Here is a 57,671-nt window from a genome sequence, read left to right as displayed (position 1 = left end):
AAGATGAAGGAAAATACAACATCAAAGCAGTTTCAAAAATGATAGGCGTTCAACCTGGCACGCTAAGGGCTTGGGAGCGACGTTATAATATGATAGCACCTGTAAGGAATGATTCAGGTCATCGTTTATATACTGAGAAACATGTTCATATATTGAAATGGCTTGCTAATAAAGTGAATCAAGGTTTCACAATAAGTCAGGCAGTAGCTTTGCTTGAAAAGAGTGACTTTGAAAATGATATAGTAGATAAAAGTAAAGAAGTTGACCAAACGGATACTCTATCAGAAGAATTAATGCAAGCACTACTTCAATTTAATGAAGTAAAAGCACATGAATTAATTAATCATGCATTTGCCATTTACACGATAGACAAAGTGGTTATTGATGTATTAGGTTCCATTTTAGTTAGAATTGGTGACCTATGGGAGAGTGGACAAATTACGACCGCACATGAGCATTTTGCTACTTCCATACTTCGTTCCAGAATCGGAATCATTATGCACTCTTTTCCCCATAACGGTATTTTACCTAAGGTAGTGGCTGTATGTGGGCCAGGTGAGTGGCATGAATTAGGATTGTTAATATTTACCTTGTTTGTTAGACGAAAAGGGTTTGAGGTTATTTATTTAGGATCCAGTATTAAAGAAGAAGATATTGATGTTGTGCTGGATACTGTAAAACCAAAGTTCTTGTTTATGTCTTGCACAATGAGAGAGAATTTACCAAACTTGTTTGAGTTGGTTGATCGTTTGAAGAGTGAACGAGAAGAATTAGAGGTTGGTTTAGGTGGTTTTGCGATTGATACGATGCCTGCTAAGAATAGAGAAAAATACGATGATATGATTATTGGTGCAAATAAGAACCATTGGGAAGAGTGGCTCCTGGCGAAATCTTCATGAATCTTTAGTGACTGCAATGGGATTTCCGCTCCAGGGGGGACGCGTTCCGCGGGGCGGTGCCGAGCATCCTCGTCGCTGTAGTACGCGCTCCTGTGGGGTCTCGACTTACCGCTTCAATCCCGCCGGAGTCGCCCCCTTCCGCTTCAATCCCTCAGTACGTATTAATGTAAAGTAAAATTTCTGCAATGATATAATTTAAAAAAGAAACTATGAGAAACGACTGAAGATGCATGCAACTCTGTGCATCTTTTTTGTTTTTACTTTCTTGATCTCCAAACTTTTCTGCAGCGGCTGATCGCGCGCCTGGAGCTTTTGTTACGTGACCGGTAACAACTCGGTGTTGACCACGTGATGTGGTCCGTATTTAACCGAGTATCCTTTTCTGCAGTGTCTAGCTCCAGGTGCGCAACCGCTCTGAAAAGTCTGAAAGCCCTCCGTTGGCTGAAGAGCTGCCTCCTCGGTCTTCCAAACTTTTCTGCAGCGGCTGATCGCGCGCCTTTCGCTTTTCTTGGTGTCTAGCTCCAGGTGCGCAACCGCTCGGAAAAGTCCGAAAGCCCTCCGTTGGCTGAAGAGCTGCCTACTCGGTCTTCCGAACTTTTCTGCAGCGGCTGATCGCGCGCCTTACGCTTTTCTTGGTGTCTAGCTCCAGGTGCGCAACCGCTCGGAAAAGTCCGAAAGCCCTCCGTTGGCTGAAGAGCTGCCTACTCGGTCTTCCAAACTTTTCTGCCGCGGCTGATCGCGCGCCTTTCGCTTTTCTTGGTGTCTAGCTCCAGGTGCGCAACCGCTCGGAAAAGTCCGAAAGCCCTCCGGTGGCTGAAGAGCTGCCTCCTCGGTCTTCCAAACTTTTCTGCCGCGGCTGATCGCGCGCCTGGAGCTTTTCTTGTCACCCACAGCCCACTTTCACATAATATGGGTTAGGAGTGGAGGGCGAGATTTATGAGAGTCGAGCGCGTTGACGATTATCGAGTTAAATTTTCAATTTCTTTTGACGAGTTGCAGGAAAGAGGATTTGGAGAAGATGAGATTTGGAAGAATAGTCATATTTGGTACGATTTGTTTGACGAGATGTTAGATGAAGCGGAAGATTCTTTTGGAATAGTTGCTTCCCAAACCATTTCTATTGAGGTATATTCCTTAACTATACAAGCAATCGAGTTAATTTTAACTCTAGAGATGGAAGAAGATAAGCATTTCATTGATGAACCACCACTAATAAACACACAAAGCCATCAAGACTTACTCCTGATATTCAATGATTTTGAAGATTTAGTTTCTTTGTGCAAAAGATTAGTTAATCATAATTTAGACATTGATAGTGAATGGTATATATATGGTGGCGAGCATTATCTATTGATGAATGGAGATCATGATCATTTAGGTACTCTATCCATTGTATTGGAATATGGAAGGGAATCTCTCTTTACAACGCATCTCATTAGAGAGTATGGAAAACAGATTATTTCAGAGTCAGCAACACTTCAAATTTCAAAGTATTTTCAGTAGATGATTACACGAAAGAAAAAAATATTAAAAACATATACACCCTGCGTAAATTAAGTTATTTTTGCGGGGTGTATATGCAAAATGAACGCAACATACATACCGTGATTCGTGTAAGTTTTATCCATATTAGAAGATAAATAAAGTAGTTTTAAAATATAGTTATGTCAACAATGGTTACGCTTACAAAAATGACTATTTCTTTTTGATTTTACTTTGCACAAGCCTTGGAAAGGTGTATACTATGTTCTGAAAGAAGCTTAGCTACTTAGCAATTTTAGGGGGTTTACGTAATGGTAGCCGATAATGGTGCAGATAAGACAGGTAAAGAGGAGAAACATAATGTATTAACGTCCACACAGACAGTAATACATAACGCCCTGGAGAAACTAGGTTATCCGGAAGAAGTCTATGAATTGTTAAAAGAACCGATGCGCATGATGACTGTGAAGATTCCTGTTCGTATGGATGATGGAACAGTAAAGGTATTTACAGGTTATCGAGCTCAACATAATGATGCAGTAGGACCAACAAAAGGTGGAATTCGTTTTCATCCAAATGTGACGGAAACCGAAGTGAAAGCACTTTCGATTTGGATGAGTTTAAAGTGTGGAATAGTAGACCTTCCATATGGTGGAGGTAAGGGTGGAATCATATGTGATCCTCGGGATATGTCTTTCCGTGAACTTGAACGTTTAAGTCGAGGTTATGTTCGTGCGATTAGCCAAATAGTTGGACCAACAAAAGATATTCCAGCGCCAGATGTGTTTACAAACTCTCAGATTATGGCATGGATGATGGATGAATATAGTCGTATAGATGAATTTAATTCTCCAGGCTTTATTACAGGTAAACCGATTGTATTAGGCGGTTCTCATGGTCGTGAATCTGCAACCGCTAAAGGAGTAACTATTTGTATTCGTGAAGCTGCTATGAGACGTGGAATTGAGCTGAAGGGTGCAAGAGTAGTTGTACAAGGTTTTGGTAATGCAGGTAGCTTCCTAGCTAAATTTATGCATGATGCAGGAGCAAAAGTTATTGGTATTTCAGACGCATATGGTGGACTACATGACCCTGATGGATTAGATATAGATTATTTATTAGACCGTCGTGATAGTTTTGGTACAGTGACGAAATTATTTAACGATACTATCTCAAATAAAGAACTTCTGGAGCTAGATTGTGATATCTTAGTACCAGCTGCAATTGAAAACCAAATTACAGAAGAAAATGCACACAATATCCGTGCCTCCATTATTGTAGAGGCTGCAAACGGTCCAACAACGTTAGAAGCAACGAAGATACTAACAGACCGTGGGATTTTACTTGTACCTGACGTACTAGCTTCTGCAGGAGGAGTAACAGTTTCGTACTTTGAATGGGTACAAAATAATCAGGGCTACTACTGGACAGAAGAAGAAGTAGAAGAGCGCCTAGAGAAAGTAATTGTAAAAGCATTTGAAAACGTATATGATACAGCTCAAAATCGTCGAGTTGACATGAGGTTATCCGCATATATGGTGGGTGTTCGCAAAATGGCGGAAGCATCTAGGTATCGTGGTTGGATCTAAAAGATTCCCTTTCATTTGTCAATTTAAAAGAAATCCTCTATCCTTAAGGGTAGAGGATTTTCTATTGCTCTCTGTGAAGGTGAGTAGAGGAGGTAACAAAGTTGAGAAGTGAAGAAGTAATTATTGTTGGAGGAGGTCCCTGTGGACTTGCAGCAGCTATTGCATTTCAAGAGAAGGGTATTACTCCACTTGTAATAGAAAAAGGAAATATTGTGAATGCCATTTATCAGTATCCTACACACCAAACATTCTTTAGTTCAAGTGAAAAGTTGGAGATTGGAAATGTTCCATTCTTAACAGAAGAATTTAAACCAAAACGTAATCAAGCCTTAGTTTATTATAGAGATGTAGTTAAACGAAAAGGGATTTCTATTCATTCATTTGAAAAAGTTGAAAGTGTAAAAAAGCAAGAGGATGATTCTTTTGTAGTCACCACTACGAAAGAAGTTTATAAAACTAAAACGGTTATTATTGCAACTGGGTATTACGATCACCCAAATATGTTACAGGTACCAGGGGAAGATCTTTCTCATGTGTATCACTATTTCAAAGAAGCACATCCATTCTTTGATCAAGACATAGTTGTCATAGGTGGGAAGAACTCTGCAGTTGACGCAGCGTTAGAGTTACACAAAGCTAGAGCGAGAGTTACGGTAATCTATAGAGGGTCTGAGTACTCTAACAGTATTAAACCTTGGATTCTCCCAAACTTTGATGCTCTAGTAAGAAACAATGAAATTAATATGATGTTTAATACCAATATAGAAGCCATAGATAAGGAATATGTGTATGTTTCTACTGGTCAAGAGAACAAGAAAATAAAAGCACAACATGTGTTTGCCATGACAGGGTACCATCCAGACCACCAGTTCTTACGTAAAATGGGAGTTAGGATGGATGATGAAACGGGAAGACCAACGTTTAATCCTCAAACTATGGAAACGAATGTAAACGGTATTTATATTGCTGGAGTTATTGCTGCAGGTAATAACGCCAATGAAATCTTTATCGAAAATGGGAGATTTCATGGAGAGTTAATAGCAAAAGATGCTATAGGAAAATATGTGCAAAGCGTAAACTAGAGTAACTAATTATAAGAAACAGGTGTATCCAAACCAGATACACCTGTTTCTATTTGTTATTCGTAATGAAATTAATGATCGCTATCCTTCTCAAACCAATTACGTAACACATGTAGGTCCGTAGTCGATTCTAAGGCAGCTAATAATTTTATTCGTGCTTTCTGCCCATTTAGACCGGTAGCGAAAATTGCTCCTTCATCTTTTAACTGCTTTCCACCACCTGCATATCCATAAATGTCTTCCGCACTTCCGTTAAAGCATCTACTAACTACTACAACTGGAAAGTTTGCTCGTAGTAATAATTTAACTCCTTCAAAAGCGTCTAAAGGCATATTTCCTTGTCCTAATGCTTCAATTACTACTCCATCAAATCCAACAGTAGGGAGAATTTCCAACATGTTACTCTCCATACCAGCATACGATTTTAACAATGCGACCTTCTTTGTTATGGAACTCACTGGGAAATATTCTCTTTCTAGTGGACTGTGGTGGAAAATACTCCCTTTTTTTGCTACAATACCAATTGGACCGTATTGTGGAGACTGAAAAGTGGAAACGTTTGATGTATGCGTTTTGGTTACATTTTTTGCTGTATGAATCTCATCATTCATGACAACCAAGACGCCTTTCCCTCTGGCTCCATTACTTGAAGCAACCTTTATACTAGAACGAAGATTATACAAACCATCTGAACCTATTTCATTACTAGATCTCATGGCCCCTGTCAACACGATTGGTATATCTAAGGATAGGCTTAAATCTAAGAAGTACGCTGTTTCTTCTAATGTATCAGTGCCGTGTGTAATGACAATTCCATCAATTCTTGTTTTTTCCACTTGTTCTAAGATTACTTGTTTTAATAGCAACATATCTTTCGGTGTAATGTGGGGAGACGGTAAATGAAATGGCTCTTCTATTGTATAAGCTGCAAGATCTTGTATTGCAGCATTTTCGCTATGTAAGGGATTCGTTGATTGAGGTACAACGCTACCTTCTTCATTTTGTTGCATGGAAATTGTTCCACCAGTATGAATCAGTAAAATTTGTTTTTTCATAATTTATATCTCCCTTCTTGTCATTTCCATGATACGATGATAGAAACTAATTGAAAAGAGGACAATCGATGTTTGTCATTTTGTCAGCGGGTATTGCTCCTGGTTTAGCATTACTTAGTTACTTCTATTTAAGAGACGAATTTGAGTCAGAACCTTTAATTCAAGTAGCAAAAACGTTCATCTTTGGAGCAATTATTACCTTTCCTGTAATGTTTATACAGTTTGTGTTAACAGAAGAGAATATATTTACTACTTCTTTTCTTCAGGCATTTCTGTCTATTGGATTTATTGAAGAATTTGTAAAATGGTTTATATTGTACTTTGCAATGGTAAAACATGCAGAGTTTGATGAACCGTATGATGGTATTGTTTACGGTGCTGCAGTATCTCTTGGCTTTGCAACAACTGAAAACATCCTTTACTTAGTAGCCCATGGTGTAGAAATCGCTTTTGTTAGAGCAATTTTACCAGTTTCAAGTCATGCTCTTTTTGGGGTAGTAATGGGGTATTATCTTGGTAAAGCAAAATTCTCCCCTTTTTCTAGAAAAATGTATTGGTTACTACTTTCTTTCACTGCACCTTTACTGCTTCACGGGTTGTATGATTTCCTATTACTTCAAAAAGGTATGATTGCATACTATGTTATCCCGTTTATGTTTTTCTTATGGTGGTTTGGATTAAGGAAAGTAAAATTAGCACATCAATTAACTATACAACATTATAAAAACCAACATCCCATTAGTAAATCTAATACTCATTTAGATCTATAATGTTCGTCTATTGCGTAAATTAGAATGGGAGATTAAAGGGAAAGCACCTCTTTTGTAGAGGTGTTTTCTTTTTTTATTCCGAGACATGAATGTTCTATAGAATAAATTTCATTTTCTGTAGAAAACTACAGTCAATGCCATATCATCATGAGGAGGTTAACAGAGGAATGAAGCACTATAAAAAACTTTTATTTTCCTTAGGAAGTTTACTATTAGTAATCACATTGATTACATCATCTAATGGAAAGGTTTCAGCCTTTTCGGATCAAATTATACAACACGGTGCTACTGGAGATGACGTAATTGAACTTCAATCTAGACTGCAATACATCGGTTATTACAATGGGAAAATTGATGGTGTCTTTGGTTGGGGAACATATTGGGCTGTAAGGAATTTTCAGTATGAATTTGGACTACCTATTGACGGATTAGTTGGCCACACAACAAAAGATAAATTAGTAAAAGCTTCAAATTACAATGAAAAGTTCGTAAAAGGAAATATTGAAAAAGGCAAAAAATTTACGCACTACGGTGGAACAGATTTGAATAAACAAAAGCAACCAGCTAAAGGATCAAAAACCCCTTCTACTAATCAAGGAGGTAAGGCAAACAATGCTGGGACTGGACAAACCGCTGAAAACACAGGTCAACAAGGTGGATCAAATCAACAAGCTCAAGAAACACCAGAACAACCAACAGCGGTAAATACTCCCGGTGGTTATTCTCAAAATGACATTCAGTTAATGGCGAATGCCGTTTACGGTGAAGCTCGTGGTGAGCCTTATGAGGGTCAAGTAGCTGTCGCAGCAGTAATATTAAATCGAGTAAATTCACCTACATTTCCAAACACCGTTTCAGGAGTTATCTTTGAACCGCTAGCTTTCACAGCTGTTGCGGACGGCCAAATTTGGTTAACCCCAAATGAAAGAGCAAAAGAAGCAGTTATTGATGCAATTAATGGGTGGGACCCAACTGGGAATGCTCAATATTATTTCAATCCTGATACAGCGACAAGTAGTTGGATATGGTCTAGACCACAAATTAAACGAATCGGTAAACACATTTTCTGTAAGTAGAGGGGTGAAAGTATGATTAGAACAATTTTAATAGTCGTCTTAGCATTAGGAGCAGCAGGAACTGGTTTATGGGGGTACCAAGAACACCGAGAAAAGAATGCTGTTTTATTGAACGCGGAGAACAATTACCAACGAGCATTTCATGAGTTAACGTATCAGGTTGATATGATACATGACAAAATTGGTGGTACTCTAGCAATGAATTCTAACAAATCTTTATCACCTGCGCTTGCGGATGTATGGAGATTGACTTCTGAAGCACAAAGTGATGTAGGACAACTTCCAATCACATTGTTACCATTTAATAAAACAGAAGAATTCTTAAATGGAATTGGAGATTTTACCTATAAAGTTGCAGTTAGAGATCTTTCCGATGAGCCGTTAAATAACGAAGAATACGCTCAATTAGAAAACTTATATAAACAAAGTGCCGAAATTCAAAATGAACTACGTAAAGTGCAACATTTAGTATTAGAAAATAACCTTAGGTGGATGGATGTAGAAATGGCACTTGCGGCGAACGATGAGACCGCAGATAATACCATTATTGATGGATTTAAAACGGTAGAAAAAACAGCTGAAGGGTATGATGAGGCAGCAAAAGGTGATCCGTCTGCAATAGCACTCTCAAATGACCAAAATAATGGCTATCAAAATTTAAGTGGTGAAGCAATCACGAAAGAAGAAGCTGTGAAGATTGCTAAGTCTTATATAAGTAAGGACAAAGTAAAGGAAGTCAAAGTTACTCAAAATGGGGAAGGTTCAGAAGTCGGTTTTTACAGTGTATCCATTGTTCATGGAAGAAACGCAGAAGCGAATATGGATATTACGAAAAAAGGTGGGTACCCGATTTATTTACTTGATACAAGAGAAATAAGCGATACGAAGTTAAGTTTAAATCAAGCTTCTGAAAAAGCGAAAGAATTTATGAAGGAACACGGTTTTAAAGAGCTTGAGATGTTTGAAAGTACCCAATATGATAACATGGCTCTATTCAATTACGTTTCTGTAAGAGATGGAGTAAGAGTGTACCCTGACATGGTGAAAGTAAAAGTAGCCTTAGATAATGGAGATATTGTAGGTTTTACAGCCGACGAATACTTACAAAACCATAAAGAAAGAGAGATTCCAGAGCCAGCTTTAACGTTAGAAGAAGCTAGAAGCTATATTCATTCTAACGTAAAGATTATGGATGAGAGATTAGCGATCATTCAAAATGAACTGGGAGAAGATGTCCTATGTTATGAATTTATGGGGCAAATGAATGATGATACGTATCGAATTTACATCAATGCAGAAACTGGCCAGGAAGAAAGTGTAGAAAAACTGCAAAATGCAGAACCTATTTATGATGATTTGGTATAAACATAAACCACGTGTCATTTTTGATACGTGGTTTTTGCTTTTGAAAGGTTACAACATAAAAATAAGGAACTGATGATAAACACATTTAGATAAAGCTTCTGAATTGTTCAATGAACTTTCTAAGTACATAGGAAAAAAGTATGTAAAATAGCATTTTTTCACAAATTACACCTAGAATTGCAACTATTTCCATGCAATAATATAGATAATAAATGTCTAGGAAGGTATTACTATGTTAAAAATAGGGACTATTTTGACGCTAGAAGCGGATTTGGGTGAAAAGAAAGAAAAGTATAGGTGCCGTGTTGTAGAATTAGAGGAAGATCGTTTTTTTATTGATTATCCAGTATCTCTTTCTACACAAAGAACAGTGTTTTTAGTTGATGGTACTGAACTACAAGTTAGTTTTGTAGAAGATGAAGATCAAGCTGTTTTTTCGTTTCCAACAGAAGTGCTTGGTAGAAAGATGAACAAAATTCCAATGATTATGTTGGTTTTACCTAACTTGGATGAAATTGTGAGAATACAAAGAAGGCAGTTTGTTCGAGTGGATAGTTCTTTAGATGCATCTTTAACAATACCAGCTATCAATAAAACGTTACATGTACTAACGGAAGACCTTAGTGCTGGTGGTTGTGCTGTAATATTGCCACCTGATGAAATACTTCCCTCTCAAGAAAAAGGGTATATTATTGTGGTTTTACCCATGAGTGGGGGCAAGACATACTATGTCAAAACGAATGTAACTATTATAAGGCAATGGGAAAAAGATAAGCGAACCATCTGTTCCATTCAATTTGACAAACTTTCCGAGCAAGATCAACAAAACATCATTCGTTTTTGTTTTGAACGACAAGTAGCTATGAAGAAAAAAGGTTTACCAGGAGCATAGTGACAGTCTAGACCGGGCATAATGACTACTAAAAAATCGGTTGGTGACGATGAAAAAAGTAGAACGAATACTTATTAAACTAGCTGTCATTCATTTAATCTTCCTTGTAATTATTCAAGGCATACTTTTACCAAACTTTTCTTCGACTTCTGTTCAAAAACTTACCATTTATGAAGGCGTCGTAAAGCAAGGTTATGACCATTGGATAGAAGTATGGAAATCCAAAAGTCAAAATGGCTTTTGAAAATATGTGGGCTGCCGGCTGAAGTTCTATCATAGAACGGCTGGGCAGCCTTTATTATTTGAAGGCAAAACAATTTGAGGTCATAAACACATCAAGAATGCTCCATACTAATATAGATTTCTATTAACTCTTCCATGGATAATTTACTTAGGGAAAAGTTAATATTGCGTTTTTCATCATATAAAGTCCTATGGTACAATAGGACAGATATTTTACGTAGAGAATGAGGTACTAAAAATGACAAAACAATTAAGAATAGCAATTGATGGTCCAGCTGCAGCTGGAAAAAGTACTGTGGCAAAGATTGTCGCAGCCAAATTAGGATACGTTTATATTGACACGGGTGCCATGTACCGTGCTATTACTTTATCTGCACTAAGACAAGATATTAATTTAAATGATGAAAAAGAATTAATAAAACTATTAAAAAATACCTCCATTGATTTAAAAACATCTGATCAAGGACAGCGTGTATTTGTTAATAATCACGATGTAACAGATGCAGTTAGGGAAAATGAAGTAACTAACTCTGTTAGTTATGTTGCTAAACATAAATTAATTAGAGAAGAAATGGTTGAAAGACAACAACAGTTAGCAAGTATGGGCGGAGTTGTTATGGATGGTAGAGATATTGGTACTCATGTCATTCCAGATGCAGAAGTAAAAGTGTTTTTACTTGCCAGTGTAGAAGAAAGAGCTGTTAGAAGACTTGAAGATAATAAAGCTAGAGGAATTTCTTCTACTCTTGAAGAATTAAAAAGAGAGATAGCTGCGCGCGATAAAATTGACTCAGAGAGAGAAGTTGCACCGCTAAAGAAAGCGGACGACGCTATTGAATTAGATACTACGTCACTTTCAATTAATGAAGTAGTGGATAGAATTATGGCTATGATAGGGGATATTTAATCATGACAGCTTTTTATTCATTAGCTAGAAATGTAGTGCGAGGTGTTTTATCACCTCTTTACCGATTTGAAGTAATCGGTAAAGAAAATGTTCCTTCAGAAGGTGGTATTCTCCTTTGCTCTAACCATATTGATAACTTAGATCCACCAGTAGTCGGAATCACATGTCCAAGAAAAGTTTCTTTTATGGCAAAAGAAGAGCTGTTTAAAGTTCCTGTACTAGGTGGGATAATTAGACAATTACAAGCATTCCCAGTTAAAAGAGGTTTAAGTGACCGAGAAGCTCTTAGAAAAGGTTTAAAGTTGCTAAAAGAAGGTGGAGTTCTAGGACTTTTTCCTGAAGGAACAAGAAGTAAAAACGGTCAATTAGGAAAAGGTTTAGCTGGAGCTGGCTTTTTTGCATTAAGAACAAACGCATATGTCGTACCATGTGCAATTATTGGACCATACAAGAAATTCGCTACTGTAAAAGTAGTTTATGGTAAGCCAATAGACTTAGCTGAGTATAGGGAAAATCGAGCAGGAGCTGAAGAAGTTACTGCTGTAATTATGGGAGAAATTCAGAAGTTAATAGATCAGCATAAGTGATGTTTTTTGCGAGTGTCTTTGCTTGACAAATAGTGCTATTTATAAGAAGTTAGAGATAGGATATTGAACTTCTGGTCACTTTTCAGAAGATTCTCGAGCCGCTTTAGACGAAGGAGGAGTACATATGGTAGAAGATATGAATCAAGTGGAAGTAAATACTTTCGCTGTCGGTGACAAAGTGAAAGGAACTGTTACAAAAGTAGAAGAAAAACAGGTATTAGTGGACCTTGCAAATAGCAAAGTTGACGGTATTGTTCCTATTAGCGAATTATCTAGCTTACATGTAGAAAAAGCTTCCGATGTCGTTTCAGTTGGAGACGAGTTAGAGTTAATCGTGACAAAAGTAGAAGAAGAACAACTTATCGTGTCTAAGAGAAAAGTAGATGCAGAACTAGCTTGGGAAGAAATGGTTTCCCGCTTTGAAAATGGTACAGTTTTTGAAGCTGAAGTAAAAGATGTCGTTAAAGGTGGACTAGTAGTTGATTTAGGTGTACGTGGATTTGTACCAGCATCTCTAGTGGAAGATCACTTTGTGGAAGACTTTACAGACTATAAAGGTCGTACATTAACATTTAAAATTGTGGAGCTAGATCGTGAAAAGAATCGTTTAATTCTTTCTCATCGTGCAGTTGTAGAAGCACAAAAAGTGGAAAAGAAACAACAAGCCTTACATGGTATTGAAGTAGGACAAGAAGTAGAAGGAACTGTACAACGTTTAACAGACTTCGGTGCATTTGTTGATATTGGAGGAGTAGATGGACTAGTTCATATCTCTCAACTATCACATCAACACGTAGAGAAGCCTTCTGATGTTGTGACGGAAGGTCAGTCTGTTCGTGTGAAAGTTCTTGGAATTGATCGTGATAATGAGCGTATATCTCTTTCCATAAAAGATACTCAACCAGGTCCTTGGGAAGAGGCAGCAGATAAGATCCAAAAGGGCTCTGTATTAACAGGCGAAGTAAAACGCTTAGTTACGTTTGGTGCATTTGTTGAAGTATTACCTGGGGTAGAAGGACTTGTACATGTATCCCAAATTTCACATAAACATGTAGCAACACCGCATGAAGCGTTAAAAGAAGGCCAAGAAGTACAAGTGAAGGTCTTAGATTTAAATGTTTCTGAACAACGTTTATCTTTATCTATTAAAGAGTTGTTAGAAAAAGAACATGCAGAAGAGATAACAGATTATGAACTACCTGAAGAGTCTCGTGGATTCCAATTAGGGGATATGATAGGAGACAAACTGAAAGGGTTGAAATAATAGGAGGAACAAACGTGTCCAGACAACAACGTAAACTAGATCATATCACCAATGCTTTGCAAACAGGTCAAAGTAGATCTACATTGTTAGACGAAGTGAATTTCGTTCATCAAAGTTTACCAAATTCTAGCGTCGAACACGTTTCTCTTCATAGTAAAATGGGCGAACTTTCGTTAAGTTCGCCCATTTTTATCAACGCCATGACCGGTGGTGGAGGAAAAGAAACGCTAGAATGGAACCAAAAGTTATCTGTCATTGCTCGAGAATGCGGTCTTGCGCTGGCCGTAGGCTCTCAAATGGCTGCTTTACGTTCTCGTGAAGAAAGAGAGTCCTATGCCATTGTTAGGAAAGAAAATCCAACTGGATTTATCATGGGAAATCTAGGGAGTGAAGCGACGGTAGATCAAGCGAAAGAAGCAGTGGAAATGCTAGAAGCGAATGCACTTCAGATTCACTTAAATGTCATTCAAGAATTAGCAATGCCTGAAGGAGACCGTGATTTTAAAGGGGCTCTTGAGAGAATTCAACGCATATCCGATGAGCTTTCAGTTCCTGTGATTGTAAAGGAAACCGGATTTGGTATGTCACAAGATACAATTCAGAAGTTAAATGAAACATCCATCTCCGCCATTGATATTGGTGGATTTGGTGGTACCAACTTTGCTAAGATTGAGAACTTAAGAAGACCTAGGGCACTAGATTTCTTTCATGAATGGGGTGTTCCTACTGCTGTGTCTTTACTGGAAGCTGCAGCTGTGAACCCTTCCAAGACGATCATAGCTTCTGGTGGTATCCAGAATGCTTTAGACGTGTTAAAGTGCTTATCACTAGGAGCTAAGTTCGTTGGTATTGCAGGTGTTGTGTTGAAACATGTGAAAGATAACGGGATAGAAGATACTGTTTCTTTTTTACATGAATGGCATGAAGACTTGCGTTTTATGATGTGTGCGGTAGGTGCGCATGAGATTGATGATTTATCTGCTGCTCCTCTTATATACGGTGAAAATATAGATCGTTGGTTAAGGCAAAGAGGTATGGATAGTGTGGAAATGAGCTATAGGCGTTAAGAAGCTATATAATACAAAAGAGTTCAGGATAAAACTAAAAAGGTGCATTCGAAAACGAATGTACCTTTTTGGTGTTGAATTAGAGTTTAAAATACTGCAGGATTAGTGCTTTACGCAATATTTTTTTTGGATTGGAGCGGAAGGGGGCGACTCCTACGGGAAAGGTGGGTTACTGAGACCCCACAGGAGCGCGAACTACCGCGACGAGGAGGCTCAGCAACCCGCCCCGTGGAAAGCGTCCCCCTGCAGTGGAAATCCCTGTGCAGTTACTTTTTTACACAGCCCTTTTACTTAACCCTTTTGATTCTTCCTAGCTTCCTCCGCACTCTCAAGCTTAGTAGCTCCATCGTAATGGAGAGCTTGGTCACGGTCTGATTCTACTCTTCCACTTGCTTTTAATTTCTTCTCTTGACGATCTTTACCCATAATGAAATTCCTCCTTTCACCCATTAATAAAACCAACAATTCCGTTTCTTCTATTCTTTTCAAACAAATGATGATTATTCTAAGTAATTTAGAAACATACTGGGCATAGTAGGAGGTGTTGAGATGTCTATCTTGCTTATAGGTGTTGTGTGGGGTGTATGGTTCTGGTCGACTTTCTTTCAAAATAAGAATCGTTCTAGGTTATACATAAGTGTTTGTTGTTTACTATTTTTGATTTTCATTCCGTATGAAATGACTCTTTTTGGTCTAATTTCCATTTCCAGCAGTTATTTATTTCTCCTGCTAATCTGTGTGATTTATGTCATTCATCCATCTAGCAAAGTGAAAATTCGCTCTCTCGTTTTAACTATATGGTGTGGGGGTACGATGCTTGCTGGCGTGGAATTGTGGAACTTATATGATCCCATAGTCTTAATGTACTTCTATCCTTTTATTAGCCCGATTATCTGTCTTGTTTTGTTATATTCTTTTTCCAGTATGTCTATCTATGACAAAATGAGTAGAATTTTTTTCATGCATCTTTTTATGGAGTTTCTTTTATGTAGTGTGTTATATCCGCTCCACTTATATAGACCTTTTTTCGGAAATGGTAATGGTCAGATGTTAGCCTACACCTATTTGTTATTATTCTTTATCCTTACACTTGCATATCTCTTTGGAATTTCAACAACCCTGAACAAATCAACTTATCAAACTAAGAGAAAGAGTGATACCTTATATGAATGAATATGTTTATCCCATTCTTCTTGGCGTTATTTCAGGAACTTTAACTAGGATGTATATGTTACGTACTGATTACAGGCAGTATCCTACTCATTTACATGGGAAGATTATTCACATCGCTCTAGGATTTATCGCAGCTGGGTTAGGAACAATTGCTATACCAGCAATAATGGAAGAAGAATTTACGGCTATTACATTTCTGACTTTAGCAGCTTCTCAATTCCGAGAAGTGCGAAATATGGAACGCGAAACATTATCAAGATTAGATGGGCTTGAATTAGTTCCAAGAGGTGCTACTTATATCGAGGGTATTGCCATGGCATTTGAATCAAGAAACTACTTAGTTATATTTACTTCTTTATTAGTTACTTTTAGCTATTTAGTATTTAACTTTTATGTGGCAATAATTGTAGCTATCGTTTGTTTCTATGCTTCAAGGATTTTAATGGATGGGAGTCACTTGGGGGATATAGTAGAAGTGGAACCGTTTCCAATTCGTTTTGATGGTGCCGGTTTATACATTGATAACATATATATCATGAATATTGGATTACGTAGTAGGCAAGAACAAATAATGGAATACGGTATGGGATTCATCCTTACTCCAAAGTCGTTTGACGCCCAAACAACTATTTCAAACTTAGGACAAAGACAAGCAATTTTACATGACATGTCCACTGCTCTTGGCATTTTTAAAGACTCCGGAAATCCTGCTTTAGCTCCTTTAGCAAAAAGAGATTTAGATGATGGACGAGTAGGTGTTTTCGTCTTACCTCAAGTGAAGGATGAAGAAAAAGCCTTGGAAATTTTACGAAGTGTACCAACGTTAGAACATGCAGTTAGAATGCCTACAGAGTCTAAGGCAAATAAGAAAGGACGGAAGCTGAAATGATCTTTGAAAAAGGAATCTTAGCTGCCATAACTACCAGTCCGAGAAAAGTTCCGAGTGGTATAGCTGTCTTTCATTGTGACGACGAAGAGGAACTGAAATTAGTATCATCCAACTTAGAGTATATTCTAGATGGGATTGCACATGAAGTGACACCCGATGTATTTATTATTGTGAAGCACTAATGAATACATTGCCAAAATACTTCTCTATTGGTACTATAGTAAAGCTGACCCCTTCTATTATGAGGGGGTTTTATTTATTAAGCTTTGTAAAGTAATGAGTGATTTTACTTTATATAGTTAGTCTTGACACCGTTTAAATTGCTCTATTAAATGAAGTATTTACAGAGGCTTTAAAATAAAATAAATTACATGCAAAATAAGTTGATAAAGGAATGACCAAACATGACAAAACCAGTAGTAGCGATTGTTGGTAGACCAAACGTAGGTAAATCCACAATATTTAATCGCATAGTTGGAGAGCGTGTGTCTATTGTAGAAGATACACCAGGAGTAACAAGAGATAGACTTTATAGTTCAGGAGAATGGTTAACGACAGATTTTAACATCATTGATACGGGTGGTATAGAAATCAGTGATGCGCCATTTATGGAACAAATTAGACAGCAAGCGGAAATTGCAATTCAAGAAGCGGATGTAATCATCTTTATGACCAATGGTCGTGAAGGGGTGACAGATGCAGATGAAAACGTAGCTAAAATACTTTATCGAACAAAGAAGCCAGTTGTTTTAGCAGTTAATAAAGTAGATAATCCAGAAATGAGAGAGCAAATCTATGATTTCTATTCATTAGGATTTGGTGATCCGCATCCGATTTCCGGTTCTCATGGATTAGGATTAGGTGATTTGTTAGATACAGTGGTAAACCATTTCCCTGAAATAGAAGAAGAAGACTATGGAGAGGATACAATCAAGTTCAGTTTGATTGGACGTCCTAATGTAGGAAAATCTTCTCTTGTTAATGCCTTACTAGGAGAAGATCGTGTCATAGTTAGTGACATTGAAGGAACAACTCGTGATGCAGTAGACTCAAAGTTAACTGTCGGAGAAAAAGATTATGTAATTATTGACACTGCCGGCATGCGTAAAAAAGGAAAAGTGTATGAGTCTACCGAAAAGTATAGTGTACTACGTGCTTTACGAGCTATTGAACGTTCCGACGTTGTCTTAGTCGTGTTAAACGCGGAAGAGGGTATCCGTGAACAAGATAAAAAAATTGCAGGATATGCACATGAAGCTGGAAAAGGTGTCATTATTGTAGTCAATAAATGGGATGCCATTGAGAAAAATGATAAGACAATGAAAGAGTTCGAAGAGAATATTCGTGAACACTTTAAATACTTGGATTATGCACCGATTGTCTATTTATCAGCTGTTACCAAACAACGTGTGAACACGTTGTTACCAATAATTGACACAGTAAGTGAAAATCACTCTATGCGTGTACAATCTAGTATCTTAAATGAAGTAATTATGGATGCAATTGCGATGAATCCAACACCTCAAGACAAGGGTAGACGTTTACGTATTTATTATGCAACTCAAGTGGCTGTAAAACCACCTACGTTTGTTGTATTTGTAAATGAGCCTGAGATTATGCACTTCTCGTATGAACGTTTCTTAGAAAATCAAATTAGACAAGCATTTGGCTTTGAAGGGACACCAATCCGTTTAATTTCTCGTAAACGTACGTAAATAGCGGAAGGAGGGGTATCATGAAACAAACAGTTGCGCTTTTGGGAGCTGGAAGTTGGGGAACAGCTCTTGCGCTAGTTCTTGCAGACAATGATCATACTGTTCTACTTTGGTCTCATAGAATGGACCAAGTAACAGAGATTAACGATTACCATTCAAATGAACGTTATTTGCCAGGAGTCACTCTTTCTTCTAATATTATTGGATTTGATAACATGAGAGCAGCTGTGCAAGATGTTGAGATCATTGTACTAGCTGTTCCTACCAAAGCGATTAGGCAGGTAGTGCAGGAGGTTTCTGCTTATGTTAATAGTTCTGTCATTTTAGTTCACGTTTCAAAAGGAATTGAGCCTGATAGTCTAAAACGTATTACCGAAATGATTGAAGAAGAGTATACAAGTAGTCACCCAGCACACGTGGTAGTTTTATCAGGACCAAGTCATGCCGAAGAAGTAGTATTACGTCATCCCACAACAGTGACAGTATCTTCGAAAGAAATGAAGGCTGCAGAAAAAGTACAAGACCTATTTATGAATCAGTCTTTCCGTGTGTATACTAACCCGGACTTAATTGGGGTTGAAATTGGTGGAGCGCTAAAAAATATTATTGCTCTAGCAGCGGGTATTACCGATGGATTAGGTTACGGAGATAACGCAAAAGCAGCGTTAATCACTAGAGGATTAGCTGAGATAGCTAGACTAGGAACTCGTATGGGTGCAAATCCGTTAACTTTTTCAGGATTAACTGGCATAGGTGACTTGATCGTTACGTGTACTTCTGTTCATTCACGAAACTGGCGAGCGGGGAATATGTTAGGAAAAGGAATGCCATTAGAAGAGGTTTTATCCCAAATGGGTATGGTAGTAGAAGGAGTTCGTACAACAAAAGCTGCTCACCAACTGGCAAAAGAATACGATGTGAACATGCCGATTACCAATGCTTTGCACTCTGTATTATTTGAAGGGGTATCTGCAAAAGAAGCTGTTGACGCTCTAATGGGAAGAACTAAAACGAGTGAATTAGAGGACCTTGTCAACCTTTGGAGCTCAAAAGAATAAAAGATTTTTCTAAAGTAGGCATTTAACAGGTGCAAACCGCTTACGAAGGAATACGATATAAAGAATACACTACTTCCATCGCGGGTTAGGGTGTAGGGTCCAAAAGGCTAAAGCGAGGGTGACGCCCCACCTGCTTTAGCCTTTTTGCTTGCGTGATGCAAGCACCAGGCGTTGGTCGCGTGACGCGACTACCAGGCGTTAGCCACGTGACGTGGCTTGGTCTTAGCGTGGTATCGGTGATGTGGCCTGTACTTAACCGAGTGTCCATCCGAAGGCCAAGGAATATCTGTGACGCAAGTACCAGGTGTTGGTCGCGTGACGCGACTACCAGGCGTTAGCCACGTGACGTGGCTTGGTTTTAGCGTGGTATCGGTTACGTCACCTGCTCTTAACCCAATCTCCCCTATAAAACAACAAACAGATTCATCCCTAAGATGAAGGCGCATACAGGTAAAAATTGTGCTATAATACGAACTGGACAAGTATATAAAAGAGACACAAAGGGGAGAAAACAGCATGTCAACAGCAATGCTCCGTATGTACATATCTTTCGGTGCAATGGTTCTTATGTTTGTAGCGATAGGTTTAATCTTTTTAAGTAGGTATAAATTTAAAAATAAATTCTTAAGAGGCATTACAGCTGCTCTAGCGTATTTATCCGTTATAACAAGCGGACTAATAATTTTTTATATCGTTATGAGTGGACCTACAATGAGTTAAGAAAGGAGAAAACAAATGAAAAAAATGAACGTTCTTGTTATTCTCCTGCTTTTAACTTTATTAACCGGGTGTATGTATCCAACTAGTGAGTTGGCTCAGAACCAAATACCGTACGAAGACCAATTAGCTTCGGTACAAATGGCAGTGAGCAAATATCAAGCAGAAAACGGTGGACTTTTACCTATTAAAACTCGAGAGATGGAGACACCGACGTACATAAAATATCCGATAGATTTTATGTTGTTAGCACCAAAATATATGGCAGAGGCTCCAGGTAATGCATTTGAAAACGGTGGAATCTATCAATACGTTTTAATTGACGTAGAAGATAATCCGACTGTTAAAGTAGTGGATTTAAGGATTGCAGAAACCATTAGAACTATAAAGATTAGAATTCAAGCACAAGGTTTTCCTCCATTTGGAGAGGAAATTGCGCATAACGTCTATCGTTTACGGTACGATAAAATTGGTTATGAGGAACCTCCCTATGTAATTAGTCCTTATTCCGGTCAACCATTAGACTTTTTCATAACAGGACAAGGAGAGATTTTAGTAGATTACCGCTCGGATTTAATGAAAATGATGCAAGAAGATCAAAAAATAAAGACAAGCGAGAATCCACTTCATGCCTTGGCGCAAGCCCATCCGGTAGCACCAGCCTATGCACTCCCTATGGAGATTAATAGTGATGGAGAACCGCAATTAATAAAAAAATAAGTAAAAACAGTCATAACCCTTCTGTTCAACCATACGTTGATATAGAAGGGTTTTTTGTTTCATATAAATTTTTTCATACATTTCTACTACAAAATAAAAAAAACCTTCAAAAACAAGCATAGATTAATAGGACAACATCATAGATATATACTGTCCAACTAAAACGGAAGTAAAGACCGTTGAAGCGAATGATAGGAGGGAAACCCTTTGGAGAGAGTAGATATTTTTAGAGATATTGCAGAAAGAACTGGTGGGGATGTTTACCTAGGAGTTGTAGGAGCAGTAAGAACAGGTAAATCCACTTTTATCAAGAAGTTTATGGAGTTAGTGGTAATCCCTAATATGGAAAATGAATCAGATCGTGCTAGAGCTTTAGATGAATTACCTCAAAGTGCATCAGGAAAAACAATTATGACAACGGAACCTAAATTTGTTCCAAATACTGCTGCTCAAGTAGATGTAGCAGAAGGTCTAGAAGTAAATGTTAGACTAGTGGATTGTGTAGGTTACACAGTACCAGGTGCAAAAGGATATGAAGATGAAAATGGTCCAAGAATGATTCATACACCATGGTATGAAGAGCCAATTCCATTCCATGAAGCTGCCGAAATTGGTACTAGAAAAGTAATTCAAGAGCATTCGACGATTGGAATCTGTATTACGACAGATGGTAGTATTGGTGAAATTCCACGTTACGACTACCTAGAAGCAGAAGAGAGAGTTGTAGAAGAGTTAAAAGAAGTAGGTAAGCCGTTCATCATGATTATTAATACTAGTCGCCCTCATCACCCAGAAACGGAAACACTACGTGTACAGCTTTCTGATAAATATGACATACCAGTTTTAGCGATGTCTGTTGAAAGCATGAGAGAGAACGACATTTATAATGTGTTAAGAGAAGCATTATATGAGTTCCCAGTACTAGAAGTAAACGTTAACTTACCTTCTTGGGTTATGGTTTTAAGAGAAAATCATTGGTTACGTGAAAACTATCAAGAAGCTGTTCGGGAAACAGTGAAAGATATTAAGCGTCTGCGCGATGTAGACTTTGTAGTAGGACAATTTAGCGAGTTTGACTTTATTGAAAGAGCTGGGCTTGCTGGAATGGAAATGGGGCAGGGTGTTGCAGAAATCGATCTATTTGCACCTGATGAGCTATATGATGAAGTGCTCAAAGAAATCGTTGGTGTAGAAATTAGAGGAAAAGATCATTTACTAGAGTTAATGCAGGACTTTGCTCATGCTAAGCAAGAATATGATCAAATTAGTGACGCATTAAAGATGGTGAAACAAACAGGTTATGGAATTGCCTCTCCATCCCTTGCAGACATGAGTTTAGAGGAGCCAGAAATCATTCGTCAAGGTCCACGTTTTGGTGTAAGGCTAAAAGCTGTAGCACCTTCCATCCATATGATTAAAGTGGATGTAGAGTCAGAGTTTGCTCCTATTATTGGGACGGAAAAGCAAAGTGAAGAGCTTGTTCGTTATCTAATGCAAGACTTTGAGGACGATCCACTTTCCATCTGGAACTCTGATATCTTCGGTAGAAGCTTAAGCTCCATTGTTCGAGAAGGTATTCAAGCGAAGCTGTCGTTAATGCCTGAAAATGCGCGTTACAAACTAAAAGAGACATTAGAAAGAATTATCAACGAGGGATCTGGTGGATTAATCGCTATCATCCTTTAAAATAAAGTGAACTGCTTTTGGAGAAATCCTTAAGCAGTTCTTTTTTATTACGTGACCAGTAACAACTCATCGTTAGCCACTTGATGTGGTCAGCTCTTAGATGAATGTCTTAATTATGTAACCTGTACTAACTATTACGATTCAACGCTATCTCCGCAAATTGCTCCGCATATTAATCATTCTCAGTAGTTTTACTCTTAAAGGAAATCTTAAAAACACTGACCACTGCTATGAAAATAGTATGAAACCCTAAAAGAAATATATTATTTTGCCTTATAACACCCTAGAAATCAATGAAAAATGAAATAAAACAGAAAATTAAACAAAGTTTTCCAATAAATCTTTATTATTTCTTGCATGAGATATTTTTATGTGATAATCTACTAACAGAATTGTTGATAAAAGTCGATTCTACCGCGGTTTTCTTGAATTTAATAAATACAAGTATATTTTACGCTAATTAGGATACGACTGATTAACAACTACAAATTAGTTGAGCAACTGTTTAACTAACCTTGAAACGCTTGGGAGGAGGTGACTAGCATGAACAAGACAGATCTAATTAATGCTGTTGCTGAAGCAGCTGAGCTTTCTAAGAAGGATGCAACTAAAGCGGTTGACGCTGTATTTGAATCAATCCAAGAAACTCTAGCTAAAGGTGATAAAGTACAATTAATCGGTTTCGGAAACTTCGAAGTTCGTGAGCGTGCGGCTCGTAAAGGTCGTAACCCACAAACAGGTGAAGAGATCGAAATCGCAGCAAGTAAGGTACCTGCTTTCAAACCAGGTAAAGCCCTTAAGGATGCTGTGAAATAATTACATAAAAATGTAAATTAAATGACTGATGAGTATTACACTCATCAGTCATTTTTTTGCATTTATTTCTTTCTATTTACAACATAATTACTAACAATGAAGGATGCAACCAGGCTATTGTCATTCACCAATAATCTATAAATTAAATAGTACAAATAATGGTAGGATTTTGCCCTATATAAATAAAAATAGTAAGTGAAAAGAAAAATAACCTGTTAAACTATAATAAATACGTTAATACTTGCATTAACACAGAAAAAATCGGTATCATGTACTTAGATTATAAACAGTTTATTTTGATAGGAGTGTTTGGCAATGAGTCAATCTGGAAGTGATTTCGTCGTTATAAAAGCCCAACAGGATGGGGTACAAGTTATAGGTTTGACTCGTGGAACAGATACACGTTTTCATCACGCTGAAAAATTAGATCGTGGAGAAGTCATGATTGCGCAGTTTACGGAACATACATCTGCAATTAAAGTTAGAGGGCATGCTAAGATTTATTCTCACCACGGAGAAGTGGAATCGGAACCTAAATCCTAACGTTAGGGAAATGGAATTCCAATTTTTCTATTGTGGTATACTAAGGTATAAAGTGACAATATTTTTTACAAGCGATTACATAACTTTATTAACGTTTGAAAGTAGAAATGGGGAATCGACATGAAAAACAATACTACCATCCAACAACAAACACGGGAGCTCATCACTGGTTTAAAAGCTAAGTATCAGCACCCTTATTTATTTTCAGTCATTTCCCAACCCACTTTTGACGAAGAGAGAGTACAACTATTTATCTACCTACTTAAAGGCCAACATACAAACTATAAAAAGTACTTGGAGTCTGCTCTATTGATGGAGTTAGCGTTGAATACACACGAACAAGTAATAACGAATGGTCCATCTCTAAAAGAGCGACAACTTACTGTTCTCGCTGGTGACTATTTAAGTGGTCTTTACTATAAATCTGTTGCTTTGCTAGGAGATACTCCCTTTTTATTGCGTTTATCAAAGGCAATTAGAAATGTGAATGAATCAAAAATTAAACTTAAATTATCAGAAGCAAACTCCATGAAAGAGTTACTTACTATTCAGTCAATCATAGACGATTCCATGTTAGTACATGTACTTCAGCATTTTCATTTAAATGATGAGATAAAGATAGTCTCAGAAGGTCTTATTATTAAAAGGTTAGAAGTAGAACTGGAGAATTGGAAAAAAAGAATCATTACACCATTTTTACTTAATTTACAAGCAATAGCGAAAAAAGATAAAACTGAATCGGTGTTGTCTTTGTTAGAAAATGAATTGGATGACCGACAGATACAGTTTCAGACAATTGTAAAAAAATACTGGTCTGCATCACAAGAGATAGTTGAATATTTTCGCCAACAGAGAAAAGAACAGTATTTAGCAGAAGAAGGGTGAGGGAATGCAGTCAAAAGAACAACGTGTCCATGGAGTGTTTGAAAAAATCTCTGGACAGTACGATAAAATGAATTCTGTAATAAGTTTTCAACAACATGTTCGTTGGAGAAAGAAAACGATGAAAATGATGAACGTTCCAAAAGGTGCAAAAGCACTTGATGTTTGTTGTGGGACGGCTGATTGGACTATTGCGCTTGCGGAAGCGGTAGGAACCAATGGGCAAGTTATTGGACTGGATTTTAGTAAAAATATGCTTTCTATCGGGGAAAAGAAAGTTGAGTCGTATGAGAATATCCAATTAATTCACGGAAATGCAATGCAACTGCCTTTTGAAGATGAGTCTTTTGATTTCGTAACAATAGGTTTTGGTTTGAGAAATGTCCCTGACTACCTGCAGGTGTTAAAAGAAATGAATCGTGTCCTTAAACCTGGTGGGTTAGCTGTTTGTTTAGAAACTTCTCAACCAACGATGCCTGTTTTTAGACAAGGATATTACGCTTATTTTAAATTTGTGATGCCTGTTTTAGGAAAAGTATTTGCAAAAAGCTATGACGAATATTCTTGGTTGCAGGAATCTGCTTCGGACTTCCCGGGAATGAAAGAGTTAGCTTCTCTTTTTGGTCAAGCAGGTTTCAATGAGGTCTCCTACAAAGCGCATACAGGTGGAGTAGCCGCAACTCATTTTGGTCGAAAAACCGGGGGAACAGTTTAAGGAGGACAGAGAATGAAACTATCATTTATGTACTCGTTCTTAAAGTCTGACATCGACGTTATAGAACGAGAACTAGAAATGGCTATACGTTCTAATTCCTCTCTTTTAAATGATGCTTCTTTACAATTTATACAAGCGGGCGGAAAACGCATCCGACCCGTATTTGTATTATTAAGTGCTAAGTTTGGGGATTACGATATTGAAAAAGTGAAACATGTTGCTGTTGCACTAGAATTAATCCATATGGCTTCCTTGGTACATGATGATGTAATTGATGATGCAGAGACTCGTCGTGGAAAAAAAACAATTAAAGCAATTCATGGTAACAGAATTGCTATGTATACAGGCGATTATATTTTTGCGCGTTCTTTGGAATATATGTCTGCCATTGAGTCCGAAGAAGCCCATAAAATACTTGCAGAAACAATTGTAGAAGTTTGTTTAGGTGAAGTAGAACAAATTAAAGACAAATATGTTATGGACCAGCATGTAAAAACATATTTTAGGCGGATTAAGCGAAAGACAGCTTTATTAATCGCCGTAAGTTGTCAATTAGGTGGTATAGCAGCAGGTGCTTCAAAAAATGTACATCGTAATTTATGGTTGTACGGATATTATGTAGGGATGTCCTATCAAATTATTGATGACATTCTGGATTTTACCGCGACGGAAAAGGAACTCGGTAAGCCAGCAGGTGGTGACCTCCTACAGGGAAATATCACATTACCAGTACTCTTTGCTAGAGAAGATAAGGAAATTGCGGAGCTTTTAGAATCGATTTATGAAGATATGCCGAAAGAGCAATTAGAAGTTGTGCTTGAAAAAATCAAAAACTCAGACGCAATAGAAAAATCTTACAAAGTAAGTCAGGCATACTTACAAAAAGCTCTAAAAGTAGTGGACCGATTGCCGGATCAAAAAATAAAAAAGACGCTCAAAGACATTGCGTTATACATAGGTAAGAGAAAATCATAGGTAGAAAATACACTATATATTAGGCAGATGAATGTAAGACGTTCATCTGTTTTTTTGTTACGTGAACAATAACAACGCTGTGTTGACGACGTCATGTCGTCCATTCTTAACTGAGTATCCTTACCATAATAACACCAGACTCCCCTGTAGTAGGAACCCCAATGTAGTCCCTTAGATAGATGGTTACTAACACTTTAAATAAGAATAATCCCAAATATATTCTGTAAAAATATTCAATGAAAACGTTGTCAAAACGTGAAACTTCTGATACCATTTAAAGTGGTTATCTAGTAGAAACCTATACATACAAAGGGGAGTGGGAGTGTTGGAACGAACATTCTTAATGATTAAACCGGATGGGGTACAAAGAAATTTAATTGGGGAAATTGTCTCACGTTTTGAAAAAAAGGGGTTTTCATTAGTAGGGGCAAAATTAATGAACGTTTCGGAAGTAGTAGCAAGACAGCATTATGCTGAGCATTCTGAGCGTCCATTCTTTGGAGAATTAGTGGACTTCATTACTTCTGGACCTGTATTTGCAATGGTTTGGGAAGGGGATCAAGTCATTACAACTGCTCGTCAGATGATGGGGAAAACAAATCCAGTGGAAGCAGCTCCAGGCACAATCCGTGGAGATTTTGCAGTATTTACTGGTAAAAACATTATTCACGGATCTGATTCACCTGAAAGTGCAGTACGTGAAATCGGTTTATTCTTTCAACCGAATGAACTAGTTTCATATGAGCGCACATTAGCTGCTTGGATCGTGTAATGAAAAAAAGCCTTTAAGAGCCTAACTCTTAAAGGCTTTTTACTTGAAAAGAAAACAAAAGCTGTCATTTCTCTTTATAACAGTATAGGTTATGCCGATAAAGTAAGTATAGATTTTCTGACTAGAATGTGAGGGTACCCAATTGGATGATTATATAAAATTCACTCAACAAATTAAAAGGAAAACAGGAATAGATTTAGTACTTTATAAAGAAGCACAAATGAAAAGAAGGTTAATAGCACTTTATGAAAAGTTGGGCTTCTCGAACTTTAATGACTTTTTCGAAGCCATTCAGAAAGATGCAAAAATCTTAGATGAATTTTTAGACCGTATGACCATTAATGTGTCTGAATTTTATCGAAATGGAAAGCGTTGGGAAGTATTAGAACAAAAAATATTACCTAGATTAATAGAACAAAATAATGGCAAGCCATTAAAAGTATGGAGTGCTGCTTGTTCAACAGGCGAAGAGCCGTATACGTTGGCTATGGTGCTATCAAATTTCATGCCTTTACGTTCTATTTCTATTACAGCTACTGATCTTGATGAGAATGCTATAAGTAGAGCAAAAATCGGGCTTTATCCAGAAAGATCTTTATTAGAAGTGCCTACTGATAAAAAACAACAATTTTTCACACTTGAAGGTAGTATGTTCAAGATAGATGAAGAGATTAAGAAAACGGTAACGTTTAAAAAGCAAAATTTATTAGCAGATCCGTTTCAGTCAGATTATGATTTAATTGTTTGTCGTAATGTACTTATCTATTTCACAGAAGAGGCTAAAGATCAATTGTATAAAAAATTTAATGATGCCCTTAAGCCTGGTGGTGTATTCTTTGTTGGAAGTACGGAACAAATTTTTAATCCATCTCAATATCAATTTGCCACAGAAGACACCTTTTTTTATCGGAAAATTACGTCATAACAAAACTATGTTTATGTGCAATTTTGAAAGAAGAAGCTTAACTAATATGTTAGGCTTCTTTTGTTAGTTTAGTAGCCATATCCTTTGGGATTTACTAAAAAATTACTTATACTAATAAATATATCTAGGATATGAAAAAAGCTTTATTAGACGCACATACTATTTTTTAGATGAAATAAAAGAACACCTATGTTATAGTGATAAATAACTTTAACGAGTTGAAGGGGGAAAGTGTTATGTCACTTAGATATTTAACAGCCGGAGAGTCACATGGACCACAATTAACTACGATTATTGAGGGACTTCCAGCAGGAATGCCTTTGCTAGCGGAAGAAATTAATCAGGAGTTATCCCGTAGACAAAAAGGACATGGTCGTGGTAGAAGAATGCAAATTGAGAAAGATCAAGCTCAAGTCCTTTCAGGTGTTAGACATGGGAAGACATTGGGATCACCAGTTGCCCTAGTGGTAGAAAATAAAGACTGGACGCACTGGACAAAGATTATGGGAGCAGAGCCTTTAGAGGAAGAAGTAGCAAAAGAAGTGAAGAGAGTGATTTCTCGTCCTCGACCTGGGCATGCCGATCTTAATGGTGGAATTAAATATGGACATCGAGACCTTAGAAATGTATTAGAACGCTCTAGCGCTAGGGAGACAACTGTTCGGGTAGCAGTAGGAGCTGTAGCAAAGTCCTTTTTAGCTGGGCTAGGGATTAACATAGTTGGTTATGTAAGAGAAATTGGTGGTATTGTAGCAAAAGATATCCCTGTTGAATCTGTAAAGGAAGTAGCAAAAATCACAGAAGATTCACCAGTGCGTTGTATGGATAAAGAAAAAGAAGTAGAAATGATGAAAGCAATTGATGATGCGAAGGAGAACGGAGATTCTATTGGTGGTGTCGTAGAAGTAGTGGTTGAAGGCATGCCAGCTGGAATCGGAAGTTACGTTCATTATGACAGAAAGTTAGATGCAAAGATTGCGATGGCAATTATGAGTATCAATGCATTTAAAGGTGTAGAATTCGGTTTAGGATTTGAGATGGCAAGAAAACCAGGAAGTGAAGTACATGACGAAATTCTTTGGGACAAGGAGAAAGGATATACAAGAAGAACGAATAGATTAGGTGGGTTTGAAGGTGGAATGACCACTGGTATGCCTATCGTGGTAAAAGGGGTAATGAAGCCAATTCCAACCCTTTACAAGCCATTACAAAGTGTGGATATTGATTCAAAAGAACCTTTTGCAGCAAGTATTGAGCGTTCTGATTCTTGTGCAGTACCTGCTGCTAGTGTTGTAGCGGAACATGTAGTAGCTTTTGAACTAGCAAATGCAATCGTAGAACAATTCCACTCTGATCAATATGAAGTCCTAAAGAAACAAATTCAGGAATTTAGACAACAGGCGCGTGAATTCTAATGACAACGTTACAAGTAAATGCGAAAGACCGAACGTACCCTGTTGTCATCGGTAATAAAGCTTTACCGTCATTAGGAGGTTGGTTAGATAAATCCAATCCAACAGCCATATTTGTTATAACAGACGAAATTATTTGGAAGTTACATGGAGAGAAGGTAAAAAAATATCTGCCTGAATCTGCACATATTGTATTCATACCTCCGGGTGAAGAAGGAAAAAGATTAGATATATATTCTAACCTTATGGATCAAGCAATCACTTTTGGATTAGATCGTAAATCCGTAGCAATTGCGTTTGGTGGTGGAGCGGTTGGAGATGTAACTGGATTCTTTGCATCTACATACATGAGAGGGATTTCTTTCATACAAGTACCTACAACCATACTTGCTCATGACAGTGCGATTGGAGGCAAGGTAGCAGTTAATCATCCATTAGCCAAAAATAGTATTGGTTCATTTTATCCTCCAGATGGAGTATACTACGATACTATCTTTTTGCAATCACTTCCAAAGAGAGAGCGCTTGTCTGGATTTGGCGAAGTGATGAAACATGGGTGGATATCTTCTCCAGAGTTTTTAAACAAAATAAAAAAACAAATACCTTCTTTAGAGGCATTGATGGAATCCGATATGAGTGAATTGTTGCTAGAAGGTATGGTAGTGAAGAAGGCTATTGTAGAGAAAGATGAATTTGAAAGTGGGACTAGAGCTTATTTAAACTTTGGACACACACTGGGACATGCGATTGAGAATGTTGCAAAGTATGGATCTATTTCTCATGGAGAAGCCATTACAATAGGAATGACGTATGCTTTACTTCTCAGTGAGTTGAATGATTCTAAAAATCCATTTACGATACATTCTTATATATCATACCTAAAAGAATTAGGGTATGTAGGTGATATCTTACTCACGCTACCATTCGATTCATTATGGAACGCGATGAAACGAGATAAAAAGAATCAATCTCAAAAGCCTAATTTTGTTTTACTTTCTTCAATAGGCCAACCAAAGATGCAAGAAGTTTCTTATGAAAAAGCAAAAGCAGCATTTCATTACTTATGCACTCTTTGGACAGGGAAAGGAATGATGATGCAATGATTAGGGGAATACGTGGAGCAACAACCGTTGAGAATGATAAGGAAGAAGAAATTCTCTTAAAAACAAAAGAGTTATTAGGGGAAATGGTGAAAGAAAATTCTATTCATTTAGATGATATAGCTTCCATTTTTATTTCCGCTACTCCAGACTTGAAGGAAGTTTTTCCAGCCAAAGCGTTGCGTAAGATGGAAGGGTGGACATATGTACCAGTAGTTTGTATGCAAGAATTAGATATTCAAGGCGCTATTAAGAAATGTATTCGAGTAATGATGCACGTTAATACAAGTCAGAAACCAGAAGCCATTATTCATGTGTATCAAGAAAGAGCAGTATCGCTAAGGCCCGACTTAAAGAAGTAAAGAAGGATGTGTATAGTATGAAATGGAAAAAACAAGTATCGACACTATCAGCTTATAAACCAGGAATGACTTCTGCTCAAGTAAAAGAAAAATATGGGTTAAATAAAATAATTAAACTTGCATCAAATGAAAATCCATTTGGCTCATCTGCAAGTGTACAACAAGAATTGGCTAATTCTTTAAATACCTTCGCTTTATATCCTGACGGAGCTGCAACTGAACTGCGACGTAAAGTTGCGGATTTGCACAATGTATCACCTACTCAACTTCTATTTGGGAATGGCTCTGATGAGATTATTTTAATCATTAGTAGAGCATTATTAGAGCCTGGGAAGAACACAATTATGGCAACTCCAACATTCCCTCAGTACAAACATAACGCTACTTTAGAAGGTGCAGAGTCTATCGAGATACCTCTTTTAGAAGACGGTCACCATGATTTGAATGGGATGCTCGAAGCTATCAATGAAAGCACTTCAATTATTTGGTTATGTTCGCCAAATAATCCTACAGGTACATATATTCCTCAAAAAGATATGGAGGCATTTCTCGAAAAAGTACCTCAAGATATCTTAGTAGTAATTGATCAAGCATACTACGAATACATCACGGAAGAAGAGACCTCCTATAACGGGGAATGGTTTAACAAGTATCCTAATGCATGTATAACACGTACGTTTTCTAAAGCATATGGATTAGCATCTTTCCGTGTAGGATATGTTATGGGCTCAGTATCAATTATTCAACAACTTGAGCCAGTTAGAGAACCATTTAATAATAATAGTTTAGGGCAAATTGCAGCAGCTATTGCAGTCGATGACCAAAAGTTTATTGAATCTTGTCGAGTGGAAAATTCAAAGGGTATTAAAGCTTACGCTGAATTCTGTCAGAAAAATGAACTTGGTATGTTTGACTCTCAAGGAAACTTTGTACTAATAGATGTAAAGCAAGACTCAGACGTCGTATTTGAAAAATTACTTCAAAAAGGAATCATTGTTCGTTCTGGTAACGCACTAGGATTCCCTGGAACACTACGAATTACTGTTGGCACGGAAGAACAGAACATAGAAGTAATGCAAGCCTTAACAGAGATTTTAGGGCTAGGTTAAGGGTCCATAGAGGAGGAGTTCTGGTTGAAAGGGAATATCGCCATTGTTGGACTTGGATTAATTGGAGGCTCCTTAGCTAGGGCGATAAAAAAAGGTTATCCAAATGCAACAATTATTGGTGTTGATGATAATGAAGAGACTAGAAGATTAAGTAAAACATTAAAGATAGTAGAAGAAGTTCATGCTTCCATTTTAGAGGAAGATTTCCCAACTAGTGAAATAGATATACTTTTCCTATGTACTCCTGTTTCAGTCACTTGCAAAATTCTACAAGAGCTAAAAGATCTACCACTGAAAGAAAATGTGATTGTGACAGATACTGGTTCGGTAAAACAAGTAGTGCTGCAATCTGCCATGCCTCTTATTCAAAGTGGTGTTTGTTATATTGGTGGACATCCAATGGCTGGATCTCATAAGTCTGGTATTCTAGCTAGTAAAGAGCATTTATTTGAAAATGCTTATTATCTTTTAACAACTCCTTTTGATACGTATTATCCAGAAAGAGTTGCGGAATTAGTAAGATGGTTGGAGCCGACCAAAGCAAAGTTTATTCAAACGACAGAAAGAAAACATGATCAAGTTACCGCGTTGATAAGTCATTTTCCACATATGATTGCAAGTTCTTTAGTCCACCAAGTAAAAAAACATTCAGAAACCTTACCTGATGTAACAAAACTTGCTGCTGGAGGCTTCCGAGATATTACGAGGATTGCTTCGTCTAACCCGATTATGTGGAGAGATATTACCTTTGAAAATAGAGTTATCTTAGCAGAACAATTGGATACATGGATGAAGGAAATGCACGAATGGAAAGACCTCTTATTACAAGAGAATCCAACTTCCATAGAAGAGTATTTTTCAGAAGCCAAAGAGTTTAGGGATAATATGCCGATTTACCAAGAAACCAGTGAAACACCTTTCTTCGATTTATTTGTGGATGTTCCAGACTATCCAGGTGTTATCTCAGAAGTTACTAAATACTTAGCGGAACAATCCATTTCTTTAACAAACATTCGTATTATGGAAACTAGGGAAGATATATTTGGTATCCTAGTTATCACATTCAGTAGCTACAAAGAACGAGAAAGAGCATATCAATGTCTGAAACAAAAAACAAATTATGAATTGATTTGCTCAACGTAAGGAGGGGAAATGTCATGCGTGAAATGCATTACAAGAATACATCTCTCCATGGTGAATTAAAGGTTCCAGGAGATAAGTCGATTTCGCATCGAGCTATTATGTTTGGGGCGGTAGCTAATGGAGTAACTACGATCGACGGTTTTTTACTTGGAGATGACTGCTTAAGTACCGTTGATTGCTTTCGCAAGATGGGCGTTCAAATAAGTATAGAAGACGAACAGGTAACTGTAATAGGAAAAGGATGGGACGGTCTAAAAGAACCAATTGATATTTTAGACGTCGGGAATTCAGGAACAACTACCAGGTTAATGCTAGGAATTTTAGCAGGTAGGCCGATTCATGCGGTAATTATCGGTGATGAATCAATCGCTAAGCGTCCAATGAAAAGGGTGACTGATCCTTTAAGGGAAATGAATGCAAGTATCGATGGTAGAGAAGGCGGCCAATACACTCCTCTTTCTATCCGAGGTGGAAATTTACAAAACATTACTTATACATCACCTGTAGCAAGTGCACAGGTTAAATCTGCTATCCTACTTGCTGGTATCCAAACAAAAGGGATAACAACAGTCATTGAACCAGAAACATCTCGCGATCACACAGAAAGAATGATACGTCAATTTGGTGGAGCAGTGGAGGTCCATAATCAAAAAGTTGCAGTGAGAGGACCACAAAATTTAACAGCTACACACATATCGGTACCAGGAGATATCTCATCCGCAGCTTTTTTCTTAGTAGCCGGAGCAATAACACCTAGCAGTTCCATAACGCTCCATCATGTTGGACTTAACCCAACTAGAAATGGTATTATTAGAGTCCTTGAAAAAATGGGTGCAAAAATGGAGATTGTAGAAGAAAACGTTTCTGAAGGAGCGGAACCTATTGGTAGCATTACTATTTCCACTTCTACGTTAAAAGGTATTACCGTTGGAGGAGAAATTATTCCAACACTCATTGATGAGATTCCTATTATTGCTTTATTAGCTACACAGGCTAGTGGAGAAACCATTATAAAAGATGCAGAAGAATTAAAAGTCAAAGAGACAAATAGAATAGATTCTGTTGTTTCTCAGTTAAAGAAGCTCGGAGCAAATATTGAAGCAACAGATGATGGGATGAAAATTATTGGCCCAACGAATTTACATGGTGCAGAAGTAGAATCGTTCCATGATCATCGAATTGGTATGATGTTATCTATTGCTTCCTTCATTTCTGAAACGCCAATTCATCTGAAGAATCCAGATGCAATTAGTGTTTCTTACCCTAATTTCTTTAGAGATTTAGAGTCGCTTCTTACATGATAAATAGGACATGTTTGCCCAATGCATCTCATACGTATGTATAAACGTACATACGGGGGAGTGGGACAAACATGTCTTTTATTATGGATAATGTACATCTAGTAAATGATTCAAAAATACAAGTGACCTCTTTGCTGATTGAAAATAATAAGTTTGCATCAATAAGAAACGGATTTCCTTATTATAGACATACTAGAATGGACACAACACCTTTTATTATGACACCAACAAAGGTAGTGTACGATTCTAAAATAGGCGTTAATTCTTGTTTGAAGGACTTTCGACAAATTCAAAAAGGGTATATCGCTAAGGGTATTACGACAGTTATCACTTCTTTTGAACCCCCTTTTCTTCATTCTTTTGAGAAAACTTTAAGGAAAAGAAGAAAGGAACTTTATAATTCGGTCTTAGACTATGCTTTGTTGCTAACATGTCCAATAGAAAAGTTAACGATTGATTGGATTAGAACATGTCAAAAGACTGGTATACCAGCTATAATCGTGAGAATATCAGGACAGGCAATATCAACAATGGACATGAATAAGTGGAGATGGTTTAAGGAAGTTGTTCGATTTTCTCCAATAATGTTTCTACCTCAATTTGATATTTTAGATGACAAGGTTAGAAAGAAGTGGGAGCAATGGTGGGAAAATAAAATGCATGTTTACTTTTTACCTCACTCAGTAGAACCGTTGGAAAATGGTTCGCAGATCTCTTTGCAAAATTTGAAGAAAATTGGACTGTACCCAAAAAGAGGGAAACTATTAGTTGGTGGAGAACTATCATATAACCTTTTTTATAAAAGTTCTTTAGTTGATGCGTCCTCTGCATTGCTTTATGATGATAGTACTCTCGCTTTAACCATACAAAGAGGACAAGCTATATATATAAATGGAAAGATTAACTATTCACCAGGATTTGGTGAGGAGCTTGATCAATTGTTTCCAAATACGTTTGTTTGAAAGGGATGAATAAATGATTTACGTGCAACGAATGATAGACCACCTTGAAAGAGGTCAGATGAAAGAAGCTAAAGAAGCGTATGAAGTAGTTAGAACATCCGGTACAGATGATGAAAAATACGCATTAGCTACAGAATTGAAACAATTAGGATTCTTAGATGAAGCGATGGAGTTATACCGTAACCTTTTGGAACTATACCCAAAAGAAGGGGAACTCTTAGTGGAATTAGCAGAAACATTAATGGAGAACTCTCATGATGAAGAGGCGCTTTCCTTACTGAATAAAGTAGACAAGAATTCTACGTTCTATATTGAGAGTTTGCTAATGATGGCAGATTTATACCAAGCAGACGGACTTTTAGAAGTTAGTGAACAAAAATTAATAGAAGCAAAAGGGTTAGTTCGTGATGAACCTGTCATAGATTTTGCTCTCGGAGAAATATATCTCGCTCAAGGCAAATTTTTAGAAGCGATTCGCTCCTTTGAACAATTGATAAATCAACATGTATCAGAGTTTGCTGGACAATCCATTCATGAAAAATTAGCAGAAGCATTAAGTGCAGGTGGTTCCTTTGAAGCAGCATTACCGCACTATGAAAAAGCAATAAAGCACCATGAACACCCCACATTATTATTCCAGTATGCAATTACTTGTTATCATGCTAAGTTTTATGAAAAATCAGCACAATTACTTGAGACACTTTTAGAACAAGATAAAGATTTTCACTCAGCATATCTGTATTTAGCGAATAGCTATGAGCATGAAGAACAAATAACGAAAGCATTAGAGGCTATCAAAAGAGGTGTAGAGGAAAATCCGTTCCAAAAAGAACTGTTTCTTTCAGGAGGGAAATTAGCTTTAAAATCCAAGGATGAAGTACTTGCAGAAAATTGGCTAAGAGAGGCGATTGCTCTTGATCCCGAATATGTAGAAGCGTTAATCGTGTTAACCAATCTATTCCTTCTTCAAGAGAGTCCTGAGGAGGTTATTCAGTTACTGTCAGATGTTGATAGTTATGGTGATACAGACCCACAACTACAGTGGACGTTAGCAAAAGCATATAATATGAATGAAGAATTTTCACAAGCATTAAACGCATATGAGGGTGCATATAATGAACTACAACACGACCAAGAGTTTCTTGTAGAATTTGCGGGCTTTCTTTTAGAAGAAGGACAAAAAGATCGCTCTGTTGAATTATTGAAGAAAGTGATCGAGTCAGAACCAGAACATGAAGATGCACGTGAACTCTTAGAGCGTTTGCAATAAGAGCCGCTTTGCAGAGGAGGGAGATTATAAATGGCCACCCCTGTTTCTGTCAACGAGAAGAAAGAATTTATTCGTTGGTTTTTAAATCACTATCAGCTAAAAAGAAGAGAAAGTGTTTGGATTTTAAATTACTTAATGAGTCATGATGACTTAATGAAACGTGTTCACTTCGTTGAAGAAGCACAATATTGTCCTAGAAGTATTATTATGTCTACTCACTGCGTAGATGAAATACCTTTCCGTTTTTATAAAGAAAATGTCATGACAACGGATGCAGAAAAGTCTTTTCACGATATTCGCTTGTACAAAGAAGACGATATTTATATCCAGTTAAATTTCCGCTCTGCTAGTGCATGTTATCAATTTGCTGCGGTTCTAGAAGATAATCCATTTGTACCTAAGAACCATCGTATTACAGAGAAAGATCGAATTATTGTGGAACAATTCTTAAGAAAATCATTAGAGGATTACCAAAAACAAACTATTCTAGATCAAATTGATGAAGCATTAGATCAAGGAGATAGAGAAAAGTTTACTTTTCTAACGGAAAGACTTAAGAAAATGACCTCTTAATGAGGAGAAGAGATTTGGAAAAAAGTCAAAAGTGACTGCACTGGGATTTCCGCTGCAGGGGGACGCTTTCCACGGGGCGGTAAAGAAAAGCTGAAGGCGCGCGTTTAGCCGTGGCAGGAAACTTCGGAAGACCGAGGAGGCAGCCCCTCAGCCACCACAGGGCTTTTGGAGTTTCCCGAGCGGTTAGCGCACCTTCAGCTAGACACGGCATCTTCACGTTGAAACTCCTGCGGGGTCTCGGTAACCCGCCTTTCCCGTAGGAGTCGCCCCCTTTCGCTCCAATCCCAAAGATGTTTCCTTAAAAGCACTAATTCTGCAGTATAGTAAAGTTTAATACTATGTCAAAAAAGATACATTGTTCCTTGAATGTATCTTTTTTAGTTTTGTCTTAGACTCTTGTTTGTTTTGTAATGGGTATTTAGATGAGTAGGCGCTAGTTAATTAATATAATAAGAAACAGGTTTAGCTCTAGCTACTTGATGGATAATCTGCAAAGGAAGAATGGGTTCAGTAATAATGGAATTCTACTAGTTTAATTAGAAACGGACAATTTTCTTCATACATAAATGCTATAATAATCTAGACAGAAGATAGAGAGGAGAATGACCTTTGCTTTGGATAGAAAAAGATGTAACCGTTTTTAATGAACAAAAAGAATATATTGATACACTTGTGGTGCCATTAGCACCGATAAGTTTCGGAGCTAACATGAAAAGAACGGCTGAACAAGGTGAATTTGTACAACGTCTAACCACACATATGGAAAAACAATTTAGAGGAAGAATATTTGTGCTTCCAACTCAATACTATGCTTTTTCTACTAAAAATGAAGAAAAGTATCACGTTATTGAACAAGTAAAGAAAGCAATTGAAGGTAGCTCATTTCGTCACATTCTTTGGATAACTAGTGATAAAGAGTGGAAAGACATAGATTTAGTAGAAAATGAAACACTTCTACATATCCCTTCCCTTACATTAGAACACATGTCGGAAGGAATGAAATATGAATATATGGAAAATCAAGTGAAAGAATTACTTCCTGAATTAATAGAAGTATGGAAAAAAATCACTTGAAATGAAATCGCTTTTTTTCCTAATATTGACCAAGTTGCCAGATTGATATATCATTATGTTGTCCTAGTTATAAAATGTGCTATGTTCATGTCCAATGAACGGACCTTATTGATAGAGGGGGGATAAGGATGAGTAAGCATCGAGTTTCTAGACGTCAATTCCTTAACTACACACTTACGGGTGTCGGTGGATTTATGGCTGCTAGCATGTTGATGCCGATGGTACGTTTCGCGGTTGATCCTGTCTTAAAGGCAGAAGCAGGGGGAGACTTCATCGCAACAAAGCAAAAAGTAGATGAACTTACATCAGAACCAGTTCGTGTAGACTTTACATACGAACAAGTAGACGGCTGGTATACTTCTGATGTAACACAAACAGCATGGGTGTACAAAGACGAAGCTGGAGAGCTTGTAGCTCTATCGCCAGTTTGTAAACACTTAGGTTGTGTTGTTAACTGGAACGGTGACAAGAACAACCAAAGTAAGTTCTTCTGTCCATGTCATGCTGGATTGTATGAAAAGAACGGTAAGAACGTAAAAGGAACACCGCCACTTGGACCACTTGATAGCTATCCGGTTGAAGTTCGTGACGGAATTCTTTACTTAGGTAAACCAGAACCAAACACTCACATTAAATAAGGGGGATGCCCATCATGTTAAACAAAATCTATGATTGGGTGGATGAGCGTTTAGACATCACCCCAATGTGGAGAGACATTGCTGACCATGAAGTACCGGAACACGTTAACCCGGCTCATCATTTCTCAGCATTCGTTTATTGTTTTGGAGGCTTAACATTCTTTGTTACAGTGATCCAAATTTTATCTGGTATGTTTTTAACTATGTATTACGTGCCAGACGTAGTAAATGCATGGAAATCTGTTTACTATTTACAAAATGAAGTTGCATTTGGTGTTATCGTACGTGGAATGCATCACTGGGGAGCAAGTTTAGTAATCGTAATGATGTTCTTACATACTTTGCGTGTATTCTTCCAAGGTGCTTACAAAAAACCTCGTGAATTGAACTGGGTTGTAGGAGTACTTATCTTCTTCGTTATGCTTGGTTTAGGTTTTACAGGTTACTTGTTACCATGGGATATGAAAGCGCTATTTGCTACAAAAGTAGGTATTCAAATTGCGGAATCTACTCCATTCATTGGGCAACAGATTAAAATTCTTTTAGCGGGTCATGCAGATATTACAGGTGCACAAACGTTAACTCGTTTCTTTGCTATCCATGTATTCTTCTTACCTGCTGCATTACTGGGCTTAATGGCTGCTCACTTTATCATGATTAGAAAACAAGGTATTTCTGGTCCGCTATAAAACCTGTTTTCATCATGTTCACTATGTGAACAGTAACAACTAAAAGCGTAGTCAGCTGCATTTACTGGATATGAGTTTTCGTATCCTTTTGTAAAAGAATAGATGTTAAACAAAGGAGGGGACATTATGCATCGCGGTAAAGGGATGAAGTTTGTCGGTGACTCCCGTGTTCCAGCTGAAAGAAAACCTAATATTCCAAAAGACTATTCAGAGTTTCCAGGGAAAACGGAGGCATTTTGGCCAAACTTTCTATTAAAAGAATGGATTGTGGGTTCTGTATTCTTAATTGGATTCTTAATCTTAACAGCAGCTCACCCGTCTCCGTTAGAGCGTGTGGCTGATCCAACTGATACAGGATATATTCCACTTCCAGACTGGTATTTCTTGTTCTTATACCAATTATTAAAGTACACGTATGCTTCTGGTCCATATAACGTAATTGGTGCGTTTATTATGCCAGGTCTAGCATTTGGTGCTTTATTATTAGCTCCATTTATTGATCGTGGTCCAGAACGTCGTCCACAAAAGAGACCGTTTGCTACTGGATTTATGCTACTTGCACTAGCAGCTATCATTTTCTTAACTTGGGAATCTGTTGTAACACATGACTGGGAAGCGGCAAAAGCTCAAGGTCAAATTGTTGCAGAAGCTGAAGTAGATACAGAGTCTGAAGGATATCTTATCTATCAAGAAAACGGTTGTATAAACTGCCATGGTGACAATTTAGCAGGAGGTGCAGCTGCACCTAGTTTAGTAGATACAGGATTAACACCTGAAGAAATTGCAAACATTGCAGTAAATGGGCAAGGTGGAATGCCTGCTGGATTATTCAAAGGAACAGATGAAGAGTTAGAGAAACTATCTACTTTTATTTCTGAACTGGAGAGTAAATAAAAAGCATAGGAGGAGACTCCTATGCTTTTTTTAAATTCAATTTAGTATTTGTCTCTTTTTTTAAACTTCCGTTTAAATAGCACATTTTTACAAATTTTACAATACCTCTAAAAAATTCTGCATAAGCTATTAAGACGAATTTAAGGAGGTATGTAGATGCACACTTTTGTATTAAATCAATTCATGTTATGGGTATCTAGTCTAGTTCTACTGATGTCTATTATTGTTCATTCACTTCATCGTTTTTCTTCCTTTGAACAAGAAATCCTCATTGGCGAATACGGAGCGCTATATTTATCGGATAAACTATTACTTCTAGTATTTTTTTTACTTCCAATTATTACTTTTCTAGTTAGCTTACATCAATATATAAAAAATAGAGAAGGACGTAGCCTTGAAACCTTTACAATGCTCACGTTAACCTTTTCTAGTATTTCTACCATTGCTGGGGGCGGTGGATTAGTTGAATATCATTTTTCTATCTTTGTTGTATTGGCAATTATAGCTTTTTTTAGGAAGATTAATCTAATTATATGGAGTACATTAATATTTGCTGTTCATCACATTGCAGGATACTTATTGTTTCCAGAATTAATATGTGGAATGTCAAATTATCCTTTAAACTTGTTATTTATTCATGTTGTCTATTTACTATTTATTAGCAGTGTATTGTGTGTACAAATTCACTTGCAAAATAAAACTGTTAAAAAGAATGATTTGGTGGAAAAGAAGAACAATTTATTATTAGAAGCCATAAATCAAGTTCAAAAATTATCAGTGAAAGTTAATGAAATCACCAACAATCTAGAACTTACCACAGGAGGATTGGTTCAGTCCGGTTCAGATATATCTCAAGCTATGGATAGTCTTTTAGAAAGTTCTTCTAATCAGCAAATTCAAATGGAACAAGGTTTACGAGAAAATATAAAAATGGATAGTGTGGTCGAAAGTATTCAACAATGGATGATGAAAATAAAAAAAATAACAAATCAGTTAGCCAACGAATCTGTAGAGGGCAGAAACCAAATCGTAAACTTAGAAAAATTGTTAGTAGAAGTAGCATTACAAGCAAATGTTTTAAAGAATACTGTCCAAGAATTTGGAGAAGAATCGAAAAGCATACTAATTGTTGTAAATAGGTTAGAGGCTATTGCAAATCAAACAAATCTCCTTTCTTTAAATGCTTCCATTGAAGCTGCTAAAGCAGGAAATACAGGAAATGGTTTTTCTGTAGTAGCTACAGAAATTGGGAAATTAGCAATTCGTTCAAAAGAAGATGCGAAAGAAATAGGTAATAAAGTAGCGAGTTTCACTAAAAGTTTAGACAAAATGGAACTTTCTACAAAAAAAACACTTCAAGAAATTACAAACAGTATGGACCTTTCTAAGATTGTTACTGAGAAGTTTGAAAACTTATATAATACTGTTCATGATGTAGAAACATCTGCAACGGATATCCAACATGTTAGGCTTAACCTGACGAACATGAACAATATAGTTAGTAAACGTTTTCAGACAACACAAGTGGCTACAAATGAAATTCAACATAGCCTTACAAAAGTTGTTGATGCAATTGAAAATCAACTTTCGGTTCAAAATGTATTGATGAACTTAACACTAAATCTTGAAGAAATTGTGGAACAGTTACAATCCGTTATTAAACAACTAAATTCAACTACAAATCTATAATAAACGGGTTTCTCAAAACGGAAATTCTGTTTTGAGAAACCTCCTATGTTATACTAGAGAAAAATTCCAAGCGAGGAAACAAATATGTCATTATCTTTTCTCCTAAATAACCGGTCATTTTTATGGCTCTTATTCTTCATTAACTTACTAGGAACTGTATATGGGTACTACTGGTATATTCCACAGCTAGTGATTACAGAGCCCATATATTTAGTGTTTGTACCAGATAGTCCAACAGCTTCATTATTCTTTTCATTAGCACTTCTAGGGATTCTTCTAAAACGACAATCTGGCTTGTTAGAAGCATTAGCTTTTGTCACCTTAATTAAGTATGGTGTCTGGGCTGTTGCAATGAACGGATTATCGTTGATAGTGGAAGGAGATCTTTCTTGGCAAGGATATATGTTAATGGCATCTCACGGGGCAATGGCAATTCAAGCGGTAATTTATCGTAAACGCTACGTTTTTCGTTCTGTTCACTTATTGATAGCTGGAGTTTGGACACTACATAATGATGTTATCGATTATGTGTTTCAACAGTTTCCATATTATCGTGTCATTCCGATTTATTTTAAAGAAGTAGGTTACTTTACATTTTGGTTATCCATGTTTTGTTTATTCATAGGGTATATGCTTGTTATCAAACCTAGAAAATTCAATAGGTAATTACGGATACGTTTGGTCTATTTCCAAGTACGGGTTCATACATTGAACTAATAGTACGAGGAGGGACAAGTATGCGACGAGCCATTTATCCTATATGTTTAACCATTTTATTTTTCTTTCTATCTCCTGCATATTTACAAGCGAAATCTTCACCAAATGAATTAGATCATTTAGCTGATAAAGCATTAACCTATACACAATTTGGTGAATTAGATAAAGCAAAGCTGACACTTCAACAATTTAAAGATACATTTGAATCTACTTCGATTTTGAACAATTTTATGACCATGGATCAACTAAGAATTTTAACGGTTACTTTTGATCAAGCAGAGCAAGCTGTAACTGCTGTAGACATGGACGATAAAGAAAGAATAGCGCATGTGAAACGATTCCGTTTAGCCTATGATGCTACTCATTCCTCCTATCAGCCATTATGGGTGAAAATGGAGGTGCCTGTTATGTCAGCATTTAAGGAAATGAAAGCTGCCATAACGGAAGGAAATGTTAATTTGTATCATGAATACCTAAATGAGTTTCTAGTTCAGTATTCCATTGTCCAACCTAGCATTCAAGTCGATTTAGCATCTGAAAGAGCCCAAGAAGTGCATGCAAGAGTTCAATTCGTAGATCGTTATCGTCAAGATATTTTATCTGATGAGAGCAATTTGTTAGAAGTAGACAAACTAGAGCATGACTTACACAAACTTTTTGATGAAATGACTGGAGATGAGACAGATCCTTCATTTTGGTGGGTGATGTTTACTACGGGGGGAATTATTGTTTCAACATTATCCTATGTAGGTTTCCGAAAATATCGTGCTGAACATACGAAGAAAGAACCGAAAAGGCTTCATGATTGACCTAGTGATTGAATACAAGTACAATATAGGAAAATAGTTTTGGAGGTATGAAATGAGTCTAGGTGCAACTTTGTTTTACTTTGCGATCATTCTTATTGTTCCAATTTGGGCACAAATGAAAGTGAAAAGAACGTATAAAAAGTATTCTCAACAAGCAATCTCATCAGGTATCACCGGTGCTGAAACTGCAAGAAGAATTCTTGATGACAACGGACTTTACGATGTCCAAGTAGTTGAATCAAGAGGGTTTTTATCCGATCACTACAATCCGATGACGAAGACTGTGGCACTTTCTTCTCACAACTATCATGGGCACTCAGTTGCTGGAGCAGCGGTAGCAGCACATGAAGTAGGTCACGCAATTCAAGATGCGGAATCGTATGCTTTCTTACGTTTTCGTCATGCGTTAGTACCAGTTGCAAACATCGGTTCTAATGCTTCATGGATATTCATTCTAATTGGTATCCTTTCTCAAGCTTCTGGAATGTTACTGCTTGGTATAATCCTAATGGCAGCAGGAGTGTTATTCCAATTAATTACACTTCCGGTAGAATTTAATGCATCTTCTCGTGCTAGAGAATTAGTTATTTCAAGCGGTATCCTTCGTAATGAAGAAGAACATAAAGCAAAGAAAGTTCTTGATGCAGCAGCGCTAACGTATGTTGCAGCAGCGGCAGTAGCAGTATTGGAGCTTTTACGTTTAGTACTAATTTATGTTGGTATGCAAAACGAAGATTAAAAAAAGTCTGGCGAAAGCCAGACTTTTTTTGTTTTAACCACTTAACCGAGTATCCTTATGAATATTTGCTTTTTCTATTGATCATAAGGTTTTTTCTGCTCATCCAGCGTAAAGCCTTCACCAAGTACATCATGTACATGACTAACGGATACGAAAGCGTGCGGGTCAACAGATGTGATAATATTTTTTAATTTAACAATCTCATTTTTTCCAACTACACAATAAAGCACTTTCCTGTCTTCTTTTGTATAGCTTCCATATCCCGTTAACACAGTGACTCCACGGTCCATATGTGCCATGATTTTGTCAGCAATGGCTTCGTGATCATTTGATATAATCATTGCTCCTCTAGCAGCATACGCACCTTCTTGCATGAAATCAATTACCCTAGCTCCTACAAATACTGCTACTAACGTATACATAGCTTGTTTATAGTCTATGTACGTTAATATGGAGGCAACAATAACTAATGCATCAAACATAAACATTGTCTTTCCCATACTCCAACCTAAGTAATGATGGGCTAATCGAGCGATAATATCTACTCCGCCTGTCGTACCACCATACCTAAAGCAGATTCCAAGACCTACACCAATAAATAACCCTGCAAATAATGCGGCTAAGAATAAGTCTTCTTTTAAAGGAATAGGGAATTGATAGTGTTCAAAGAATGCAAAGAAGATGGAAACACTTACAGTACCAATAATGGTATAAATAAATGATCGAGTTCCAAGGATTTTCCAACCAATGAAGAACAAAGGAATATTTAACACTAAATTTGAGATGGACAGTGGAATACCAAATAAATTATAAAGAATTAAGGTAATACCTGCAAAGCCACCTTCAGCCAAATTATTTTGTAAATTGAAGTGAATAATACCGAAAGAAAATATTGCTGCACCAAGCATAATAAATAGCACATTTTTAATTTTGATTCCCATTTGAGCACGTCCCTTTCACAGTCGTGGCTAGTAAGTGTACAATATATAAATAATAGTTTTCCCAAGCCCTTGCTCATTATAGTCAATTTTGGGATAATCGACAACATTGTTATTCGATTAATTGGTATGAATAGGAGGAAAAGTCGTTGTCTACTAAAACAATGAAAGAGATGCAACAAGAGGTGGATGCCTATATTGGTCAATTTAAAGAAGGGTACTTTAGTCCTTTAGCTATGCTAGCAAGAATTACAGAAGAAGTTGGCGAATTAGCAAGAGAAGTTAACCATACATACGGGGAGAAACCTAAAAAATCTAGTGAAGAAGAAAAAGCGATAGAAGAAGAATTAGGAGACGTATTATTCGTGTTAATTTGTTTAGCAAACTCCTTACATATAAATATGGAAGAAGCTCATAATTTGGTAATGAACAAATTCAATACTAGAGATAGAGATAGATGGACCAGAAAGGATGAGGAAAAGAATGATTAAAATTGGCATTGCTGGACCAAGAGGGAAGATGGGAAGAGAGGCAGTAAAACTAGTTACCAATGAGCCAACCTTCTCTTTAGAAGCTGTTTTAGATCGACAATTTGATGGAATGCAATTAGGGGATGTAGAAGGATTTGAATCTTCTCTGCAGACACCGATATATACATCACTAGAAACGTTAATTCATTCACATGACATAGATGTCTTAATTGATTTAACCACACCTGAAAAAGGATACGTACATACCAAATTAGCTCTAGAAAACGGAGTAAGGCCGGTCGTTGGAACTACTGGGTTTACGACGGAACAATTAGATGAGTTAAAAGAGCTTGCAGAAGAAAAAGGAATCGGTTGTATTATTGCGCCTAACTTTGCTGTAGGTGCTGTACTAATGATGAAATTTTCTCAAATGGCAGCAAAATATTTTCAAGATGTTGAAATCATGGAGATGCATCACGATCAAAAGTTAGACGCACCTTCAGGAACAGCCATCAAAACAGCAGAGATGATTACAGAAGTAAGAGAGACAAAAGAGCAGGGTCACCCTAATGAAAAAGAAACAATCCCCGGTGCAAGAGGTGGGAACTTTGACGGCCTAAGAATTCATTCGACTAGACTACCTGGTTTAATTGCTCACCAACAAGTAATGTTTGGGGCGGAGGGAGAAACATTAACCATTCGTCATGACTCATACAACAGAGCTTCGTTTATGTCAGGCGTTCGTTTTTGTGTGCAAACAGTCATGAATCTAGACACATTGGTATATGGATTAGAGAATCTGATTGATTAAGGGGACATTTAAATGAAAATAGCGTTAATTGCTCATGATAAAAAGAAAGACGATTTAGTGCAATTTGCAACGGCTTATAAACCAATCCTTTCGAATCATGAATTATTTGCTACTGGAACAACTGGGACGAGATTAATGGATGAAGTTGGGTTAATAGTACATCGATTTCAATCAGGGCCTCTTGGTGGAGATCAAGAAATTGGTGCGAAGATTGCAAATAAAGAGATGGATGTAGTTCTATTTTTCCGTGATCCACTTACTGCTCAACCACATGAGCCTGATGTTACAGCATTAATTCGATTATGTGATGTATATCAGATTCCTACTGCGACGAACATGGGAACAGCAGAGGTACTAATACGTTCGATAGAAGACGGAGATTTAGATTGGTTAAAAGAAAGAAGGTAATTAGAAATGTCAGTTTTTGATATAGTAGCATTTGGCGCACACTCAGATGATATAGAGATTGGAATGGGTGGTGTGATTAAATCTTACACAGATGCTGGAATGCGTGTGTTACTTTGTGATTTAACAAAAGCAGAATTGTCATCTAACGGTACTGTGGAGAGAAGACTAGCGGAAGCATATGCTGCTGCATCAATTTTAGGGGCAGAAAGAAAGAATCTCGGTTTTCCTGATAGAGGTTTAAAAAATAACAAAGAAGCATTAGATGCCATCATTGACGTAATTCGAGAAGCAAAACCTACTATAATCTTCGCTCCATATTCGCTTGACCGTCATCCAGATCATGGAGACGTTAGTGATTTGGTAAAAGAAGCTTATTTTACAGCAGGAATACGTAAATACCAAACTTCTATAGATGACGCCTTTCGTCCGGAAGCATTGTACTTATACATGATTAATGGCTACCATAAACCAGACTTTTATATAAATATAAGTGAGAAGATAGAAACGAAAATAAATAGTCTTAAAGCGTACGAAAGTCAATTTGTTTTAGATGAAAATGGAGTATCTACCCCATTAACAGATGGGTACATAGAAAGAATTGTAGCAAGGGACCGCTTATACGGTAGTGAAACGCAAGTGGAATATGCAGAAGGATTCTTTAGTGTCACCCCAATGAGTAGGGAAATAAATGAGTTAGGAAGAAGGTGGAGAAAATGAAAATTGGTATTACCTGTTACCCGACGGTTGGTGGATCTGGTGTAGTCGCGACAGAGTTAGGAAAATTACTAGCCGAAAAAGGACATGAAGTACATTTTATTACAAGTAGTCTACCTTTCCGGTTAAATAAGGTGCATCCAAATATTTACTTTCACCAAGTAGAGGTAAATCAATATTCTGTTTTTCAGTATGCTCCTTATGATATTGCATTAGCTAATAAAATGGCAGAAGTGATAAATAGAGAGAAACTTGACTTACTTCATGTTCACTATGCTGTTCCACATGCAGTTTGTGCATTTTTGGCAAAAGAAATGGCATCGCATCCTGTGAAGATCGTTACCACTTTACATGGAACGGATATAACTGTCTTGGGATACGACCCTTCCTTGAAAGAAGCAATTAAATTTGGTATTGAAAAATCAGACGCAGTAACAGCTGTATCCGATGCATTAATCTTACAAACAGAAGAACTAATTAGTCCTAGAAAGACAATTCAAACTGTCTATAACTTTATTGATGATCGTGTTTATTACAGAAGATCTGTAGAGGAATTAAAAAAATCATATGGAATTAAAGAGGATGAGAAAGTTGTCATTCATGTTTCTAATTTCCGGGCAGTGAAAAGAGTAAAAGATGTTGTCGATGTGTTCCACCGTATTCAAGATGAAATTCCGGCTACATTATTGTTAGTGGGAGATGGTCCTGAAAAGTCATCTATTTGTCAGCAAGTAAGAACGTTGGGGATAGATAAGAAAGTGAAGTTCTTAGGAAAGCAAGATAATGTAGAAGAGCTTTATTCGATGAGTGATTTAAAACTACTATTATCTGAAAAAGAAAGTTTTGGGTTAGTAGCTTTAGAAGCTATGGCGTGCGGAGTTCCTTGTGTTGGAACGAACGTCGGCGGTATTCCAGAAGTAATTGTTGATGGAGAAACGGGTTATATCAGACCGTTAGGAAACATTGAAGAAATAACAAAGGCGTCTCTGTCGATTTTAACAGATGACGAGAAAGCTTCTATTATGTCTGAAGCTTCTATTCAAAGAGTGAAAGAAGAGTTTCATGCCTTAAAGATTGTGGGGCAATATGAAGATATCTACTTTGAGTTAGTGAATGGTGAAGAAGATGTTAAGCGAACAGTTTAAACAAGCACTTCCAATACTAAAAAAAATAGAAGAAGCGGGATTTCAAGCTTATTTTGTTGGAGGAGCTGTAAGAGACCTAATTATTGGTCGAGAAGTAAATGATGTAGATATTGCTACTTCAGCTCTTCCTCAAGAAGTAAAAGGTATTTTCCCGAAAACAGTAGATGTAGGAATTGAGCATGGGACTATTCTAGTTATACATAATGGAGAAGGTTACGAGATTACCACGTTTAGAACAGAAAAAGGGTATGAAGACTTTAGAAGGCCATCTGAAGTATCCTTTGTGCGTAATTTAGAAGAAGATTTACAGAGAAGAGATTTTACAATAAATGCAATAGCGATGAATGCTAATGGTGAATTTGTAGACCCTTTTAATGGTTTAGAAGATATAGAGCAAAAAGTGATAAGAACTGTGGGATCGGCAGATGAACGATTCCAAGAAGATGCTCTTCGAATGATGAGAGCCATTCGTTTTCAATCGCAATTAGGTTTTACTATGGATAAAACTTGTAGAGAAGGTCTGGAGAATAACGCTGCGTTGCTAGAACACATTGCGATTGAACGAAAGCTACAAGAATTCGAGAAATTATTACTTGGGGAATATGTAAGTATCTACTGGGCTGATTTTCTTTCCTTAAAGCTGAGTGACTATTTACCAGGAATCAAGAGGAATAGAGAGCTTTTAAAATTATTTCATACGTTCCGTTTAAGTCATTTAACTATTACCGAACGTTGGACGTTATTGTTTTATTGTTTAAAGATAGACGATCCAAGTACACTATTGAAACAGTGGAAAGCTTCTAATAAAAGAATTAAAGATTGTCGTTTGTTACTACAAGTATTTTATCAACGGTTACAAAGAGATTGGACAGATTATGACTTATACAACGTTGAGCTTCCTACCATTCTTTCTATCGAGAAGTTAATGAACAGTATCGGAAACTCCTACTTTTCTAAAAAAGACATCGAAGAAAGAATAGATACTCTTGCCATTAAAAATGGTGATCTCTTAGCAGTAACTGGAAAAGACCTTCAAGCATGGGCAAATAAAAAGGGTGGTCCCTGGATTAAAGAGTGTTTAGAATTAATAGAGAAAGAAATCCTTTCACGAAATTTACCTAACGAAAAAGATGCTATTGAAAAGTGGGTGATGAATGAGTGGTTACATCGGTCAAACAACAACTAATAAAAATGTTTAGTTCGATGGGTAATGAGTACATATCTGGCCAACAAATTGCACAGGAGCTGGGGTGCTCGAGACAAGCTATTTGGAAGGCAATGGATGAATTAAGACAAGATGGTTTTGAAATTGAGGCAATAAGAAGAAAAGGGTATCGCTTAATAGGCAACAGTGATCAGTTTAGTAAAAGTGAATTACTCTATCAATTAAACACCAGTCATATTGGTCAAGTTATCGAATTGTATGAATCCGTGTCTTCTACGCAAATAATAGCACATGAAAAAGCAAAAGATGGTGCCAAACATGGAACGGTCATTATGGCAGAAGAACAAACTTCCGGAAGAGGAAGAATGACAAGACAGTGGAGTTCTCCTAAGAATACAGGTATATGGATGAGTACCATCCTGAGACCAACTATTCATCCACAAGAAGCCCCACCTATTACATTAGTTGTTGCTGTAGCTATTGCACAAAGTATCGAAGAATTAACAGGGATTATACCAACGATAAAGTGGCCTAATGATATTCTTGTAGGTAGTAAGAAAATTGCTGGAATCTTAACAGAGTTACAATCTGAGATGGATGTTATCCATTACATGATTATTGGAACAGGGATTAATGTGAATACAGAAGAATTCCCAGAAGAATTAAAGTCTATTGCTAGTTCGTTGTTGATAGAAACAGGTGAAAAGCAATCGAGAGTTAAGCTAGCACAGCTTATTTGGGAGAAAGTCGAAAAGTTATTAGACATTTATGAAAAGCATGGATTTGCGCCGATAAAGTTGTTGTGGGAGTCCTATGTTCAATCTATTGGTCAAGAAATACAAGCAAGAACATTACAAGGTACATATCAAGGAATAATGCGCGGGATTACAGACAAAGGAGTTTTGGAACTGGAGCTTTCTAATGGAAGGATCGTCCCAATCTATTCCGCAGATATAGAAATTTTATAATCTGGTAAGATGAAGCAATTATACTATCGCTCTCATGCGACCTTTGTTATAATGAATGCGGGCAGTATCAATCTTGAACTGAACCTTTTGTAATTACATTATTGGGGTTCTGCCTTGATCCAGAATATGGACAGGGACAGAGGGTCGAATGGGTTATATACGGTAAAATCGTCCTCTGCATAGGTATGTTGAGGACTTTTATTTGTCTGCTCATTCACACCACTGTGACCTCTAAAAGGAGGAAACAAACTTGAAACAATCTACAGACTTCTTAAAAATGAAACAAAACGAAGAAAAAATTACGATGATTACTGCATATGATTATCCAACTGCTAAATTAGTAGAGCACGCAGAAGTAGATATGATTCTAGTAGGAGACTCATTAGGAATGGTCGTATTAGGATACGAATCTACTGTAGCTGTGACACTGGAAGATATGATTCATCATGCAAAAGCAGTAAAACGTGGTGCGCCAAATACGTTTACTGTGGTAGATATGCCTTTCATGTCTTATCACATTTCAAAAGAAGAAACGATGCATAATGCTAGACGATTAATTCAAGAAACTGGTGCACAAGCCGTAAAGGTGGAAGGATCAGGAGAAGTAATAGATGTTATAAAATTTTTAACTAATGCGGGAATTCCTGTTGTAGCTCACCTAGGTTTAACACCTCAAATGGTTGGTGTTTTAGGTGGATACAAAGTACAGGGGAAAACAACAGAAGCAGCACAGAAACTTGTCGAAGATGCAAAAGCTTGTCAAGAAGCGGGAGCAATGGCACTCGTGTTAGAGTGTATCCCAAGACAAGTGGGGAAAATTGTGCAGGAAACACTAACTATTCCAACGATTGGTATTGGTGCAGGAGTGGACTGTGATGGCCAAGTATTAGTTTTCCACGATCTGGTTCGTTATGGAGTTGATCGATTGCCTAAGTTTGTTCAAGCCTATGCTGACATAAATGAATCGATAACAACAGCTGTAAAGCAATATGTTTCTGAGGTGAAAGAAAGGAAATTCCCATCCGAAAAACATACCTTCACCATGAAGGAAGAAGAATTAACCGGGCTTTATGGAGGCATTCGCAAGTGAAAATTACTACTACAATTAACGAGTTAAAAAATATAATTAGAGCCGAAAAGGAAAATGGCTTGTCGGTAGGTTTTGTCCCGACAATGGGGTATCTTCATGAGGGGCACTTAACTCTAGTATCTCAAGCAAAACAAGAACAAGATTTAGTAGTTATGAGTATTTTTGTTAATCCATTACAATTTGGACCAAATGAAGACTTTGATTCTTACCCTAGAGACTTTGAGCGAGATGAAGCTCTAGCAAGAGAAGTCGGAGTAGATATTCTGTTCTATCCTTCTGTGGAAGAGATGTATCCAAAGGAACCAACCATAACCATGACTGTACAAAAAAGAGTAAATGTCCTTTGTGGTAAAAAGAGAGAAGGACATTTTGACGGTGTTGTTACAGTTGTTTCTAAGTTATTTAACATTGTGGAGCCGGATGTTGCTTATTTTGGTTTAAAAGATGCTCAACAAGTTGCGGTTATTCAAGGTTTAGTAGATGATTTATCTTTTTCGGTCGAAATTAGACCAGTTCCAACCGTGAGAGAAGATGATGGGTTAGCTAAGAGTTCTCGAAATGTAAGATTAACAGAAGATGAGCGAAAAGAAGCACCTATTATCTACCAAACCTTACTTAAAATGCAAAAGCAAGTACAAAAAAATAATATGGTAATTTCAGATGAAATTGCTCAACTGATGATGAATGAATTTGATGAAGGCAAACATGGCACATTAGAGTATATAGAAATATATTCGTATCCAGAGTTAGAGAGTATGAAAGAATTAAAAGGTAAGATTATTATCGCTGCAGCAGTTCAATATAAAAATGCACGATTAATTGACAACGTGATACTTACTGTAGAGGAGAATGAGTGATGAATAGAACAATGATGAATGGGAAAATCCATCGTGCAACGGTGACGGAAGCAAACTTAAACTACGTTGGAAGTATTACCATTGATGAGGATATTTTAGATGCTGTAGATATGTTACCAAATGAAAAAGTCCAGATTGTAAATAATAACAATGGAGCTAGACTTGAAACGTACATTATTCCAGGGAAAAGAGGCTCTGGGGTAATTTGTTTAAATGGGGCAGCAGCTAGATTAGTTCAAGTAGGAGATACGGTTATTATTATTTCTTATGTCTCCCTATCTAATGAAGAAGCTAGATACCATGAGCCAAAAGTGGCTATTATGGATAGTGAAAATCGTATTTTAGAAATGATTGGAAGAGAGCCAGAAGCCACTATTTTATAATAGTATGTAGAAGCCCAAGGAGAAAATATGTCCTTGGGCTTGTTATATTATTTTTCCCTCTTTAGATATGATAGAATGAATTTAGATGGTAAAGAAATTAGGTGTATACAATTATGGTACAACGTTTTGTTGTAGTGGATTTAGAGACAACAGGTAATTCTCCGAAAAAAGGGGATAAAGTAATTGAGTTTGCCTGTGTCATTGTTGAAAATAATACAATAACGGATACATATTCTACTTTAATTAATCCAATGTTGAAGATCCCACCTTTCATCTCCGAATTAACGACAATCACGGATGATATGGTCGAAGGTGCTCCGACATTTGATCAAATAGCGCCAACGATTCTTCAAAAACTAGATGGTGCCATTTTTGTAGCACATAATGTGTTTTTTGATTTGAATTTTTTACAAGATGCCTTAACAGGCGCAGGATATGCTAGAATTAGCCCGAAAATTATCGATACGGTTGAATTCGCTAAAATGGTCTTTCCAACTGCAGACAGTTATAAACTCTCTGAACTATCCGATCGACATGATTTTGCACATGATCAACCACATAGGGCGAAAGATGATGCGCTAGTAACGGCAAGGTTACTAATAAAAATGATAGATGAATTATATACCTATCCTTTAGTAACCTTAGAACAGTTACTAGAGCTATCTTATTCGCTTAAAAGCAATCTATTCTCGATCATCGAAGACGTGTTGCACAAAAAGAGAGAGCATGTAGAAAGATTAGATCCTGCCATAGAGATCTTTAGAGGAATTGCATTAAAGAAAGAACAAGAAGTATCTAAAGACATCCCACTAAGGGTTGCGGATTTTCCGGAAACAAAAGAAGAAAAAATAAATCTTCTTCAAAAGCATTGGCCTATGTATGAAAGTAGGAATGGACAATTTGAGATGATGGACTCCATTTATTCATCGATTATGTCAGAAACATCCATTTGTATTGAAGCAGGAACTGGAGTAGGTAAATCATTAGCATACTTACTGCCACTCGCTTTTCACTCAGTTAAAACGAACACGCAAGCGGTCGTGAGTACATACACAGTTCCACTCCAACATCAATTGGTAGAAAAAGAGTTAATTCAATTAGAACAAATCGTTCCATTCCCAATTAATTATTGTGTTTTAAAAGGGAGAAGTCATTACTTATCTCTATTTAAATTTGAACAATCTCTTAAAGTATATGAGACACAGTTTGATATAGCGTTAACAAAAATGCAACTGCTTGTTTGGTTGTTACAAACTAAAACAGGTGATATTGATGAAGTGAATTTATCCTCCGCTGGTTGGATGTTTTGGGAGAAAATTAAACATAGTGGATGGTATCAAGATCAACAAAAAGACCCGTGGATTTCCAAAGATTTTGCTTTGCGTGCAAGAAAGAAAGCAAAAAAAGCCGATATTATTGTTACTAATCATGCCTATCTGTTAAGTCATGATATGGATGCAAGTGTTAAAACACTGGTTATTGATGAAGCACATCATTTAGAAAATGCTGCAAGGAATCATTCGGGTAATGATTGGAGTTATAGTTATTGGAAATTCATGTTAGGCCAATTAGGTAAAGTGGATCGAAGTGGTTATATTCGGGAATTTTTTGACTTACCAATACAACTAGATGCAAACTTACCAAATCAAGAATCGATGGAAAGATGGTTAGCTGACATAGAATTTTTAGGGGAAGAACTGTTTGCTATCCTGTCTTCCACACTTACACAAAAAAAGAAATATGACTCTTATTCGAAGGTATCTATTGCTTATGCCAAGTTAGATGACTCTGTAAAAAACGCAATCCAACTTGCAGCTGAGCGTCTTATGGAAATTTGGAAATTAGTGAAAAATGCTTTTGTCAATCATTTGGAATGGTGTAAGAATATAGAAAATCAATCAGAAGAAACGAATGTCATCATCGAGCGAATTTACGGTCATTTAATAGAATGGGACTCTAAATTAGCTTTAGTAGAGATGTTGTCAAAACCTATTAATATGTTAGATCAAAGTATTTGGTTAGCAGGTGATAAAAAGTCTCTACCTAATTCCATATCTATTCGATTACAACCGGTAAAAGTTGACGACATTCTTCAGGAGAAACTGTTCTCTTCTGTATCTTCTACTGTACTTACTTCCGCTACCTTAACTGTCAAAGGGTCGTTTGATTATGTGAAATCAGAGTGGGGATTTAAGAAGGATACATTGGTAGAACAGATAATTCCTTCTCCATATGAGTACCAACAACAAGCAAAGCTGTTTGTGCCAAAAGAGATTCCAGATATTAAAGAAGTTTCTTCTCAAGAGTATGTAGAAGCTATTTCGAATGTTCTTATTCCCCTTGCTCAAACTACACAAGGAAGAATGTTAATTTTATTTACGTCTTACGATATGTTGAGAAAGACATATGATCTCCTAAAAGAAAGTGGAATGTTAGAAGATTATGCGTTACTAGCTCAAGGAATATCAGGGGGCAGTAGAGGAAGGTTAACAAAGAACTTTACGAAGTATGACAAAGCTATTTTATTAGGCACTAGTAGTTTTTGGGAAGGGATTGATATTCCTGGAGAAGACTTAAGTTGTCTTGTTATGGTGCGACTACCGTTTACTCCACTGGACGAACCAATCATGGAGGCGAAAATGGAAAATTGTAAACGGGATGGTAAGAACGTATTTTCTACTGTATCTTTGCCAGATGCAATTATTACTTTTAAGCAGGGATTTGGTAGATTAATTCGTAAATCTACGGATAAAGGAATTGTAGTTGTTTTTGATCGAAGAATAACTACCACTTCTTATGGGAAGTCATTTATTCAGTCCATACCACCTTTACCAGTAGAAGAAGTTTACGTAGATGAATTATTAGATAGAACAAATGAATGGTTAAACTAATGGAGGATCATTATGGGTACTAATATTGAAGTTTTATCCACAGTAACAATTGGATATACAGATGAACTATATAAAGTGGTTGATACATTAAACAGAACATTAAAAGAACAAGACTTAATGTTTGGTTTAGCTTTAGATCAAGAAGATCAAAGTAAAGCTGTCATTACAATATATCGAACATAGAGGTATGGATATGGTGAAATGGATTATTACTTCTTTGGTGGCGATTTTATTCGTGCTTACTATTGGTGGAGCTTGGTTATACGTTGATGCCACAAAAGAAAAAAATCAGCAAGAAGAAACAATTAAACAAATTGCTCTAGAAGAAAATTGGTTAAGTTCCGTGACAAATGCACACACGTATTACGGGGCGAAACCTTACTATGTACTGGCGGGAAAGAACACCCAATCGCAAGAAGTATATGTTTTTGTTCCTCAAGATGATTATGAAAACAAAACGGAAGTAAGAGTGAGTCAGGGAGTTTCAAAAGAAGAAGCAATGGAAATGCTTCAACGAGAAAAGAGTCCAGCTAAGCTTTTACATACAAAGCTTGGTATTGAAAAAGTAGGACCAGTTTGGGAAATGGCATATTTAAATGATCGAGAAAAGTTAAACTACTATTACGTGCACTTCGAAACCGGTGAATGGTGGAGAAACATCGAGAATTTATAAAATGGAGGAGTATTGTCATGAAATTCACATTAGCAAATAGAGTCCAGTCATTAACACCTTCTACAACCTTAGCAATAACAGCAAAAGCAAAAGAATTAAAAGATAATGGTGTAGATGTAATTGGACTTGGAGCTGGCGAGCCAGATTTTAATACACCAGTACACATTCTAGAAGCAGCTAAAAACTCAATGGATGAAGGGTTTACCAAGTATACTCCTTCTGGTGGATTACCGGCATTAAAGAAAGCAATTATAGAGAAAACAAGTAGAGATCAAGGCATTAATTATGCTCCAAATGAAGTAATCGTTACGAATGGAGCAAAGCATGGGTTGTTTACACTATTTCAAGTTTTACTAAATGAAGGAGATGAAGTCATTATTCCTACTCCTTACTGGGTTAGTTATCCAGAGCAGGTAAAGCTAGCAGAAGGTACACCGATATACTTAGAAGGAAAAGAAGAAAATCAATTCAAGATAACGCCTGATCAACTAAAAAGTGTTATTACAGAAAAGACTAGAGCAGTAATTATCAATTCTCCTAGTAACCCTACAGGTATGCTTTATACTGCTGATGAATTAAAAGCAATAGGGGAGATTTGTTTAGCGCACAATATTCTTATTATTAGCGACGAAATCTATGAAAAACTAGTATATGGTGCAGAGAAACATGTGTCCATTGCTGAGTTATCAAAAGAATTACGTGAGCAAACAATCATCATAAATGGAGTATCTAAATCCCACTCCATGACAGGATGGAGAATTGGATATGCACTTGGAAATAGAGAGATTATTGGTGCCATGACAGACTTAGCAA

At 37.0% G+C, this 57,671-nt stretch carries 62 protein-coding genes (2 of these 62 only partly in view); 59 read left to right on the top strand and 3 right to left on the bottom strand.

Features of this window, described 5'->3' with window-relative positions:
* The 4 genes from G8O30_RS07005 to G8O30_RS06990 form a co-directional block, all read left to right on the top strand.
* Positions 1 to 899 carry the 3' portion of a MerR family transcriptional regulator gene (locus G8O30_RS07005; protein WP_239674259.1) on the top strand. 10 nt of this gene lie to the left of the window's left edge, so the window shows 899 of its 909 coding nt (coding positions 11–909); its start codon lies off the left edge, out of view; its stop codon occupies positions 897 to 899.
* Between the two features lie 936 nt (positions 900 to 1,835).
* Positions 1,836 to 2,402 carry an adaptor protein MecA gene (locus tag G8O30_RS07000; RefSeq protein ID WP_239674258.1) on the top strand — a complete coding sequence of 189 codons (567 nt, stop codon included), beginning with the start codon at positions 1,836 to 1,838 and terminating at the stop codon, positions 2,400 to 2,402.
* Between the two features lie 290 nt (positions 2,403 to 2,692).
* Positions 2,693 to 3,970, top strand: a complete 1,278-nt coding sequence (locus G8O30_RS06995) for a Glu/Leu/Phe/Val family dehydrogenase (protein WP_239674257.1) — start codon at positions 2,693 to 2,695, stop codon at positions 3,968 to 3,970.
* Positions 3,971 to 4,071: 101 nt separating this feature from the next.
* Positions 4,072 to 5,052 (top strand): YpdA family putative bacillithiol disulfide reductase, encoded by a 981-nt coding sequence (locus tag G8O30_RS06990; protein ID WP_239674256.1) that lies wholly within the window; start codon positions 4,072 to 4,074, stop codon positions 5,050 to 5,052.
* A gap of 71 nt (positions 5,053 to 5,123) precedes the next feature.
* Here the strand turns inward: G8O30_RS06990 and G8O30_RS06985 are convergent, their stop codons facing one another.
* Entirely contained in the window at positions 5,124 to 6,107 is a 984-nt protein-coding gene (locus G8O30_RS06985) for an asparaginase (protein WP_239674255.1), read from the bottom strand.
* 68 nt (positions 6,108 to 6,175) lie between these two features.
* Between G8O30_RS06985 and prsW the strand changes: the two genes are divergently transcribed.
* The 9 genes from prsW to fni all read left to right on the top strand — a co-directional run bounded on the left by prsW (position 6,176) and on the right by fni (position 14,278).
* Positions 6,176 to 6,877, top strand: a complete 702-nt coding sequence (gene prsW / locus G8O30_RS06980; RefSeq protein ID WP_239674254.1) for a glutamic-type intramembrane protease PrsW — start codon at positions 6,176 to 6,178, stop codon at positions 6,875 to 6,877.
* 167 nt (positions 6,878 to 7,044) lie between these two features.
* The gene (gene sleB / locus G8O30_RS06975; RefSeq protein ID WP_239674253.1) at positions 7,045 to 7,953 is read left to right on the top strand and encodes a spore cortex-lytic enzyme; all 909 of its coding nucleotides are present in this window, start codon (positions 7,045 to 7,047) and stop codon (positions 7,951 to 7,953) included.
* A 12-nt stretch (positions 7,954 to 7,965) separates the two neighbouring features.
* Positions 7,966 to 9,318, top strand: a complete 1,353-nt coding sequence (ypeB, locus tag G8O30_RS06970) for a germination protein YpeB (RefSeq protein WP_239674252.1) — start codon at positions 7,966 to 7,968, stop codon at positions 9,316 to 9,318.
* Between the two features lie 232 nt (positions 9,319 to 9,550).
* Positions 9,551 to 10,210 carry a flagellar brake protein gene (locus tag G8O30_RS06965; protein ID WP_239674251.1) on the top strand — a complete coding sequence of 220 codons (660 nt, stop codon included), beginning with the start codon at positions 9,551 to 9,553 and terminating at the stop codon, positions 10,208 to 10,210.
* A gap of 49 nt (positions 10,211 to 10,259) precedes the next feature.
* Entirely contained in the window at positions 10,260 to 10,454 is a 195-nt protein-coding gene (locus G8O30_RS06960; protein WP_239674250.1) for a DUF5359 family protein, read from the top strand.
* Between the two features lie 237 nt (positions 10,455 to 10,691).
* Entirely contained in the window at positions 10,692 to 11,360 is a 669-nt protein-coding gene (gene cmk / locus G8O30_RS06955) for a (d)CMP kinase (RefSeq protein WP_239674249.1), read from the top strand.
* Between the two features lie 2 nt (positions 11,361 to 11,362).
* Positions 11,363 to 11,947 carry a lysophospholipid acyltransferase family protein gene (locus tag G8O30_RS06950; RefSeq protein ID WP_239674248.1) on the top strand — a complete coding sequence of 195 codons (585 nt, stop codon included), beginning with the start codon at positions 11,363 to 11,365 and terminating at the stop codon, positions 11,945 to 11,947.
* Between the two features lie 124 nt (positions 11,948 to 12,071).
* On the top strand, positions 12,072 to 13,211 hold the full coding sequence (rpsA, locus tag G8O30_RS06945) for a 30S ribosomal protein S1 (protein ID WP_239674247.1): 1,140 nt from the start codon (positions 12,072 to 12,074) through the stop codon (positions 13,209 to 13,211).
* A 14-nt stretch (positions 13,212 to 13,225) separates the two neighbouring features.
* Positions 13,226 to 14,278 (top strand): type 2 isopentenyl-diphosphate Delta-isomerase, encoded by a 1,053-nt coding sequence (fni, locus tag G8O30_RS06940; protein ID WP_239674246.1) that lies wholly within the window; start codon positions 13,226 to 13,228, stop codon positions 14,276 to 14,278.
* A 291-nt stretch (positions 14,279 to 14,569) separates the two neighbouring features.
* On the opposite strand, the gene G8O30_RS06935 is transcribed toward fni, so the two are convergent.
* Entirely contained in the window at positions 14,570 to 14,704 is a 135-nt protein-coding gene (locus G8O30_RS06935; RefSeq protein ID WP_239674245.1) for a YpzI family protein, read from the bottom strand.
* Positions 14,705 to 14,827: 123 nt separating this feature from the next.
* Between G8O30_RS06935 and G8O30_RS16250 the strand changes: the two genes are divergently transcribed.
* From G8O30_RS16250 to G8O30_RS06780, 32 genes are all read left to right on the top strand, one after another.
* Positions 14,828 to 15,451 (top strand): YphA family membrane protein, encoded by a 624-nt coding sequence (locus tag G8O30_RS16250; RefSeq protein WP_420844604.1) that lies wholly within the window; start codon positions 14,828 to 14,830, stop codon positions 15,449 to 15,451.
* A complete protein-coding gene (locus G8O30_RS06930) occupies positions 15,444 to 16,340 on the top strand; it encodes a YIEGIA family protein (protein ID WP_239674244.1) in 897 nt (298 codons plus the stop codon). The genes G8O30_RS16250 and G8O30_RS06930 overlap by 8 nt, the downstream gene beginning before the upstream one ends.
* Positions 16,337 to 16,522 carry a capping complex subunit for YIEGIA gene (locus G8O30_RS06925; protein WP_239674243.1) on the top strand — a complete coding sequence of 62 codons (186 nt, stop codon included), beginning with the start codon at positions 16,337 to 16,339 and terminating at the stop codon, positions 16,520 to 16,522. The genes G8O30_RS06930 and G8O30_RS06925 overlap by 4 nt, the downstream gene beginning before the upstream one ends.
* A 222-nt stretch (positions 16,523 to 16,744) precedes the next feature.
* Positions 16,745 to 18,055 (top strand): ribosome biogenesis GTPase Der, encoded by a 1,311-nt coding sequence (gene der / locus G8O30_RS06920; RefSeq protein WP_239674242.1) that lies wholly within the window; start codon positions 16,745 to 16,747, stop codon positions 18,053 to 18,055.
* A gap of 20 nt (positions 18,056 to 18,075) precedes the next feature.
* Positions 18,076 to 19,113 (top strand): NAD(P)H-dependent glycerol-3-phosphate dehydrogenase, encoded by a 1,038-nt coding sequence (locus G8O30_RS06915; RefSeq protein ID WP_239674241.1) that lies wholly within the window; start codon positions 18,076 to 18,078, stop codon positions 19,111 to 19,113.
* Between the two features lie 516 nt (positions 19,114 to 19,629).
* The gene (locus G8O30_RS06910; protein WP_239674240.1) at positions 19,630 to 19,833 is read left to right on the top strand and encodes a DUF2768 domain-containing protein; all 204 of its coding nucleotides are present in this window, start codon (positions 19,630 to 19,632) and stop codon (positions 19,831 to 19,833) included.
* Positions 19,834 to 19,848: 15 nt separating this feature from the next.
* Positions 19,849 to 20,550, top strand: a complete 702-nt coding sequence (locus tag G8O30_RS06905) for a hypothetical protein (protein ID WP_239674239.1) — start codon at positions 19,849 to 19,851, stop codon at positions 20,548 to 20,550.
* Positions 20,551 to 20,757: 207 nt separating this feature from the next.
* Positions 20,758 to 22,236, top strand: coding sequence for a stage IV sporulation protein A (gene spoIVA / locus G8O30_RS06900; protein ID WP_239674238.1), 1,479 nt, complete (start codon positions 20,758 to 20,760; stop codon positions 22,234 to 22,236).
* A 543-nt stretch (positions 22,237 to 22,779) separates the two neighbouring features.
* The gene (locus G8O30_RS06895; RefSeq protein ID WP_239674237.1) at positions 22,780 to 23,052 is read left to right on the top strand and encodes an HU family DNA-binding protein; all 273 of its coding nucleotides are present in this window, start codon (positions 22,780 to 22,782) and stop codon (positions 23,050 to 23,052) included.
* Positions 23,053 to 23,367: 315 nt separating this feature from the next.
* Entirely contained in the window at positions 23,368 to 23,595 is a 228-nt protein-coding gene (mtrB, locus tag G8O30_RS06890) for a trp RNA-binding attenuation protein MtrB (protein ID WP_239674236.1), read from the top strand.
* A 120-nt stretch (positions 23,596 to 23,715) separates the two neighbouring features.
* The gene (locus G8O30_RS06885; RefSeq protein WP_239674235.1) at positions 23,716 to 24,480 is read left to right on the top strand and encodes a heptaprenyl diphosphate synthase component 1; all 765 of its coding nucleotides are present in this window, start codon (positions 23,716 to 23,718) and stop codon (positions 24,478 to 24,480) included.
* Positions 24,481 to 24,484: 4 nt separating this feature from the next.
* Positions 24,485 to 25,192, top strand: coding sequence for a demethylmenaquinone methyltransferase (locus tag G8O30_RS06880; RefSeq protein WP_239674234.1), 708 nt, complete (start codon positions 24,485 to 24,487; stop codon positions 25,190 to 25,192).
* A 12-nt stretch (positions 25,193 to 25,204) separates the two neighbouring features.
* Positions 25,205 to 26,167 carry a heptaprenyl diphosphate synthase component II gene (gene hepT / locus G8O30_RS06875; RefSeq protein ID WP_239674233.1) on the top strand — a complete coding sequence of 321 codons (963 nt, stop codon included), beginning with the start codon at positions 25,205 to 25,207 and terminating at the stop codon, positions 26,165 to 26,167.
* Between the two features lie 325 nt (positions 26,168 to 26,492).
* The gene (gene ndk / locus G8O30_RS06870) at positions 26,493 to 26,939 is read left to right on the top strand and encodes a nucleoside-diphosphate kinase (protein WP_239674513.1); all 447 of its coding nucleotides are present in this window, start codon (positions 26,493 to 26,495) and stop codon (positions 26,937 to 26,939) included.
* 142 nt (positions 26,940 to 27,081) lie between these two features.
* Positions 27,082 to 27,864, top strand: coding sequence for a CheR family methyltransferase (locus tag G8O30_RS06865; RefSeq protein ID WP_239674232.1), 783 nt, complete (start codon positions 27,082 to 27,084; stop codon positions 27,862 to 27,864).
* 236 nt (positions 27,865 to 28,100) lie between these two features.
* Positions 28,101 to 29,279, top strand: coding sequence for a chorismate synthase (gene aroC / locus G8O30_RS06860; RefSeq protein WP_239674231.1), 1,179 nt, complete (start codon positions 28,101 to 28,103; stop codon positions 29,277 to 29,279).
* Positions 29,279 to 30,379 (top strand): 3-dehydroquinate synthase, encoded by a 1,101-nt coding sequence (gene aroB, locus G8O30_RS06855; RefSeq protein ID WP_239674230.1) that lies wholly within the window; start codon positions 29,279 to 29,281, stop codon positions 30,377 to 30,379. The genes aroC and aroB overlap by 1 nt, the downstream gene beginning before the upstream one ends.
* The gene (gene aroH / locus G8O30_RS06850) at positions 30,376 to 30,738 is read left to right on the top strand and encodes a chorismate mutase (protein ID WP_239674229.1); all 363 of its coding nucleotides are present in this window, start codon (positions 30,376 to 30,378) and stop codon (positions 30,736 to 30,738) included. Before aroB ends, aroH begins: the two co-directional genes overlap by 4 nt.
* Before the next feature lie 17 nt (positions 30,739 to 30,755).
* Complete coding sequence (gene hisC / locus G8O30_RS06845) at positions 30,756 to 31,847, top strand: histidinol-phosphate transaminase (RefSeq protein WP_239674228.1); 1,092 nt, start codon at positions 30,756 to 30,758, stop codon at positions 31,845 to 31,847.
* Positions 31,848 to 31,871: 24 nt separating this feature from the next.
* A complete protein-coding gene (locus tag G8O30_RS06840) occupies positions 31,872 to 32,990 on the top strand; it encodes a prephenate dehydrogenase (RefSeq protein ID WP_239674227.1) in 1,119 nt (372 codons plus the stop codon).
* A 14-nt stretch (positions 32,991 to 33,004) separates the two neighbouring features.
* Complete coding sequence (gene aroA, locus G8O30_RS06835) at positions 33,005 to 34,291, top strand: 3-phosphoshikimate 1-carboxyvinyltransferase (protein ID WP_239674226.1); 1,287 nt, start codon at positions 33,005 to 33,007, stop codon at positions 34,289 to 34,291.
* 71 nt (positions 34,292 to 34,362) lie between these two features.
* Positions 34,363 to 35,253 carry a hypothetical protein gene (locus G8O30_RS06830; RefSeq protein ID WP_239674225.1) on the top strand — a complete coding sequence of 297 codons (891 nt, stop codon included), beginning with the start codon at positions 34,363 to 34,365 and terminating at the stop codon, positions 35,251 to 35,253.
* A 13-nt stretch (positions 35,254 to 35,266) separates the two neighbouring features.
* A complete protein-coding gene (locus G8O30_RS06825) occupies positions 35,267 to 36,523 on the top strand; it encodes a tetratricopeptide repeat protein (protein WP_239674224.1) in 1,257 nt (418 codons plus the stop codon).
* A 30-nt stretch (positions 36,524 to 36,553) separates the two neighbouring features.
* Positions 36,554 to 37,096 carry a ReoY family proteolytic degradation factor gene (locus G8O30_RS06820; protein ID WP_239674223.1) on the top strand — a complete coding sequence of 181 codons (543 nt, stop codon included), beginning with the start codon at positions 36,554 to 36,556 and terminating at the stop codon, positions 37,094 to 37,096.
* Positions 37,097 to 37,705: 609 nt separating this feature from the next.
* On the top strand, positions 37,706 to 38,170 hold the full coding sequence (locus G8O30_RS06815; protein ID WP_239674222.1) for a DUF2487 family protein: 465 nt from the start codon (positions 37,706 to 37,708) through the stop codon (positions 38,168 to 38,170).
* A 128-nt stretch (positions 38,171 to 38,298) separates the two neighbouring features.
* A complete protein-coding gene (locus G8O30_RS06810) occupies positions 38,299 to 38,808 on the top strand; it encodes a QcrA and Rieske domain-containing protein (RefSeq protein ID WP_275576531.1) in 510 nt (169 codons plus the stop codon).
* Positions 38,809 to 38,822: 14 nt separating this feature from the next.
* Entirely contained in the window at positions 38,823 to 39,497 is a 675-nt protein-coding gene (gene qcrB / locus G8O30_RS06805; protein ID WP_239674221.1) for a menaquinol-cytochrome c reductase cytochrome b subunit, read from the top strand.
* 126 nt (positions 39,498 to 39,623) lie between these two features.
* Positions 39,624 to 40,391, top strand: a complete 768-nt coding sequence (locus G8O30_RS06800) for a menaquinol-cytochrome c reductase cytochrome b/c subunit (RefSeq protein ID WP_239674220.1) — start codon at positions 39,624 to 39,626, stop codon at positions 40,389 to 40,391.
* Between the two features lie 156 nt (positions 40,392 to 40,547).
* The gene (locus tag G8O30_RS06795) at positions 40,548 to 42,080 is read left to right on the top strand and encodes a methyl-accepting chemotaxis protein (RefSeq protein WP_239674219.1); all 1,533 of its coding nucleotides are present in this window, start codon (positions 40,548 to 40,550) and stop codon (positions 42,078 to 42,080) included.
* A gap of 84 nt (positions 42,081 to 42,164) precedes the next feature.
* A complete protein-coding gene (lhaT, locus tag G8O30_RS06790) occupies positions 42,165 to 42,746 on the top strand; it encodes a lipoprotein heptaprenylglyceryl N-acetyltransferase LhaT (RefSeq protein ID WP_239674218.1) in 582 nt (193 codons plus the stop codon).
* 71 nt (positions 42,747 to 42,817) lie between these two features.
* Entirely contained in the window at positions 42,818 to 43,606 is a 789-nt protein-coding gene (gene ypjB, locus G8O30_RS06785; protein ID WP_239674217.1) for a sporulation protein YpjB, read from the top strand.
* Between the two features lie 52 nt (positions 43,607 to 43,658).
* Positions 43,659 to 44,345 carry a zinc metallopeptidase gene (locus G8O30_RS06780; protein WP_239674216.1) on the top strand — a complete coding sequence of 229 codons (687 nt, stop codon included), beginning with the start codon at positions 43,659 to 43,661 and terminating at the stop codon, positions 44,343 to 44,345.
* A gap of 74 nt (positions 44,346 to 44,419) precedes the next feature.
* On the opposite strand, the gene G8O30_RS06775 is transcribed toward G8O30_RS06780, so the two are convergent.
* Positions 44,420 to 45,286, bottom strand: coding sequence for a YitT family protein (locus G8O30_RS06775; protein WP_239674215.1), 867 nt, complete (start codon positions 45,284 to 45,286; stop codon positions 44,420 to 44,422).
* A gap of 146 nt (positions 45,287 to 45,432) precedes the next feature.
* Between G8O30_RS06775 and G8O30_RS06770 the strand changes: the two genes are divergently transcribed.
* The 14 genes from G8O30_RS06770 to G8O30_RS06705 all read left to right on the top strand — a co-directional run.
* Complete coding sequence (locus G8O30_RS06770) at positions 45,433 to 45,774, top strand: nucleotide pyrophosphohydrolase (protein ID WP_239674214.1); 342 nt, start codon at positions 45,433 to 45,435, stop codon at positions 45,772 to 45,774.
* On the top strand, positions 45,767 to 46,564 hold the full coding sequence (gene dapB, locus G8O30_RS06765; protein WP_275576530.1) for a 4-hydroxy-tetrahydrodipicolinate reductase: 798 nt from the start codon (positions 45,767 to 45,769) through the stop codon (positions 46,562 to 46,564). Before G8O30_RS06770 ends, dapB begins: the two co-directional genes overlap by 8 nt.
* A 12-nt stretch (positions 46,565 to 46,576) precedes the next feature.
* Positions 46,577 to 46,972, top strand: coding sequence for a methylglyoxal synthase (gene mgsA / locus G8O30_RS06760; protein WP_239674212.1), 396 nt, complete (start codon positions 46,577 to 46,579; stop codon positions 46,970 to 46,972).
* 6 nt (positions 46,973 to 46,978) lie between these two features.
* Positions 46,979 to 47,689, top strand: a complete 711-nt coding sequence (gene bshB1, locus G8O30_RS06755; protein ID WP_239674211.1) for a bacillithiol biosynthesis deacetylase BshB1 — start codon at positions 46,979 to 46,981, stop codon at positions 47,687 to 47,689.
* The gene (gene bshA, locus G8O30_RS06750) at positions 47,686 to 48,831 is read left to right on the top strand and encodes an N-acetyl-alpha-D-glucosaminyl L-malate synthase BshA (protein WP_239674210.1); all 1,146 of its coding nucleotides are present in this window, start codon (positions 47,686 to 47,688) and stop codon (positions 48,829 to 48,831) included. The genes bshB1 and bshA overlap by 4 nt, the downstream gene beginning before the upstream one ends.
* The gene (locus G8O30_RS06745; protein WP_239674209.1) at positions 48,800 to 50,017 is read left to right on the top strand and encodes a CCA tRNA nucleotidyltransferase; all 1,218 of its coding nucleotides are present in this window, start codon (positions 48,800 to 48,802) and stop codon (positions 50,015 to 50,017) included. Before bshA ends, G8O30_RS06745 begins: the two co-directional genes overlap by 32 nt.
* Positions 49,990 to 50,964 (top strand): biotin--[acetyl-CoA-carboxylase] ligase, encoded by a 975-nt coding sequence (locus G8O30_RS06740; RefSeq protein WP_239674208.1) that lies wholly within the window; start codon positions 49,990 to 49,992, stop codon positions 50,962 to 50,964. Before G8O30_RS06745 ends, G8O30_RS06740 begins: the two co-directional genes overlap by 28 nt.
* 250 nt (positions 50,965 to 51,214) lie before the next feature.
* On the top strand, positions 51,215 to 52,054 hold the full coding sequence (gene panB, locus G8O30_RS06735) for a 3-methyl-2-oxobutanoate hydroxymethyltransferase (RefSeq protein ID WP_239674207.1): 840 nt from the start codon (positions 51,215 to 51,217) through the stop codon (positions 52,052 to 52,054).
* Complete coding sequence (panC, locus tag G8O30_RS06730; RefSeq protein WP_239674206.1) at positions 52,051 to 52,911, top strand: pantoate--beta-alanine ligase; 861 nt, start codon at positions 52,051 to 52,053, stop codon at positions 52,909 to 52,911. Before panB ends, panC begins: the two co-directional genes overlap by 4 nt.
* On the top strand, positions 52,911 to 53,294 hold the full coding sequence (gene panD / locus G8O30_RS06725) for an aspartate 1-decarboxylase (protein WP_239674205.1): 384 nt from the start codon (positions 52,911 to 52,913) through the stop codon (positions 53,292 to 53,294). The genes panC and panD overlap by 1 nt, the downstream gene beginning before the upstream one ends.
* A gap of 113 nt (positions 53,295 to 53,407) precedes the next feature.
* Positions 53,408 to 56,185, top strand: coding sequence for an ATP-dependent DNA helicase DinG (gene dinG / locus G8O30_RS06720; protein WP_239674204.1), 2,778 nt, complete (start codon positions 53,408 to 53,410; stop codon positions 56,183 to 56,185).
* Positions 56,186 to 56,197: 12 nt separating this feature from the next.
* Positions 56,198 to 56,368: a YpmA family protein gene (locus tag G8O30_RS06715; RefSeq protein WP_239674203.1), complete on the top strand. Its 171-nt coding sequence runs from the start codon at positions 56,198 to 56,200 to the stop codon at positions 56,366 to 56,368.
* A 10-nt stretch (positions 56,369 to 56,378) separates the two neighbouring features.
* Entirely contained in the window at positions 56,379 to 56,858 is a 480-nt protein-coding gene (locus tag G8O30_RS06710) for a cell wall elongation regulator TseB-like domain-containing protein (RefSeq protein WP_239674202.1), read from the top strand.
* A gap of 17 nt (positions 56,859 to 56,875) precedes the next feature.
* Positions 56,876 to 57,671, top strand: partial view of a pyridoxal phosphate-dependent aminotransferase gene (locus tag G8O30_RS06705; protein ID WP_239674201.1) — the 5' portion only. 404 nt of this gene lie beyond the right edge of the window; the window shows 796 of its 1,200 coding nt (coding positions 1–796); it begins with the start codon at positions 56,876 to 56,878; the stop codon falls past the right edge of the window.

The sequence above is a fragment of the Mangrovibacillus cuniculi genome, from assembly GCF_015482585.1.
Classification (GTDB): Bacteria; Bacillota; Bacilli; order Bacillales; family R1DC41; genus Mangrovibacillus; species Mangrovibacillus cuniculi.
This window is presented reverse-complemented; position numbering and strand designations above follow the sequence as displayed.

Bases quoted from the DNA above. Each gene is read 5' to 3' on its own strand.
- hisC (WP_239674228.1), top strand. From the start codon at position 30,756: ATGAAATGGAAAAAACAAGTATCGACACTATCAGCTTATAAACCAGGA.
- G8O30_RS06780 (WP_239674216.1), top strand. From the start codon at position 43,659: ATGAGTCTAGGTGCAACTTTGTTTTACTTTGCGATCATTCTTATTGTT.
- G8O30_RS06950 (WP_239674248.1), top strand. From the start codon at position 11,363: ATGACAGCTTTTTATTCATTAGCTAGAAATGTAGTGCGAGGTGTTTTA.
- sleB (WP_239674253.1), top strand. From the start codon at position 7,045: ATGAAGCACTATAAAAAACTTTTATTTTCCTTAGGAAGTTTACTATTA.
- G8O30_RS06820 (WP_239674223.1), top strand. From the start codon at position 36,554: ATGGCCACCCCTGTTTCTGTCAACGAGAAGAAAGAATTTATTCGTTGG.
- G8O30_RS06880 (WP_239674234.1), top strand. From the start codon at position 24,485: ATGCAGTCAAAAGAACAACGTGTCCATGGAGTGTTTGAAAAAATCTCT.
- G8O30_RS06925 (WP_239674243.1), top strand. From the start codon at position 16,337: ATGATCTTTGAAAAAGGAATCTTAGCTGCCATAACTACCAGTCCGAGA.
- qcrB (WP_239674221.1), top strand. From the start codon at position 38,823: ATGTTAAACAAAATCTATGATTGGGTGGATGAGCGTTTAGACATCACC.
- rpsA (WP_239674247.1), top strand. From the start codon at position 12,072: ATGGTAGAAGATATGAATCAAGTGGAAGTAAATACTTTCGCTGTCGGT.
- G8O30_RS06995 (WP_239674257.1), top strand. From the start codon at position 2,693: ATGGTAGCCGATAATGGTGCAGATAAGACAGGTAAAGAGGAGAAACAT.
- G8O30_RS06810 (WP_275576531.1), top strand. From the start codon at position 38,299: ATGAGTAAGCATCGAGTTTCTAGACGTCAATTCCTTAACTACACACTT.
- aroB (WP_239674230.1), top strand. From the start codon at position 29,279: ATGACAACGTTACAAGTAAATGCGAAAGACCGAACGTACCCTGTTGTC.
- prsW (WP_239674254.1), top strand. From the start codon at position 6,176: ATGTTTGTCATTTTGTCAGCGGGTATTGCTCCTGGTTTAGCATTACTT.
- G8O30_RS06910 (WP_239674240.1), top strand. From the start codon at position 19,630: ATGTCAACAGCAATGCTCCGTATGTACATATCTTTCGGTGCAATGGTT.
- G8O30_RS16250 (WP_420844604.1), top strand. From the start codon at position 14,828: ATGTCTATCTTGCTTATAGGTGTTGTGTGGGGTGTATGGTTCTGGTCG.
- G8O30_RS06825 (WP_239674224.1), top strand. From the start codon at position 35,267: ATGATTTACGTGCAACGAATGATAGACCACCTTGAAAGAGGTCAGATG.
- mgsA (WP_239674212.1), top strand. From the start codon at position 46,577: ATGAAAATAGCGTTAATTGCTCATGATAAAAAGAAAGACGATTTAGTG.
- dinG (WP_239674204.1), top strand. From the start codon at position 53,408: ATGGTACAACGTTTTGTTGTAGTGGATTTAGAGACAACAGGTAATTCT.
- G8O30_RS06960 (WP_239674250.1), top strand. From the start codon at position 10,260: ATGAAAAAAGTAGAACGAATACTTATTAAACTAGCTGTCATTCATTTA.
- G8O30_RS07000 (WP_239674258.1), top strand. From the start codon at position 1,836: ATGAGAGTCGAGCGCGTTGACGATTATCGAGTTAAATTTTCAATTTCT.
- cmk (WP_239674249.1), top strand. From the start codon at position 10,692: ATGACAAAACAATTAAGAATAGCAATTGATGGTCCAGCTGCAGCTGGA.
- G8O30_RS06830 (WP_239674225.1), top strand. From the start codon at position 34,363: ATGTCTTTTATTATGGATAATGTACATCTAGTAAATGATTCAAAAATA.
- aroA (WP_239674226.1), top strand. From the start codon at position 33,005: ATGCGTGAAATGCATTACAAGAATACATCTCTCCATGGTGAATTAAAG.
- dapB (WP_275576530.1), top strand. From the start codon at position 45,767: ATGATTAAAATTGGCATTGCTGGACCAAGAGGGAAGATGGGAAGAGAG.
- panD (WP_239674205.1), top strand. From the start codon at position 52,911: ATGAATAGAACAATGATGAATGGGAAAATCCATCGTGCAACGGTGACG.
- ypeB (WP_239674252.1), top strand. From the start codon at position 7,966: ATGATTAGAACAATTTTAATAGTCGTCTTAGCATTAGGAGCAGCAGGA.
- G8O30_RS06775 (WP_239674215.1), bottom strand. From the start codon at position 45,286: ATGGGAATCAAAATTAAAAATGTGCTATTTATTATGCTTGGTGCAGCA.
- G8O30_RS06715 (WP_239674203.1), top strand. From the start codon at position 56,198: ATGGGTACTAATATTGAAGTTTTATCCACAGTAACAATTGGATATACA.
- aroH (WP_239674229.1), top strand. From the start codon at position 30,376: ATGATTAGGGGAATACGTGGAGCAACAACCGTTGAGAATGATAAGGAA.
- lhaT (WP_239674218.1), top strand. From the start codon at position 42,165: ATGTCATTATCTTTTCTCCTAAATAACCGGTCATTTTTATGGCTCTTA.
- bshB1 (WP_239674211.1), top strand. From the start codon at position 46,979: ATGTCAGTTTTTGATATAGTAGCATTTGGCGCACACTCAGATGATATA.
- G8O30_RS06795 (WP_239674219.1), top strand. From the start codon at position 40,548: ATGCACACTTTTGTATTAAATCAATTCATGTTATGGGTATCTAGTCTA.
- G8O30_RS06915 (WP_239674241.1), top strand. From the start codon at position 18,076: ATGAAACAAACAGTTGCGCTTTTGGGAGCTGGAAGTTGGGGAACAGCT.
- bshA (WP_239674210.1), top strand. From the start codon at position 47,686: ATGAAAATTGGTATTACCTGTTACCCGACGGTTGGTGGATCTGGTGTA.
- hepT (WP_239674233.1), top strand. From the start codon at position 25,205: ATGAAACTATCATTTATGTACTCGTTCTTAAAGTCTGACATCGACGTT.
- G8O30_RS06905 (WP_239674239.1), top strand. From the start codon at position 19,849: ATGAAAAAAATGAACGTTCTTGTTATTCTCCTGCTTTTAACTTTATTA.
- G8O30_RS06800 (WP_239674220.1), top strand. From the start codon at position 39,624: ATGCATCGCGGTAAAGGGATGAAGTTTGTCGGTGACTCCCGTGTTCCA.
- G8O30_RS06935 (WP_239674245.1), bottom strand. From the start codon at position 14,704: ATGGGTAAAGATCGTCAAGAGAAGAAATTAAAAGCAAGTGGAAGAGTA.
- G8O30_RS06930 (WP_239674244.1), top strand. From the start codon at position 15,444: ATGAATGAATATGTTTATCCCATTCTTCTTGGCGTTATTTCAGGAACT.
- aroC (WP_239674231.1), top strand. From the start codon at position 28,101: ATGTCACTTAGATATTTAACAGCCGGAGAGTCACATGGACCACAATTA.
- G8O30_RS06985 (WP_239674255.1), bottom strand. From the start codon at position 6,107: ATGAAAAAACAAATTTTACTGATTCATACTGGTGGAACAATTTCCATG.
- G8O30_RS06745 (WP_239674209.1), top strand. From the start codon at position 48,800: ATGGTGAAGAAGATGTTAAGCGAACAGTTTAAACAAGCACTTCCAATA.
- der (WP_239674242.1), top strand. From the start codon at position 16,745: ATGACAAAACCAGTAGTAGCGATTGTTGGTAGACCAAACGTAGGTAAA.
- G8O30_RS06895 (WP_239674237.1), top strand. From the start codon at position 22,780: ATGAACAAGACAGATCTAATTAATGCTGTTGCTGAAGCAGCTGAGCTT.
- G8O30_RS06710 (WP_239674202.1), top strand. From the start codon at position 56,379: ATGGTGAAATGGATTATTACTTCTTTGGTGGCGATTTTATTCGTGCTT.
- G8O30_RS06965 (WP_239674251.1), top strand. From the start codon at position 9,551: ATGTTAAAAATAGGGACTATTTTGACGCTAGAAGCGGATTTGGGTGAA.
- mtrB (WP_239674236.1), top strand. From the start codon at position 23,368: ATGAGTCAATCTGGAAGTGATTTCGTCGTTATAAAAGCCCAACAGGAT.
- G8O30_RS06885 (WP_239674235.1), top strand. From the start codon at position 23,716: ATGAAAAACAATACTACCATCCAACAACAAACACGGGAGCTCATCACT.
- ypjB (WP_239674217.1), top strand. From the start codon at position 42,818: ATGCGACGAGCCATTTATCCTATATGTTTAACCATTTTATTTTTCTTT.